At 45.7% G+C, this 57671-nt stretch carries 47 protein-coding genes (1 of these 47 running past the window's edge); 24 read left to right on the forward strand and 23 right to left on the reverse strand.

Translation table 11 applies throughout. The features are described 5' to 3' along the window. The coding region (locus RID09_RS21220) for a zinc ribbon domain-containing protein (RefSeq protein ID WP_446337902.1) at nucleotides 1–205 on the forward strand (205 nt) is incomplete at its 5' end. 91 nt (nucleotides 206–296) lie between these two features. Continuing rightward, complete coding sequence (locus tag RID09_RS21225) at nucleotides 297–1085, forward strand: ABC transporter permease (RefSeq protein ID WP_446337903.1); 789 nt, start codon at nucleotides 297–299, stop codon at nucleotides 1083–1085. 50 nt (nucleotides 1086–1135) lie between these two features. Here the strand turns inward: RID09_RS21225 and RID09_RS21230 are convergent, their stop codons facing one another. Then, a complete protein-coding gene (locus RID09_RS21230; RefSeq protein ID WP_446337904.1) occupies nucleotides 1136–1444 on the reverse strand; it encodes a hypothetical protein in 309 nt (102 codons plus the stop codon). Between the two features lie 241 nt (nucleotides 1445–1685). Here RID09_RS21230 and RID09_RS21235 point away from each other — a divergent pair, with 241 nt between their 5' ends. From RID09_RS21235 to RID09_RS21260, 6 genes are all read left to right on the forward strand, one after another. Then, nucleotides 1686–3116, forward strand: coding sequence for a hypothetical protein (locus RID09_RS21235; protein WP_446337905.1), 1431 nt, complete (start codon nucleotides 1686–1688; stop codon nucleotides 3114–3116). 241 nt (nucleotides 3117–3357) lie between these two features. Continuing rightward, the gene (locus RID09_RS21240; protein WP_446337906.1) at nucleotides 3358–4044 is read left to right on the forward strand and encodes a Uma2 family endonuclease; all 687 of its coding nucleotides are present in this window, start codon (nucleotides 3358–3360) and stop codon (nucleotides 4042–4044) included. Between the two features lie 73 nt (nucleotides 4045–4117). Further along, nucleotides 4118–4795, forward strand: a complete 678-nt coding sequence (gene deoC, locus RID09_RS21245; protein ID WP_446337957.1) for a deoxyribose-phosphate aldolase — start codon at nucleotides 4118–4120, stop codon at nucleotides 4793–4795. A gap of 10 nt (nucleotides 4796–4805) precedes the next feature. Then, complete coding sequence (gene recO, locus RID09_RS21250; protein WP_446337907.1) at nucleotides 4806–5675, forward strand: DNA repair protein RecO; 870 nt, start codon at nucleotides 4806–4808, stop codon at nucleotides 5673–5675. Between the two features lie 200 nt (nucleotides 5676–5875). Beyond that, on the forward strand, nucleotides 5876–7339 hold the full coding sequence (locus tag RID09_RS21255) for an MFS transporter (protein ID WP_446337908.1): 1464 nt from the start codon (nucleotides 5876–5878) through the stop codon (nucleotides 7337–7339). A 20-nt stretch (nucleotides 7340–7359) separates the two neighbouring features. Next, nucleotides 7360–8511, forward strand: coding sequence for a glycosyltransferase family 4 protein (locus RID09_RS21260; RefSeq protein ID WP_446337909.1), 1152 nt, complete (start codon nucleotides 7360–7362; stop codon nucleotides 8509–8511). An 85-nt stretch (nucleotides 8512–8596) separates the two neighbouring features. Here the strand turns inward: RID09_RS21260 and urtA are convergent, their stop codons facing one another. From urtA to RID09_RS21310, 10 genes are all read right to left on the reverse strand, one after another. Then, nucleotides 8597–11383 (reverse strand): urea ABC transporter substrate-binding protein, encoded by a 2787-nt coding sequence (gene urtA / locus RID09_RS21265; protein WP_446337910.1) that lies wholly within the window; start codon nucleotides 11381–11383, stop codon nucleotides 8597–8599. Nucleotides 11384–11904: 521 nt separating this feature from the next. After that, nucleotides 11905–13650: an ABC transporter ATP-binding protein gene (locus RID09_RS21270; RefSeq protein ID WP_446337911.1), complete on the reverse strand. Its 1746-nt coding sequence runs from the start codon at nucleotides 13648–13650 to the stop codon at nucleotides 11905–11907. Nucleotides 13651–13701: 51 nt separating this feature from the next. Continuing rightward, complete coding sequence (locus tag RID09_RS21275; protein WP_446337912.1) at nucleotides 13702–14226, reverse strand: YIP1 family protein; 525 nt, start codon at nucleotides 14224–14226, stop codon at nucleotides 13702–13704. A gap of 75 nt (nucleotides 14227–14301) precedes the next feature. Beyond that, a complete protein-coding gene (locus RID09_RS21280; RefSeq protein ID WP_446337958.1) occupies nucleotides 14302–14826 on the reverse strand; it encodes a S49 family peptidase in 525 nt (174 codons plus the stop codon). Nucleotides 14827–14934: 108 nt separating this feature from the next. Then, nucleotides 14935–17304, reverse strand: coding sequence for a caspase family protein (locus RID09_RS21285; RefSeq protein ID WP_446337913.1), 2370 nt, complete (start codon nucleotides 17302–17304; stop codon nucleotides 14935–14937). Between the two features lie 192 nt (nucleotides 17305–17496). Continuing rightward, the gene (locus tag RID09_RS21290; RefSeq protein WP_446337914.1) at nucleotides 17497–18285 is read right to left on the reverse strand and encodes a hypothetical protein; all 789 of its coding nucleotides are present in this window, start codon (nucleotides 18283–18285) and stop codon (nucleotides 17497–17499) included. A gap of 149 nt (nucleotides 18286–18434) precedes the next feature. Further along, complete coding sequence (metH, locus tag RID09_RS21295) at nucleotides 18435–22007, reverse strand: methionine synthase (RefSeq protein WP_446337915.1); 3573 nt, start codon at nucleotides 22005–22007, stop codon at nucleotides 18435–18437. Between the two features lie 183 nt (nucleotides 22008–22190). Further along, complete coding sequence (locus tag RID09_RS21300; RefSeq protein ID WP_446337916.1) at nucleotides 22191–22358, reverse strand: hypothetical protein; 168 nt, start codon at nucleotides 22356–22358, stop codon at nucleotides 22191–22193. Then, on the reverse strand, nucleotides 22355–22648 hold the full coding sequence (locus RID09_RS21305; protein WP_446337917.1) for a DUF433 domain-containing protein: 294 nt from the start codon (nucleotides 22646–22648) through the stop codon (nucleotides 22355–22357). The genes RID09_RS21300 and RID09_RS21305 overlap by 4 nt, the downstream gene beginning before the upstream one ends. A 229-nt stretch (nucleotides 22649–22877) precedes the next feature. Further along, nucleotides 22878–23261 carry a hypothetical protein gene (locus tag RID09_RS21310; protein WP_446337918.1) on the reverse strand — a complete coding sequence of 128 codons (384 nt, stop codon included), beginning with the start codon at nucleotides 23259–23261 and terminating at the stop codon, nucleotides 22878–22880. 36 nt (nucleotides 23262–23297) lie between these two features. Here RID09_RS21310 and RID09_RS21315 point away from each other — a divergent pair, with 36 nt between their 5' ends. The 13 genes from RID09_RS21315 (at nucleotide 23298) to RID09_RS21375 (ending at nucleotide 42059) form a co-directional block, all read left to right on the forward strand. After that, entirely contained in the window at nucleotides 23298–24131 is an 834-nt protein-coding gene (locus RID09_RS21315; protein ID WP_446337919.1) for an EI24 domain-containing protein, read from the forward strand. Nucleotides 24132–24419: 288 nt separating this feature from the next. Continuing rightward, the gene (locus RID09_RS21320; RefSeq protein ID WP_446337920.1) at nucleotides 24420–25457 is read left to right on the forward strand and encodes an NADP(H)-dependent aldo-keto reductase; all 1038 of its coding nucleotides are present in this window, start codon (nucleotides 24420–24422) and stop codon (nucleotides 25455–25457) included. A gap of 244 nt (nucleotides 25458–25701) precedes the next feature. Further along, nucleotides 25702–26583, forward strand: a complete 882-nt coding sequence (locus tag RID09_RS21325) for a sterol desaturase family protein (RefSeq protein ID WP_446337921.1) — start codon at nucleotides 25702–25704, stop codon at nucleotides 26581–26583. 51 nt (nucleotides 26584–26634) lie between these two features. After that, entirely contained in the window at nucleotides 26635–27312 is a 678-nt protein-coding gene (locus RID09_RS21330; protein ID WP_446337922.1) for an urease accessory protein UreF, read from the forward strand. Between the two features lie 77 nt (nucleotides 27313–27389). Continuing rightward, nucleotides 27390–27635 carry a hypothetical protein gene (locus tag RID09_RS21335; protein WP_446337923.1) on the forward strand — a complete coding sequence of 82 codons (246 nt, stop codon included), beginning with the start codon at nucleotides 27390–27392 and terminating at the stop codon, nucleotides 27633–27635. A 2-nt stretch (nucleotides 27636–27637) separates the two neighbouring features. Then, complete coding sequence (locus RID09_RS21340; RefSeq protein WP_446337924.1) at nucleotides 27638–27799, forward strand: hypothetical protein; 162 nt, start codon at nucleotides 27638–27640, stop codon at nucleotides 27797–27799. Between the two features lie 1087 nt (nucleotides 27800–28886). Next, the gene (locus RID09_RS21345; protein ID WP_446337925.1) at nucleotides 28887–30302 is read left to right on the forward strand and encodes a response regulator; all 1416 of its coding nucleotides are present in this window, start codon (nucleotides 28887–28889) and stop codon (nucleotides 30300–30302) included. A gap of 662 nt (nucleotides 30303–30964) precedes the next feature. After that, complete coding sequence (locus RID09_RS21350; protein ID WP_446337926.1) at nucleotides 30965–32245, forward strand: response regulator; 1281 nt, start codon at nucleotides 30965–30967, stop codon at nucleotides 32243–32245. 73 nt (nucleotides 32246–32318) lie between these two features. Then, nucleotides 32319–32684 carry a response regulator transcription factor gene (locus RID09_RS21355; RefSeq protein ID WP_446337927.1) on the forward strand — a complete coding sequence of 122 codons (366 nt, stop codon included), beginning with the start codon at nucleotides 32319–32321 and terminating at the stop codon, nucleotides 32682–32684. A gap of 28 nt (nucleotides 32685–32712) precedes the next feature. Next, complete coding sequence (locus RID09_RS21360) at nucleotides 32713–33249, forward strand: chemotaxis protein CheW (RefSeq protein ID WP_446337928.1); 537 nt, start codon at nucleotides 32713–32715, stop codon at nucleotides 33247–33249. A gap of 220 nt (nucleotides 33250–33469) precedes the next feature. Beyond that, nucleotides 33470–37912: a GAF domain-containing protein gene (locus RID09_RS21365; protein WP_446337929.1), complete on the forward strand. Its 4443-nt coding sequence runs from the start codon at nucleotides 33470–33472 to the stop codon at nucleotides 37910–37912. A gap of 251 nt (nucleotides 37913–38163) precedes the next feature. Then, nucleotides 38164–41577 carry a response regulator gene (locus tag RID09_RS21370; RefSeq protein WP_446337930.1) on the forward strand — a complete coding sequence of 1138 codons (3414 nt, stop codon included), beginning with the start codon at nucleotides 38164–38166 and terminating at the stop codon, nucleotides 41575–41577. Nucleotides 41578–41600: 23 nt separating this feature from the next. Further along, nucleotides 41601–42059, forward strand: coding sequence for a chemotaxis protein CheW (locus RID09_RS21375; RefSeq protein WP_446337931.1), 459 nt, complete (start codon nucleotides 41601–41603; stop codon nucleotides 42057–42059). A gap of 240 nt (nucleotides 42060–42299) precedes the next feature. On the opposite strand, the gene RID09_RS21380 is transcribed toward RID09_RS21375, so the two are convergent. From RID09_RS21380 to RID09_RS21405, 6 genes are all read right to left on the reverse strand, one after another. After that, nucleotides 42300–46148: a HEAT repeat domain-containing protein gene (locus RID09_RS21380; protein ID WP_446337932.1), complete on the reverse strand. Its 3849-nt coding sequence runs from the start codon at nucleotides 46146–46148 to the stop codon at nucleotides 42300–42302. Nucleotides 46149–46151: 3 nt separating this feature from the next. After that, a complete protein-coding gene (locus RID09_RS21385; protein ID WP_446337933.1) occupies nucleotides 46152–46472 on the reverse strand; it encodes a CU044_2847 family protein in 321 nt (106 codons plus the stop codon). A gap of 598 nt (nucleotides 46473–47070) precedes the next feature. After that, complete coding sequence (locus RID09_RS21390) at nucleotides 47071–47460, reverse strand: type II toxin-antitoxin system VapC family toxin (protein ID WP_446337934.1); 390 nt, start codon at nucleotides 47458–47460, stop codon at nucleotides 47071–47073. Then, the gene (locus RID09_RS21395; protein ID WP_446337935.1) at nucleotides 47460–47684 is read right to left on the reverse strand and encodes a type II toxin-antitoxin system Phd/YefM family antitoxin; all 225 of its coding nucleotides are present in this window, start codon (nucleotides 47682–47684) and stop codon (nucleotides 47460–47462) included. Before RID09_RS21395 ends, RID09_RS21390 begins: the two co-directional genes overlap by 1 nt. A 559-nt stretch (nucleotides 47685–48243) precedes the next feature. Then, nucleotides 48244–49131, reverse strand: a complete 888-nt coding sequence (locus RID09_RS21400; protein WP_446337936.1) for a metal ABC transporter permease — start codon at nucleotides 49129–49131, stop codon at nucleotides 48244–48246. Nucleotides 49132–49261: 130 nt separating this feature from the next. Further along, entirely contained in the window at nucleotides 49262–50056 is a 795-nt protein-coding gene (locus tag RID09_RS21405; protein WP_446337937.1) for a metal ABC transporter ATP-binding protein, read from the reverse strand. Nucleotides 50057–50149: 93 nt separating this feature from the next. Between RID09_RS21405 and RID09_RS21410 the strand changes: the two genes are divergently transcribed. Beyond that, nucleotides 50150–51235 carry a metal ABC transporter substrate-binding protein gene (locus RID09_RS21410; RefSeq protein WP_446337938.1) on the forward strand — a complete coding sequence of 362 codons (1086 nt, stop codon included), beginning with the start codon at nucleotides 50150–50152 and terminating at the stop codon, nucleotides 51233–51235. Between the two features lie 99 nt (nucleotides 51236–51334). On the opposite strand, the gene RID09_RS21415 is transcribed toward RID09_RS21410, so the two are convergent. After that, a complete protein-coding gene (locus RID09_RS21415) occupies nucleotides 51335–52186 on the reverse strand; it encodes a hypothetical protein (protein WP_446337939.1) in 852 nt (283 codons plus the stop codon). A 175-nt stretch (nucleotides 52187–52361) separates the two neighbouring features. Between RID09_RS21415 and RID09_RS21420 the strand changes: the two genes are divergently transcribed. After that, a complete protein-coding gene (locus tag RID09_RS21420) occupies nucleotides 52362–53228 on the forward strand; it encodes a shikimate dehydrogenase (protein WP_446337940.1) in 867 nt (288 codons plus the stop codon). Between the two features lie 160 nt (nucleotides 53229–53388). Here the strand turns inward: RID09_RS21420 and RID09_RS21425 are convergent, their stop codons facing one another. Next, complete coding sequence (locus RID09_RS21425) at nucleotides 53389–53841, reverse strand: DoxX family protein (protein WP_446337941.1); 453 nt, start codon at nucleotides 53839–53841, stop codon at nucleotides 53389–53391. 55 nt (nucleotides 53842–53896) lie between these two features. Further along, nucleotides 53897–54064, reverse strand: coding sequence for a hypothetical protein (locus RID09_RS21430; protein WP_446337942.1), 168 nt, complete (start codon nucleotides 54062–54064; stop codon nucleotides 53897–53899). A 103-nt stretch (nucleotides 54065–54167) separates the two neighbouring features. Between RID09_RS21430 and RID09_RS21435 the strand changes: the two genes are divergently transcribed. Then, nucleotides 54168–54668 (forward strand): hypothetical protein, encoded by a 501-nt coding sequence (locus tag RID09_RS21435; protein ID WP_446337943.1) that lies wholly within the window; start codon nucleotides 54168–54170, stop codon nucleotides 54666–54668. A gap of 40 nt (nucleotides 54669–54708) precedes the next feature. Here the strand turns inward: RID09_RS21435 and RID09_RS21440 are convergent, their stop codons facing one another. The 3 genes from RID09_RS21440 to RID09_RS21450 form a co-directional block, all read right to left on the reverse strand. Further along, nucleotides 54709–55602 carry a hypothetical protein gene (locus RID09_RS21440; protein WP_446337944.1) on the reverse strand — a complete coding sequence of 298 codons (894 nt, stop codon included), beginning with the start codon at nucleotides 55600–55602 and terminating at the stop codon, nucleotides 54709–54711. A 399-nt stretch (nucleotides 55603–56001) separates the two neighbouring features. Further along, on the reverse strand, nucleotides 56002–56688 hold the full coding sequence (locus RID09_RS21445; protein WP_446337945.1) for a class I SAM-dependent methyltransferase: 687 nt from the start codon (nucleotides 56686–56688) through the stop codon (nucleotides 56002–56004). A 43-nt stretch (nucleotides 56689–56731) separates the two neighbouring features. Next, on the reverse strand, nucleotides 56732–57671 hold the 3' portion of the coding sequence (locus RID09_RS21450; protein WP_446337946.1) for a glutamate-cysteine ligase family protein. The gene runs 365 nt beyond the window's last position; the window shows 940 of its 1305 coding nt (coding positions 366–1305); the start codon falls outside the window, past its right edge — the gene reads right to left on this strand; the stop codon is at nucleotides 56732–56734.

The raw sequence follows: 57671 nt of genomic DNA on the forward strand, positions 1-57671 counted from the left end.
GTGCAATGTCTGCAAACACATCAGGCGGACAAATCGTCACAAGTCTCGCTTCTGTTGTAAAAACTGTGGCTATCAGACTCACGCTGACCTTAATGCTGCTCTTAATGTCCGAGACGATTACATTCTCTCTTCTACCCAACGGGGGACCGAGGAGCAGGCGTCAGTCAATGCGCCCTATGTTTCGGGCGAGAGTAATCTCGCCTAGTTACAAGCCCCATCCCAAAAGTGGGTGGGGCAGTTGACTCCTTTCCTCTTCCCCTTCTGCCATCTGCCCTGGAGCCTTATCCCTAGTTTATATGAATCGATTCATTAACACCAGTAAAGTATTTCTGTCTGTTTACTATGCTCAGATGTTGGAATACAGGGCAGAGCTTTTTTTTTGGATACTTTCAAATAGCTTACCACTGATTCTTATGGGAGTTTGGATTAAGGCATCTCAGGGAGGGGAGTTTGAGCTAACACCGGAAGAATTTATGCGTTACTTCCTATCGGTTTTTATCGTTCGCCAGTTTACTGTGGTGTGGATGATTTTTGATTTTGAAAAGGAAGTGGTAGAAGGAAGACTTTCGCCTAAACTCCTGCAACCCATTGATCCTGTCTGGCATCATGTGGCAGGGCATGTATCAGAACGTTTTGTCCGCCTGCCTTTATCAGTTGTACTTCTAGGTTTATTCTTTTTCCTCTATCCCCCAGCATTTTGGCTACCGAGTTTAGGGAGTCTGCTATTATTTTTAGTCGTCACTACAATGGCTTTTGCCTTACGTTTTTTAATCCAATATACGTTTGCGTTATTAGCGTTTTGGACAGAGCGAGCCACTTCACTAGAACAATTTTGGTATTTATTTTATTTATTTCTTTCAGGAATGATGGCACCCTTGGAAGTCTTTCCACCCGCCGTCCGAGCCGTTGCGGAGTGGACTCCTTTCCCTTACTTGGCTCATTTTCCCGCCGCGTTGTTAGTTGGGCTACCTGTTAATATTGTCCAAGGAATTTTAGTGATGTTAGGTTGGGGACTGTTATTTTTTGGCGTCAATCGCTGGTTGTGGCGCAAGGGATTGAAGCAGTATTCGGGAATGGGAGCGTGAGACAGGGAAATTTTGTAGAGACGTTGCATGCAACGTCTCTACACCGGCAACTATTTTTGATCAAATTGAGCAACTGCATTCTGGAACGACTGCTGTAAATCCAGCCAAGCTAATTCTACACCAGTTTTGATATCTTCCCAAGCATCTTGGCTAGCCGCTTGGAGTTCTTCAAGTTTCATCTGCACTGCAACCTGTTTGGTTTGCAATTCCTCAATCGGGCTACTGTACTGAATCTTAGCATCAGCCTGAACTTGCGCTGCCTTGGCTTTCATTTCCTCAACCTGAGCATTTAGCTTGTCTAACTCAGCTTGCACATTTTGTCGGTATACTATCTGTTGCTGTTCGGGTTGGTTAGCCATAAGAATTCCTCGTTAACGTCAAAGATTTGCCTCAAAAAGGCTGGATACAACTATAAATGTTTATTCCTTTTTCATTATTGAGTGATTCGTCTGGCTGATGCATCTATCTCTTGAATGATATAATTCATTTCTGTCTTCTATCTAGCGAGGTAACTAAATTTTTGTAGCGTCTGATACGCTCAGTTACAATAGGGGTAACCTACTTGCCCCGATTTGTTTGCAGTAATTATTCAACGGGGAAATGGCAGAACAAGCTCTCGTGAAGGATACCTATGCCGATTCCTACAAAAATCGAGGTCGGAACTGGTGGAATAAGCTCACCGCTTTAATTGCATTGGCAAATATCCTGCTGGCGTTATTCAATCTCAGCTATATTCCATTGCGGGATGTTTATGTGCGAGAATTTCCTAAGATCGTTACAGTCTATGATCCGGTTAAAAGTATTGAGCCTCATCCAGATACCCAACGCTACCTCAAAACCGTTGAGGCATTAACCGTGCAACTCTCCCAGCAAGGATTGCAAGCACCGCCAATTGAGCCAGTATTACAAGAGTTGCGCCAACAAAGTAATGAGCTAATTGAAGAGAACCCATTTTTGGCAGCCAACAAGTTTGGTACATTTGCTAAACTCAAGCTGCGGATGCGGGATCATCTCAATACTGAATCAGCGAAGCAAGCCTTTTCGCAATTTTGGAGACAGGAGTATCTGGCGCAAGCAGGCTGGGAAAATGCCCTCTCATTCTTTGACAGCGAAGTTCGACCGCTACTAGAGAGCAATTATTTTCGACCCACGGATGAAAATGGTCAACTCATGGATAACTTCTGGCGTATTGACCTTTATTTTATCGCCTTTTTTGGGATTGAGCTTTTAGGGCGTACCTTCTTCATATCTCGACGCCAAGAGAAGTTGACATGGGGAGATGCTCTCTGGCGGCGCTGGTACGACGTGCTGCTGCTATTGCCCACCTGGCGCTGGTTACGGATTATTCCAGTATCCGTGCGATCGCATCAATCGGGGTTGGTGAATATGGAGCGCATTTTGGCACAAGTCACCCACGAACCAGCGGCGTACTTGGCGGATCGGGTATCGATGTTTTTAATGGTGCGACTGATTAATCAAACCAAAGAGTCCGTTGATAAAGGAGATATGGCGCGTGCTATATTGCAACCTGAAGCCTACGTCCAAGTTAGTGATATTAATAAAGTTGATGCCATCACCGACCGACTCTTAGAACTCTCTATTTATAAAGTCTTACCTCAAGTTCAGCCCGATTTACAGGCATTGTTGCATCATAGTCTCAAAGGAGCGCTGCAACAATCGGATTTTTACACGGGATTACAACAAGTACCGGGAATAAAAGCCTTACCGAAAGAGGTTACGGAAAACCTTGCTAATTATTTAGCCCAAGCCACTTATGAAGTCTTAGCCACCTCTTACTCTGATCTCAAAGGGCGGGAACTATTTGACCAACTGAGTCATAATTTTAAGTATGCCCTACGCAAAGAACTACAAGATGAGGCAACGCAGCTAGAACTTCAGTCGTTGCTCTCTGACTTGTTGGAAGAATTTAAGCTCAATTATGTGCAGCGTTCAACCGATGAAGATCCAGAAGCCACTTTAGAAGAAGCTGACCAACTACGTCAAGAGATGGAATCTCTCCCACCTCAGTAGTTCCCCACATTCTGCGTATCACGTTACCCCTACGCCCATAAGCGTCCCCGGCGGAATGGCTTATCAATGGATAATTAATAATTGATAATTGATAATTGATTAATTGGGTCTAAGACCTCTTCGTTTACGAAGAAATTAAAAAATATTTTCCTTAAATTCAATCCTATTCTTTTAAGGAGAGGTCAAGCTGGCTAGCATTTATAATAAAGTACTATAAAGGCAGCGATCGCGAGTGGTGACTATGACATCGACAAAACTCTCTCCTCAAGTAACAATTGCCCGCCTAGAAAACGGCGACAAACTCAACCGTTTTGAATTTGAGCATCGCTATTCAGCCATGCCTGATCTGAAAAAAGCCGAATTAATTGAAGGAATCGTTTATATGGCATCTCCCCTGAGGATTACCCAACATGGCGAACCTCATGCTCATATTATGCTGTGGCTAGGTTTCTACACAAGTTTCACTCCTAATCTGCAATTGGGCGACAATTGTACAGTTAGGCTGGATCTGGATAACGAACCTCAACCGGATGCCATTCTGAGAATTAAAGTAGGTGGACAATCAACGATAAGCGACGATGATTATATCGAAGGTGCGCCTGAGTTAATCGTAGAAATTGCGGCTAGTAGTGTTTCCATTGATTTGCACCAAAAACTCAACGTATATCGCCGCAATGGAGTACAAGAGTATTTGGTATGGCGAGTTGAAAACGGTGAATTGGATTGGTTTAGGTTACTCTCAGGAGACTACGTTAAAATTGAACCTAACAGCGAGGGGATAATTTGTTCAGTCGTTTTTCCTGGATTGTGGCTAGATAGAGCCGCGTTATTAGCCGGAAATTTAGCCAAAGTTTTAGACGTATTGCAGCAGGGATTAGCCCGTCAGGATCATCAAGATTTTGTTCAAGAGTTGGCATCACGGAAGTAGTGGGCAATACCCACCAACCTTAAAGAGCGTGCCATTCGTATTTAAGTGTTAATTTTTATAGAGTAGAAACGCGATCGCCATGGATTATCCCGATATCGATATTGCCCCCCTCATTGATCATGCCCTCCTCTCCCCCACGGCAACACCCGAACAAGTGGAGAAATGTTGTCGTGAGGCAGATCGATTTTCCTTTGCTACAGTCTGTGTCTATCCCGTATACGTCAAACTCGCGGCTGAACTGTTGCACAATAAATCCCCCAAAGTCTGTGCTGTGATTGGCTTTCCTAGTGGCGCTACCACAGCCGCCGCAAAACTCTACGAAGCCCAAGAAGCGGTAGAAAATGGCGCAACGGAACTAGATGTCGTGCTTCATTTAGGGGCATTAAAAACTGGGAACACCGATGCAATCTATCGAGAAATTGCCCAAATATGCGAGGAAACAGGGCAAACAGTCAAAGCTATCTTGGAAACAACGCTTTTAACCGATAATGAAAAACAACTCGCCGCCGAAATCTGCATGGATGCTGGGGCGCAATTTCTCAAAACCAGTACAGGTGGGCATGGAGGCGCAACGGTATCGGATGTAAAATTCTTGAAAGACTTGACAAAGGGACAGATTGGAATTAAGGCGTCGGGGGGTATTCGCACAATCGAACAAGCGTTAGATTTAGTTATAGCCGGAGCAACCCGATTAGGAACCTCTCGCGGGCCAGAATTGTTGCAACAGCTTGAGGCAAAAGACGAAGAATGACAAATGACTAATGACTAAAACCTATAACGCCACTGGAATTAACCTAAAAAGTATGCCGCTAGGTGAAGCGGATCGGTTAGTCACAATTTTGACGCCGGAGTGGGGATTAATTCGGGTGGTGGCGCCGGGTTCCCGCAAGCAGAACTCGAAATTGGCGGGTAGAATGGGTTTGTTTGTGGTCAATGAGTTACTGATTTACAAAGGGCGATCGCTGGATAAAATTACTCAGGCTGAAACCTTGGAATCCTATCCAGGATTGGCGAAGGATTTGGGGAAGCTTGCCGCAAGTCAGTACCTAGCAGAATTAGTATTGTGTCATGCTCTAAGTGAGCAACCCCAAGCCGAACTGTACGCCTTGTTCAATGAGCATCTGCGGCGGTTGGAACAGTTACCCCCCTTAAGCAGTAGCCCCACTGGATCGTCCCTAATTTTGGCACACCTTTGCCATGGTATTTTTCACCTATTAGCTTTGGCGGGGATTGCACCGCAAGTGCAACAGTGTTGTATCACTCAGCACCCGATTCAGCCTGATGTTACTGATCCGAATTGGCAAGTAGGGTTTAGTGTGGAGGCAGGTGGAACCTATCGTTTAGCGGTAGAGGTGTCTCAACCTGAGAACCTGTTCCATCCCCTAGTTAGCCGTAACCATGGTATTTCTCAATCCCCTCTGCCACGGTTGACTTGTAAGCTGAGTGCCGTTGAATTAACGATTGTACAACAGCTAGCGGCGGCTGAATTAACCCCAGCATCCCTAGACGCGATCGCTCCCCTTTGGGTAAAAGTTGAGCGTATGTTACGGGATTATGCTCAGTATCACTTTGGTCGTTCTATTCGCTCAGCCGGGTTATTAAACGCTTTGACGATGTCTGCCGAATTATAGGTTAATTCTCACACCGCCTACTATGAGCAGCGACTCGCCCCTACAACCTCGCCAACTATACCTGAATAGAGGTGAGCGCTGGGTGGTTGACATGAGATGATAGAGAAAGTGTAGTGTCTTAAAAAACTTATCAAACTATTTTAAGTGGACGATTCACCCATCGAGGTTGATCAGCCACAGCAGCCAACTGATGAGAAAGAATGCGATTATCTGAATCTGAATCCAAACGAGTTAACCAACATCCTGCTCAAAAAAAGTCATCTTCTGTGACTAAGCGCAATTATCGAGAACCTCAAAAGCCGCCATCTCAAGCAGAGAAAGTCCCGGCGAAAATGGCTGAACCTCCTGCTGAACCAGCAAAACGAGGGTTTGTACCTGTTCTGAAAAATGGTAATTTTTTAACCTTGTGGAGTGGTCAGGTTTTTTCTCAGCTTGCCGATAAAATCTATCTGGTGTTGATGATTGCCTTGATTGCTAGCCACTTTCAGGCGGCGGGAACCAGCATCAGTGGTTGGGTTTCAGCATTAATGATTGCCTTTACTATTCCGGCTATCCTGTTTGGTTCCTTGGCGGGGGTGTTCGTCGATCGCTGGTCGAAAAAGGCAGTACTCGTCTCGACGAATCTGCTGCGAGGTGTCTTGGTTTGGTCAGTCCCGGCGGTGTTATGGCTGACGACCGATTGGAGTCCCATCTACAATTTGCCCGTTGGCTTCTACGGATTGTTGATTATCACATTTTTGGTTTCTACCTTAACTCAGTTTTTTGCCCCAGCCGAACAAGCTGTGATTCCGTTGGTTGTCAAGCGTCGTGATTTGCTCTCGGCGAATTCCCTTTATACCACGACAATGATGGCATCGTTGATTATTGGATTTGCCGTGGGTGATCCCCTATTAGCCCTGACCGATAAATTTGTGGCGCAACTAGGACTTGACTGGCAATTTGGCAAGGAATTCGTCGTCGGTGGGGCTTATGCGATCGCGGGATTGTTGCTGCTACTGCTGAAAACGGGTGAAAATACTGAACCCACTGAAGGTGAAACCCCTCACGTTTTTGCCGATATCTGGGAGGGATTGCTGTACCTCAAACGCCAACGGCGCGTCCGCAATGCCATGATTCAATTAGTAATTTTATTCTCCATTTTCGCTGCCTTAGCCGTCTTAGCTGTACGACTCGCGGAAACCCTTCCGGGGATGAAAGCCTCACAATTTGGCTTCTTGCTGGCAATGGGGGGCATTGGAATGGCTGGTGGTGCAGCGATTCTGGGACATTGGGGTCAGCATTTTACCCACAATCGCTTGAGTCTCTATGGATCGATCGGTATGTCGGTGGCGCTAGCGGGTTTATCCCTGTTTACCCATAATCTCTGGATGGCGTTAGGAATGACCGCCTTGTTGGGAATGTGTGGGGCGATGGTGGGGATTCCCATGCAAACCACGATTCAAGCAGAAACCCCTGAAGAGATGCGAGGTAAGGTCTTTGGACTGCAAAATAATGGGGTGAATATAGCCCTGAGTCTGCCTTTAGCCTTAGCAGGTTTAGCCGAAACTTGGATCGGGTTAGCCCCTGTCTTATTCAGTTTAGCCATAATTGCGATCGCGGGAGGGTGCCTAAACTGGTATATTTCCGTTACAGGATCAGCGATGTTAACCCACGCTGACAAATAGAGACTCACGATTCAACCTGAATGCATATCGCCTGGATCGGAAAAAAATCACCCTTTTGTGGAAATGTCACTTACGGTCGAGAAGTTACCAACGCTTTACTTGACCGGGGATACCAAGTTAGTTTCCTCCATTTTGCCCAAGACGAAGTCGCCGCAGACTCCCTGTGGTCGGGCTGTCAAGAGGTGTCCCTCCCTTGCTTGTACAAATCCCAGGTTTATACAATTCCCTCACCCAAAGCCAGTAAGGTGCTCAAACAAGCCTTACAGCAACTCCGCCCGGATTTAGTCCATGCGTCTCTCACCTTGTCTCCCCTAGATTTTCTGCTTCCAGAAATCTGTGAAGACTTGAATTTACCCCTAGTAGCCACATTTCATCCCCCCTTTGATGGCAAACGCCGCAATTTAAAATCAGGTACCCAACTGTTTGCCTATCAACTCTACGCTCCGTTTTTGGCACATTATGATCGGGTAATTATCTTTTCTCAACTGCAACGGGATTTTCTGATGCGTTTAGGAGTTCCTCGCCACAAACTTGCTGTCATTCCCAATGGGGTTGATGTGCACAAATATGCTCCGGGCACATCTAATTTGAAAGTTCGAGTTGATGCCCAACGCTTATTTGTTTACCAAGGTCGCATTGCTACAGAGAAAAATGTAGAGGCTTTACTCAAGGCGTGGAAACAGTCAGAAATGGGCGCTCTCTGCAAGCTTTTGATTGTCGGAAGTGGACCTTTGGTGTCCACGTTGAAACCCTTTTATGACAAATACGATGGGATTCTCTGGTTAGGATTTGTGGCAGATGAACAGCAGCGGATTGACATTCTGCGAGCCGCAGATGTGTTCATTTTACCGTCGTTATTAGAAGGACTCTCCTTATCATTACTCGAAGCCATGGCTTGTGGTCTGGCTTGTGTCGCCACTGATGCGGGGGCGGATGGTGAGGTTTTAGAAGGTGGCGCGGGTATTATTCTCAATACCCATCGGGTCACGTCTCAATTGAATACACTTTTGCCCCTGTTACGGGATCATACCGAATGGACAACCCTCCTAGGACAAAAAGCAAGAGCTAGGGTTCTGGAAAAGTACACCCTAAGAGGGAACATTAGTCAATTAGAAAGCTTGTATAAAGAGGTGCTACAAGGGCGAGTTCAGCAGGTCAGCAGTCGGACTTAGGGTCTGCTGAATAAGTATTGTGGTGGGGGTAGGAAGCAGGGGGAGCAGGGGAAGCAGGGGGAGCAGGGGGAGCCGGAAAGCATTCTTAATGGGCTTGAGCTTTGAGTCGGATACTCATTTCATGGCTAACAACAACTTCACGATTTTGTCGCACCGGAATCTCAATAATAAACTCCGTTCCTTGTCCAGGAGTAGAGTGACATTGTAAAATTCCCTTATGTTTGTCTACAACAATCTGATAACTAATCGAAAGCCCCAAACCCGTCCCCTTACCAATCGGCTTAGTCGTAAAAAACGGATCAAATAACTTTAACTTCACCTCATCCGTCATCCCTGCTCCATTATCACGAATTCTCACCCGCACATAATCAACCGAGGACGCTTCTGTACAAATCCGAATTATCGGCAAAAAATTTGTCCCATTCCGGGCGACGACTTCCTCTAACGCATCAATCGCATTACCCAGGAGATTCATAAATACTTGGTTAAGCTGGGACGGATAGCACTCAACCGAGGGTAACTCCCCATACTCTTTCACCAATACAATCTCTGGATTGTGACCATTCCCTTTCAGCCGATTTCGCAATAAAAGTAAAGTACTCTCTATCCCCTCATGAATATCCATGGGTTGCATTTGGGCTTGATCCAGACGCGAGAAATTCCGTAAACTCAACACCAAATGACGAATCCGTTCTGCGCCAATCTCCATTGAACCCAGAGTTTTGGGCAAGTCTTTGATCAAAAACTCTAGCTCAATCGCTTGGGCGTGATCTTGAATTTCGGGTGCGGGTTCAGGATAATATTTTTGATACAACCCCAGCATTTCTAATAAATCCTCGGTGTATTCTTTGGCATAGTGAAGATTACCGTAAATAAAACTGGTGGGGTTATTAATTTCGTGAGCTACACCCGCGACTAATGTCCCTAATGTGGACATTTTTTCCGTCTGCACTAACTGTGTTTGATAGGTTTTCAGATCATGCAAGGCTTGCTTAAGTTGTTCTGCTTGCGCTGTGGCTAATGCGGCGGTTGTGCGACTATGAGCATATAATTCAGCTTGATCGATCGCACTCGATAGTTGATCAACTACCGAAACAATTAATTCAACCTCCTGTTCACTCCAATAGCGACTTTCCCGATAGTGTTCACAAACCACGACACCAATTTTATTACTGCGAGTTTGTAGGGGTACAATTAGCAGGGCTTGTAGTCCGTCATCGAGGAAGCGATCGCGACTCTTACCATTAAGCTGGCTATCGCTAGCAATATCGTCAACCCGTAGCAACGATTGCTGCTGAATCATTAACGGGAAATCCGGCAAAAGTTCATCCGCCGTGTTCCATTGCACTCCCCCATTCTCACTCAACTCTCCCGCCACTTCCATGGGTTCAAAACGAGGCGGGCTACTCTGGGGATGATACCACAAAAACTGGCAGCGATCGATATGTAATAAACAACAGATTTCCTTCACCGCCGTCTTCAAAATCTGTTCTAATTCCAAAGAACTGCGAATTTGACTAGACAAGCGACGCTTCAGCAGTTTTTCTTGATCTTGTAACTCACGAAATTGGGCTTCGGCTTGCAATAATTGGTCTTGAGTGCGTTGCAACTTTTCATTCGTCGCCATCAATTGCGCCATCGCTGCTTCCAATTCACGGGACTTTTGTTCCAGTTGGCAGCTATATTGAATCGATTGGGACACCTCTGCCAACATATCAATCACGACGGGCGAGATCTGATCACTTAACTTTTCAATTCCCAACCAAGGCTGAGGTTTAAGTCGCCCGACACTGGTAAAGACAATTTCAAATTGACCACCATCCAAAATCTTACCAATCCGGCAATATTTGCTCAGATGGTTATTCGTCTCAATACTAATCTTCCCTCCCGGCGTTTCAAACTGTTGCCCATAAGCCGCTTCCCGCACCAATTCCACATCAAAAGAACCCGCTTTTTCTACGGCTTGTTTCCATAGATAAACCTGGACATACGCCGACTCAATCGGATCACTGGTCACACGATCTTGACCATAACGTGCCTGGAAGTTCTGAACAAATTCGCGGTTTCTCTGAGTCTTAATACTTTGAAAATAACTCCAACTGGCATAATGACCCACCGCGATACTTCCCCCAATTCGGCGCAATTCCTCTTCAGCGACACTCACGGCTAAAATAGGAATTTCCGCCGCCGTGATTCCTGCTTCTTTGTATTGTTGATAAAAGGCTAAATTACTATCCCCATTCAAGGTATTGAAGACTACATCCGGTTTAGCTTCCTTGATCCTGGCAATCAAATCACCAAAGTCTGTCATCCCTAAAGGAACATAATCTTCCCCAGCTAAACTTCCCCCTTGTTGTTTAAGCTGCGCCTTAATTAACTTGTTCGCCGTTCGGGGAAAAACATAATCTGAACCAATTAGATAAAAGCGTTTCCCCTTATGTGCTAGCAACCAATCCACCGCTGGACCGACTTGTTGATTCGGGCAAATACCGGTATAAAAAATGTGGCGAGAACATTCGAGTCCTTCATATTCAACCGGATACCACATCAGGGCGTTAAGTTCTTCTAAGATCGGTAAAACCGCTTTGCGACTTGCAGAAGTCCACCCGCCAAAGATTGTAGCAACTTGATCCTGTTCGATTAGCTTTCTGGCTTTAAGGGCAAATGTGGCTGATTTGGACGCGCCATCTTCGATCACGGGTTCAATCTGATGTCCTAAGACACCACCCGCTTGATTAATTTCTGCGATCGCCATAAGTTCCGCATCCTTTAACGAGGCTTCGCTAATCGCCATTGTGCCACTTAAAGAATGTAAAATACCAACACGGATCGCCGCACCAGATCTGATCACTGACTGGTTGAATTCGCTCATTACTGATGTTCCCGCAATATTCTCCCGTTAAGTGCCTAAAAAGGGTAGAAGGGTAGAAGGGTAAAAGGGTAGAAGGGTATGGTTTTTGACTCAATCACGACAGGTATAATAGACGCACTATACAGCCGGACATGATGTCATCCTATCGTCATCTGGATTAATGATTCCATTTAAGGTTTCTCAATTCTCCGCCGTTTAATTTCAACGTTGGAAAGTGACAAAAGCGAAACACCCTGAACACGAATCCCTGGTACTAAATAAAGCTGTATAGCGCAACGATAGGTGAAATGCCCTATTTAGACAAACGTTAAACATCTGCCCATTGCTTTTCACAATGTCCCCTTGAATACTAACCGAGTTGACCGATGGGTAATTGTATCAATTTTTACCTTTAATTAAATCGGCGACAATTCTAATAATTAGTTACCAAAACTTTACAATATCTCACTCCCTGTTCCCTATTCTCTGACAAATGACGTAGCTTGCTTCTCCAGGGAAGCGAGTTTTGACGAAGGACAAAATTAATGCAAAACTTCCTCAATCTGGTGCTGACTCCACAGGGATTGATAAAGCCCCGGACGTTGGATCAATTCAGAGTGAGTCCCAATTTGCACAATCTTTCCAGCATCCATGACAAAAATCCGATCAGCCGTAGCTGCGGCTGAAAGCTGGTGAGAGATAAAAATCACCGTTTTGCGGTCAACCCCTGTGGAAAGATTCGCCAAAATTTTGGTCGCGGTTTGATTATCTACACTAGAGAGGGCGTCATCTAAAATCAGAATCGGCGCATCCATGACTAAAGCCCTAGCCAGGGCAATTCGCTGACGTTGACCACCAGACAGAGTAATTCCCCGTTCTCCCACCATTGTTTCATATTGTTGGGGAAAATTGAGAACTTCTGAGTGAATTTGAGCTTGTTTTGCCGCCTGTTCTATCTCCGGCTGTTCACTTCCCGGAGCGCCGTAACCAATGTTATTTTTAAGACTGGTACTAAATAAAAAGCTATCTTGGGGAACATAAGCGATCGCGGCTCTTAAATCAGGTAAGCGTATCTGAGTGACATCGTAGCTATCCAGAAATAACTGATTCGGTGCAATATTCAACAGGCGAGGCAAAACATTCGCCAAAGTTGATTTTCCTGAACCAATCGCACCGACTATTGCCACCGTTTCACCGGGATGAATATGAAAGTCAACGGCTTGGATGGCTGGGGTTCTGGCATCGGGGAACGTATAGCTGAGGTGTTGGGCTCTTAACTCTCCCTGAATCGGTTGCACAAGCGCCATTGCATCTGGGGCATTTTTAATTTTGGGTTCAATGGTCAAAATTGACTCCACTCGGTCAATACTCACCTCACCCCGTTGATAGGTAGTAATCGTGAATCCCAGTAAGGCGGTGGGGAAGACTAACCGTTCCGCATAAAGAACCAGGGCGACAAAATCCCCCACAGTAATCGCCCCCCTCGCGATCGCACCCGCTCCAAACCACATCAACAGGAGTAAGCTGATATAGGATAGGGCTTCAATCACTGGAAACAGGATATTGCGAGTGCTGGCTAATCCCAGATTTGCCGATAAAAGTCGTTGATTCAAACCTCGAAAGGCACGCCGTTCATTTTCTTCTTGGGCGTAAATTTTAATCAGGGAGATACCACTCATATCTTCCTGAACCAATTCGCTGAGGTTTGAGAGTTCTTCCTGAACCGCCTGTTGTTGAGTACGCAGCTTATCACTAAACAGGCGAACTGTGATCAACATGACTGGATAAACCGCCAGCGCCAAGAATGTCAGCCGCCACTCAATCGACATCATCACAGGTAGCGTCAAACCGTAGGCAAAGACAATATTGGCTAAACTCAACACCGCAAATCCGACAAGACGGCGGATATTGTCCACATCACTCGTGGCGCGGTTAATCAAATCACCCGCTGTATTCGTAGAGAAATAAGACGGTTCTAGGGTAAGCAGATGTTGAAAAATCTTTTGCTTGAGGTCAAATTCTACCTGACGCCCCACCCCAAAGATGAAGATACGCGATGCCATGCGAATCGCCCACATCAAGGATGCCAGGATAAAGATGAGTCCGACTAACTGCAACACCTGATCAAAGGCGAAGGCGATGCGGAGTTCCTCAATACTATCCCGAATCAGCAGGGGAATGTAGACCCCCACCGCGTTGACAATCAGCAGAGCCAGGATGCCTAATGATACCTGAGTGGTATGAGGGCGCAGATAGGCGAGTAATTTTTGGATACGAGAATTAGCCATGTTGAAAATCCTAACAATTTTTCGGCACAGACAATGGCTGATTTCTCGCGTTTAGGTGCCCAAAATAATCATTAGGGGCCACAGGATGAGTCCGAATAGCGCTAAGAAAGAAAGACTAAAGGTAATTGCCACACAGAGAATCGATGACAACCAACTCAACTGATGCACCCGACGGATGGCGATCGCCAGAGTCGCAAACACGCCAACGGTAATCGCCAGAGAGAACATAGCACCTAGGGTTTGAGACCATTGACTCGCCGCGATCGCAGGTGCAGTGAGGAGTAGGGGCCACAAGCCTTGCGCGATCGCACTCAAGCTTTCTCTACCATTCCCTTGTCCCCCGAACAATTGAGCCACCAGGTTCAGGGATGCTCCCAGCCAATACCAACCCAGCAATCCAGCAAACAGGAACAGCAAACCAAAGCCGAGGATACCCCCCACACCTAATCCCGCCGCACCTGCGGCGTTTAGCGCCATAATCAGTATGACAAGTAACCCAATGGCAATGGCGGCTTGAATGGGAGAGCGAATTTCTGAAGAGGGGCGGAAAATAGCTGTATAAAAGGAATCCAGCATAACAAGTAATCACAGTTAGCGGTCAAAATTAGTAGAGACGTTCCGGCGGAACGTCTGTACAAAGTCAAAAACAAACTATTCCATCACCAGTAACGGTAATTTGTTCCAGTCAATCCGCTGACGAATCGTTTGATACCCTGGAATCAACTGCTGCCAAAAAGACGAGAACAACATATCAAACGGTTGTTGCAAAAATCCTGAAGTATAATTGCGGACTTTCGGTTCGCCTTGGATATTCGCTAACTCCGCCGTTTTTTGCAGAGCATCATAGGAGTTCCCCAAGGAATCGACTAAATTGAGTTCCTTAGCGCCTCTCCCGGTAAAAACTCGCCCATCTGCTAGCGGTTTTAACTGCTCCATCGAGATTTCCCGAGCAGCGACAATGGCATCCAGGAATTGCTGATAGGAGTCCATAACAATCCCTTGCACGATTTGCCGTTCGTCTGATGTTGTCTCTCGAAATGGAGAGAGTATATCTTTATATTGACCGCTTTTAATATTATCGGTTTGCACGCCAATATTATCCAACAAGGGCGAAACATTTTGGGTGCGAACAATTACCCCGATTGAACCCGTTACCGATGCGGGATTGGCAACAATATGATGGGTGGAAAAGTTCTAAGTAGTCGGACAAAATAAAACGGTACTGTATCAAGTTCTGTAAATCGCCCTCAAACTCTTGACAAATGACCAATGACCAATGACAAATCATGAAACCACTTGATAATTAAAACTCAAGGTTGCCCAAGCATTCACATCCAATGCATACATATCAGAACCGATACCAAACTTATCTGGAGTAATGCTACTCGCTTGATGCAAGTCTTGTAGAATCGCCCGTGTGACTTCTAGGGGATTAAACAAATCGCCAACTCGTTCTCCCTCTCCCTTCGGACGCATGGCTGATTCTAATGCTGCGATCGCGCCTTTGAACGGAGAAGGGCTGCAAATCAGTTGCATTTCCGTCACGCCCACAGGACCTGGAACCGTCCAATTAAAAGATGCCGATGGTTTGGGCAGAATCAGAGTTTCTCCCGGTTTAATCGCGCCACTGAGGGGCGGGGAATTTTTTTGGGACTCTAATCCTTCTGGGGAAGGGTTTTGCTGATAAAACGCGATCGCACTGCCGCTACTTTCCAAACCCAATAGCAGGAAATACAAAGGGCGATCGCTATAATTTTCTAGACGATACTGCACCCGACTGCCAATCGGTAACCTTGGCATTGTTGCTGATCCCACAGATGGCACTGCATTACCCGCATTTTTCTTGGTTTTATCGGTACTCAACCCGGAAGCAGTGCGCCAGGTTTCCCGTTGGATGATTGTCTTAGTTTCCGGGGCGATCATTTCTAGGGACGCCCGAATTCCAAGGCGCGAGGAGCCTTCATTCGCACTCAACCGTAGCCATTTCATTGCCAATAAGGTTTTAAATTTGCCACTTAAGCGATTAACGGCTGATTTAACTGCCTCAGCCTCCTCGCCCAGACTATTAGGAATTGGGTTACGGACAATCGAAAAGAGTCCATAGCCTCCTTTAAACTTCGGTTCCGAGGTTTCTGTTGCCTGTTTTTTCCCTCTGCCAAACAAATAATCCGCCGTTTGTTCCCCAGCAACCACAACTGAAGACACTGAAGGAATACTGGCAAAGGCACTGGTTGCATCCACCCGTTCAATGCGTTCTAAGTGAGTATCTAGGGCAATAGTCAAACCCAAATTCCGGGGCAATACTCTAATCCGTTCGCGTACCAATTGACCGACTTGCGGTTGAACATTTTCCCCGCTATTCCCACTCAGTATACGTGCCTTGGCGGTTAACCCGTCTTTGGATCGCAGTTGGAGTTGCACCGATTTAGGGGCAGGTTGGGCAGGGTTATCTGTGGCTGGAGACTTGTCTGATTGCGACGGTGGTAAACTCAACAGTTTCTCATTGAGCAACTCTAGAACCGAATTGGGACTATAGTACTCCAGCACGGGTGCAGGTAATCCCGCTAACCATAGCTGTGCCACCTTACCATTCTCTTCAATCGCCGTAACGACTCCATCTGCCCCTAAGGGGGGATTGGGAGATAAGTAATAGGCAAGCAAGGAATTTTGACTCTTTTGACCGATTAACTGTGGCTGTTGATTATTGCCAACGAATTGATTCACAATCCCAGCCGTTCGACTCACGCTAATCTGAACACTGGTTGCAGCAGTGGCTTGCCAGAGATGCTGAGTTAGAGCATAGGTAAATAAACCCGCACTAAAGCCATTCCACTGCACCTCGGTTGCGGGTTGAGACGAACCCGCCGCCGCTAACACCAGTCCCGGCATTTCCATGGATTTATCTAGTAATTTCCAGGGTTTGGATGAGGCTTTGAGCCGCTGCACCAGTTGCTCTTGAAACGCCAGTTCATCGGGATTAGGCGCTGGGGCGGATTTACGGGGAGAAGAGCGGACTTTTAGACTCCCTTTGAAGACATTCACCGCTTGCGTATGACTGGTATCTAGAACTGTCGTCACCTGATCCGTCTTTAGCGATCGCAACAGCAACGCCAAGGTTTCGGCTAAAAAATCATTAGCGACGGGTTCGCCTTTTGTGGGTAATATCCCATCAACGGGTACAAAACTGTTCTGTAAGCTTACTGAAGGGTCTGCTGTCGCCTCCTGCTGAGGCATTTGCACCTGGCTACCATAACCACTGAAGTGGAAGACAACGACATCACCCGCCTCGGCTTGTTTGGTCAGATGTTCAATAAACGCGGTTTCAATCGTCTCACGAGTGGCTTGGCTATTCGTCAGCGTCACGATATCGTTAGCATTGAACCCAAACCGATGAATTAACAGTTCTCGTTGCAACTCCACATCCGTCACGCACCCTGCCAAAGCTGTCGTGCGCGGATACTCATTGATTCCCACCAGGAGTGCCAACTTACGTCCACCCGGTTGTGCCAGCACCTGAAAATAACGCTCCAACAGAGGCACGGCTAAACTCTTATCACCAAGGAGTGATAGTACCGTTTCACTGACTCCCAGTGCTGCCAGCCCCAAGCCAGCTTTTTGCAGGAAAGTCCGCCGATTCAGTCCCATATTAGCCATCTACGCTGTTAATCTCAGCTATCAGCCTACCAGGAATAGGTTAGCGCGTTGCTAGAAAGTTTTGAGTTTTCAAGTGTGTAGGGGCGGGTTTAGGGACTTTGCGCCAGCTATTGATGATAACGTTGGTTCAAAACCCGCCCTCATCTCCCAGACGTGCCATGGCAGACGTAGCATGCTACGTCTCTACATTGCTCAGATCTGTGGCGTCTTTCGAGACGACTCCGAGTTGAGATTCAGAAAGACGCGAATGCAGTGAGCCACTTTTTTGTAGTCCCAGAACGGATCAGCATCGGGGGTTATGGCTAAATGCTTACCCGAATCCAAAACCAGAGCCACTCGCTCTATCTGGCGATCTTTGGCATCTCTAATCGTTTCTATCGTTACATCAACAATCTCGGCAAGGGGGAGTTCTATGGTTGTACCATTGAGCAAACCCCGTTGCTTTAGCATCATGCGATCGCGCACTTTATCAAAGCTCAAGGTAACGACTTTCCCCTTATGCACCGCTACGAACAACCCCACCCCGATCAATAAACTGCCAAACAGATAACTAAACCAACGATCGTCTTGCTGAACGTTCAGGGATGCCTGGTTTTGATTCATAATAAAGGCATTAATTTCAGAAGCAATAGACTCTTGCTGATTACTATCGGCGCTGTAATTGGAGGTGAAGGGAATTTCTTCGCTTCCCGTCAACAGGACAACCCGATAAGTATCATTACTATCATTCTTCAGATTGAGATCAAGACTGACATCTCGTAAACTCTCTAAAGGAATAGTTCTAACCTCTGAGCCGACTAACCCTGACTTAACTAATTCACAACTGCCTGTTTTTGCCCCTCGCTGACAGGTTAAGGTTGACCCACTTTGAAAGGAAATTACCCCGACTCCGACGGCGGCGAGAATACAACTCAAAAGCCACAGTAACAAAGGTTGATGTCGAATAGTCAGTTTGAGGCGATTGTACTCTACGATATCCATGCGCTTCCTGCCTTTACCTGGAATTAGCCAACGAGCAGACTAATTTTTCTCTAGATAAAGCCTAGGATATCTTGAACACAGCAGTTTTTAGTTTAAACCATATAAATCTTAATGCCTTGAACAACGGCATAGAGGTTCCATGGCAAACATTAAGCACTGAAATATTTCGCTACGGGATGATAAGTAACGATCGCGGTTGTCGATTGTTCTGGATACAATTGTTCACTTTCGTCCATGTACAGGTTGATCCGATCGCACCCCAACAACTCCAGTTGCTTGTATTGATCCTGTATATTAGGACAAGCCGGATAGCCGAAACTGTATCGTGAACCTTGATACCGTTGCGCTAATATATCCCGAATTGTATCTGGTTCCTCACTCGCCAATCCTAACTCCCGGCGAATCCGGGCGTGTGTCCATTCGGCTAAGGCTTCTGCCATTTGCACCGCGAAACCGTGATAGTAGAGATAATCAGTATACTGATCCGATTCAAATAGCTGCTTGGCGTATTTAGTCGCAACTTCCCCCACCGTTACCGCCTGCATCGGGAATACATCGATAATTCCCGAATCTTTAGGCGCAAAGAAATCAGCAATACATAGACGCCGTCCCGATTTTTGTCGCGGGAACTTAAATGTGGCAATGGGTTCCCATTTCTCTGGATGGTTCTCACTCTCTTGATTCATCATCTCTGGATCAAATAGATGCAGAGAATTTCCTTCAGATTGACAAGGAAAATACCCATAAATTATTTGCGGATGCAATAAGTTCTCCGCTACAACCCGCTGTTTCCAGTCGCCGAGAATCGGATAAACCGTTTCTTCTAGAAACTGATTATACTCCTGACGAGATTGGTCTTTCGGTTTGCGGAACTGCCATTGTCCGGCAATTAGCGCCTGCAAATCCAGATACCACAATGCCTCATCCATGGGAATATCTTCCGGTTGCAAGATACAAGTTCCCCAGAAGGGCGGCGTTGGGCGGTTAATCTCTACGGTAATGTGTTCTGAACGGCGGGTATCTTCCACCTCTGGGACTGATTTTGTTGGCGTTTTTTTCTGCTGATCGGACTTACCATTTTCCGATGACTCATCGGTTCCATGGGGGACTTCTTCTGTTGTCACTTCATCTAAGAAGCCTTTTAAATCATCCCACTTTTCAGCAGATTTAGCGGGCATGAGTTTATCCATGAAGTGTAAGTCTGAGAAAGCATCTTTGCCATAAACGACTTTCCCTTGATAGGTATTCTGACAATCCTCATAGACAAACTTCGGAGTCAATGCTGCACCCCCTAAAATTACGGGTACGGTGATTCCCTGTTCATTAAACGTCTCCAGGTTATCTTTCATAAATGCCGTGGATTTCACCAATAGTCCACTCATGGCAATACAATCGGCATTATGTTCTTTATACGCCTCAATAATATTGTCTACGGGCTGCTTAATTCCCAGATTCACCACCTTATATCCATTATTGGTGAGGATGATATCCACCAGGTTTTTACCAATATCGTGAACATCTCCTTTCACCGTAGCAATCACCATGATTCCCTTGGCATTATTTTCTCCGTCTTCTTTTTCCATGTACGGTTCTAAATACGCCACCGCCGCTTTCATTGTTTCGGCGGATTGCAAGACAAAGGGGAGTTGCATTTGTCCGGAACCAAAGAGTTCGCCAACCACTTTCATCCCATCTAAGAGAAACGTATTGATAATCTCTAAAGGCGGATAAATTTCTAAGGCTTGAGCGAGACTATTGTCCAAGCCAATCCGTTCCCCGTCGATAATGTGACGCTTGAGTCGTTCTTCAATCGGTAGATTTTCATCCACCGTGCGATCGCGCTTCGTGGTTTTGCCTTCAAATAGCTGGGTAATCTCCCCTAAGGGATCATAGGTGCAAATATCGCCATCAAACTCGCGTTGATCATAAATCAGTTTTTGGCAAATCTCTTGATGTTCAGGTTCAATTTTCGCTACGGGTAATATCTTACTAGCGCTAACAATCGCCGCATCTAACCCCACCGCCATGGCTTCATGCAAAAACATGGAGTTTAATACCACCCGAGCAGCGGGATTGAGTCCAAAGGAGATATTAGAAACACCGAGAATAATATGACATCCGGGTAGTTCTTGACGCATCCGCCGAATCGATTCAATCGTCGCTTTCCCGTTGCTTCTGTCTTCTTCAATCCCCGTCGAAATCGGTAAAGCTAGGGGGTCAAAAAAGATCTCATGGGGTGGAATCCCATACTCTATAGCTTGACGATACGCCCGTTGCGCGATCGCGAATTTTCGGTCGGCGGTTCTCGCCATCCCCTCTTCGTCAATTGTACCGACAATCACACCCGCCCCATACGTTTTGGCTAACTCCAAAACTTTCAGGAAACGTTCCTCCCCATCTTCATAATTCGTGGAATTGAGGATACATTTCCCCCCCGCGACTTTTAACCCCGCCTCCATCTTTTCCCATTCCGTGGAGTCTAGCATCAGGGGTAAAGTAACATTGGTTACCAAACGGGATACCAATTCGTGCATATCATGCACCCCATCCCGTCCCACATAATCCACATTCACATCCAGGATATGGGCGCCTTCGCGTACCTGCACCCTAGCTAAGGAAACTAATCCATCCCAGTCTTCATTATTGAGTAGAGTGCGACATTTTTTCGACCCACTGGCATTTAACCGTTCTCCAACAATTAGGAATGAGTTATCCTGCTCATAGGGTTGGGTTGAGTAAATGGATGCGGCGGCGGGTTCGTACTCTGGATGACGTTCTTTTGGCGTCAGGGTTTGGGCAATTTCGGCTAATTGTTGGATATGTTCCGGGCGAGTACCGCAACAGCCGCCAATTACCTGTACACCCAAGTCTTCAATAAAATGCATTAACGCCATCCGCAGTTCCATCGGCGTCAATTTATAATGGGCTTGTCCCCCGACATTTTCCGGTAACCCCGCATTCGGGATACAAGACACCACAAACGGCGAATGCTGGGACAGATATTTTATATGATCCTTCATGCGATCGGGTCCTGTGGCGCAGTTGAGACCGAGAATATCAATGGGATAGCGTTCCAAAATTGCCAGCGCCGCGCCAATTTCGGTTCCGACTAGCATAGTCCCCTGAACTTCCACGGTTACCGATACCATAATCGGGCGGCGTTCCCCTTTTTTACGAAAGACTTCTTCAACCCCATTCAAGGCGGCTTTAATTTGTAGCACATCCTGACAGGTTTCGATAATAAATAAATCTACACCGCCGTCATAGAGTCCTTCGGCTTGTTCAGCAAAGGTAGCTTGCATCGTGTCAAAATCAATATGCCCCAGTGTGGGGAGTTTCGTCGTCGGTCCCATAGAACCTGCGACAAATCGGGGTTTTTCTGGTGTGGAGAATTCTGCTGCAACCTTTTTGGCAAGTTCCGCTGCGGCTTTATTCAGAGAATAGGCTTGATCGGCTAAATCATATTCTGCCAGAACAATCGAAGCCCCACCAAAGGTATCCGTCTCAATCACATCCGCCCCCGCTTCCAAGAAACGGCGATGAACCGTCGCCACGGCTTCGGGTTTGGTGTGAACCAGATACTCATTACATCCTTCATACTTTGCCCCACCAAAGTCTGCTGCGGTGAGGTTTTGGGTTTGGAGGTTGGTTCCCATGGCGCCATCGAAGACGAGAACCGGGCGTTGGGGACTATGGAGGCGAGTTAGGAAGGGGCTGTTCATAACTGTCTGGGCAATCTGGATATAGATATTAGTGTAGGTGCAATGTATGACTACACACAACTAATACAATTGCGATCATACAGTGATCTTAGGCTAAGATTTGGGGCGCGATCGCACGATTAGACCAATCCATACTCTACTTTGCCTCTACGGACTAAAAGCTCTTGGACGCGAATTCCATTTTCAAACCCTTTCGATGTAAGCACTCAGAAATATCAGTTGCGCTTCATCGGGATACCCCAATCTGCCAGCATCTGCAACTGTGACAACATTTAGATTAGCATTCCGCAAAGCTTTGACCAACGCCGCGTTAATAGTGTCTTCATCCAGATAGAAACCAATCTGACTCATGATCGCCTTCCCGCTAAATATTCGGCTTCGAGGCGAGCGCATTCTTGATTATAAGCAGCAAATTCCACATCAAGAAATTCTTTATTGGCGTAGTAGTGAGCTATAGCTGCATAAATTGCACCAAGAGTTAGGTGTGGTTTATTTTCCAGTATTTCTTCAGGAGTCACACCTGCCCTAATCTCATTGATAATGTACTGAACCGTGATCCGAGTACCTGCTATTCGGGGACGCCCCCCACAGGTTCCCGTTGTGCAAACAATCAGCGTTCCAATGTCAGTCAAGGTTTGCATAATCGACTTGGTGAATTTTATTCTCATCCTAACTTGTTGAGCTATCATTGAGTGCAATTGAGCGACGCTCAGCCTCAAAGGTGATCCCACGCTCTGAAGCTTTAGAATGAAAAGTGCGCGATCGCCACCTCCCCCTTTTTCTCATATTTTGTATTAGTACCTGAGCATCAATTCATTAAAGATATGGGTCAAAATTATTTGCCGTGAAAAGTCAGACATCGGCAAGTTATCACGCCGCTGCAAACTCAGCAAATACTTGCTCAATCACCTTTTGCGCTTTAGTATCCAGAGAATGCCAATCCACTTCACCGTCTTCATCAATTAGGCTGGTATCAATCTCAACCTCTTGGCTTTCTACTTCAGCATGAACCGGGGCGTACTCCTGAAAACAGACTTTAAAGCATAACTCCCACAAGTTAATACAGGTTGAATAATCAGGTTTTTCTAAACATACCTCATGACCGGGTATCGGCGTCTGCACATCCTTGTATGTGGCTTTCCAGGTGGTCACCTCAAGCTGCTTGCGAATATGATCAACAATGCGGATTAAGGCGGGTTGCATTAATAGTCCCGCTTGTTGCCAAGCTTGGGTTGTTTTAAATTTGGGTTTCATTCTGAACGTCGATAGGGAAGAATTAGGCAAACAACGATGTTAAGACTACTGAGTGGATTTGGATTCGTGACGGGAGCAACTTACCCATTGCGCGTGTTGGCAGTTTTCCGACGCACACCACGTCTGTGGGGGTACATGATTACTCCTATTCTGGTGAATGTGTTCATCGGTATTGCCCTGTATGCCGGATTACTGGTGTTGGGTTGGCAACAGGTTGAGAGTATTACGCTCAGTTTATCGCAATGGTTGAATAATGCGATCGCGAGTCTTCCCCCTTGGCTGAGTTTCCTAGGCGTCTTGGCGACGGGGATCAACTGGTTGCTGGATTTTATCTTGGTGATTGGGTTACTGCTGATCACTGGATTTTTGCTCGTCCAGTTTGGCGTATTACTGGGTGCGCCGTGGTATGGTCAACTATCGGAACAGTTAGAAGAAATCCGCACGGGTCAAATTCATACCGTAGAGGTGGGATTTATCCAGGATATTGGGCGGGCGATTTTATTTGAGTTAAAGAAGCTGGTATTAGGAATCAGCGTTGGCGTCTTGTTACTAATGTTAAATATTCTCCCTGGAATTGGCACCTTAGCCGCCGCAATCGGGGGGATTATCCTCACCGCCACCATAACTTGTCTGGACTTTCTCGACGCCCCCTTAGAACGTCGCCGTTTACGGTTTCGCTACAAGTTAGGGATTGTGTTTAACAGTTTACCTGCCAGTGCGGGGTTTAGCTTAGTCTGTATGGCGTTGATTACAGTGCCATTGGTGAATCTTGTTACTATTCCCCTTTGTGTCGCATCCGGGACGCTGTTTTTTTGCGATCGCGTATTACCTAAGTTACCTCAGTCTCTAGCAAAGCCCAAGTCTGATTAATTTATTGACATCCTCCCCGGCGTCCAAACGAAACATCCTCCATTAAATTTTCCTGTGATTAGTGTTGGTTCTTGACCCCCTAACCTTTCTCTAAGACGTGAGGATATGTATGACGAATGAGGTCGATAACGCTTGAGTATTTTTATTCAATCTGATAATAATAGAATATTAATAGATGATAATTAAGATTTAACCTAAACTAAACAAAAATTAATAATTCCTTGAGTGGAATAGCGTTTTAATATTTTGTATTAATATAGAAGGATGACAATTATTGAATAATCAGGTATGGAGTACAAACAACTGGGGGAGAGCAACCTACGGGTTTCAGAAATTTGTCTAGGAACCATGACCTATGGTCAGCAGAATACTATAGAAGATGCCACAGAGCGATTAGACTATGCGATTTCCCAAGGTGTTAACTTTATTGACACAGCAGAAATGTATCCCGTACCGGGACGGGCGGAAACTCAGGGGAAGACGGAGGAGTATATTGGCGAGTGGTTAGTTAAGCAGCAGCGCGATCAGCTAATTGTGGCGACCAAAATTGCCGGTCCTGGGTCTTGGATAAGCTGGATTCGGGGAGAAAACCACCGAATTGACCGCCCGAATATTGAACAAGCACTAGAAGATAGTCTTAAGCGCCTGCGTACTGATTATATTGACCTCTATCAAATCCATTGGCCCGATCGCTATGTTCCCTTGTTTGGCGCCCCCGATTACGATCCCAAGCACGAACGGGACACTGTACCGATTGCTGAACAACTGGAGGTATTCGCAGGCTTCATCAAAGCCGGAAAAATTCGCTATTTGGGGTTGAGTAATGAAACCCCTTGGGGAGTATGTGAGTTTTGCCATGTTGCCAAGCAGCTAGGATTACCCAAAGTGGTGTCGATTCAAAATGCCTACAGCTTAGTTAACCGCATCTTTGATATTCACCTAGCGGAAGCCTGTCGATTTAATCAGGTTGGGTTGCTAGCGTACAGTCCCCTAGCCTTTGGCTTGCTGACGGGTAAATATCTCAACGGTATCCCGGAAAAGTCACGGCTAGCCCTATTTCAAGGATTTGGTAGGCGGTATGAGAAACCCAATCTCACCGAAGCCGTGAAGGAGTATGTGGAAATTGCCCATAAGCACAATTTGACGCCAGCCCAGTTAGCCTTGGCATTTGTGCGATCGCGTTGGTTTGTCACCAGTACGATTATCGGTGCAACCACCATCGAACAACTTAAGGAAAATCTGAGTGCGGCTGAGGTGACATTGGATCAGGATATCTTGGCAGAAATTAATGCCATTCACGCCCGCTATCCGAATCCTACCCCTTAAGGATACTGCTGGCTTTCTCAGGGGTCAGACCCCTCACCCCCCTGCTCTATTCCTTCACGTCCATTCATAGCCTAACTTGCTTCGCTCTTATTTGGGGCTTCACAACTCTCCCAACTAGCAAGCAAGACGGTCTTATTCGTCTATAGATACTAGAACGTCCAGACTCTTGGCAATATGCCACATCTCATGGTAAGATTTGTGGCAAACAATGGCTACGACAACCGGGAATTCGGTACAATAATTAATGGAAGATAAGTCAAAGCAAGGTAAAAAAAACAATTTTATTTTTAATTTATTTTTTGACCTAGAGTTCTACCTAAAAATTGCAATAAGTTGTGCAATTTTACAACGGTTTTTACATTGGGTCTTGCACGATGTAGAACTCAACTTTATTACTCAGGTAGTTTTATACTGGGTTGTTAGTTCTGTCTCATTTTATGTAATTGGACTTTTCATCGAAAAGGTAATCAAAAATAATGATCAGTTGAGAGATAAATTCAATTCAAGAGTCAAAAAAGTAAAAAAACAACCCTTCCCAGCTTTTACGGCAAAAGGCATTATTATTGGACAAATTCAGGGTTTAATAACAGCATTAATCATCCTCTATCTGGCGCCAGAGGTACATAGAGGTAATGGCTTACTCCTCAATCTGAGATGGTTCTTTATGCGAATCATTGCGGCTGATTTTTGTTTTTATGTCGCCCATTGGTTACTTCACAGAAAAATTTTGCTGAGAATACATCTTAAACATCATGAGTTTGCCGATTCATCAAGTTTTGTCGCTGGTCATAAGAGTCTCAGTGAATATATTATAGTCACCATTACAGATATTTTACCTATCTTTATATTTGGATATGATCTTACTCAACTCTTGGCTTGGACTATTATAGGTAATGCTTACAACCTAGAAGGTCATAGTTCGTTGTCTATATTTTTCATTGCATCTGATTTTCACGATCTGCATCACACCAGTTTTAAGGGAAACTATGGTATTCATGGATTTTGGGACAGGGTATTTAATACTTTGAACCCTCCTACCAAAAAATCGGGAATTATATCTCCTGTCGCCTCTCTGGAGAAAATGGCGGTGAAGTTGTCTAGTCGTGCCAGTAAAGTTACGACTTGACTCCTGCCATTTTCCCTGCCCTAGAGTTCCCTGACAAATGACAAATGACAAATGACAAATGATAACCTATTGTATTTGTTGCAACTTGCGAGTCCCACTTTACCCGTCGGTGCCTATAGCTATTCAGAAGGATTAGAAATACTGGTGGAACGGGGGGTGATTGATAAGCCAAAGCAATTAAAAGCCTGGATTGACCAAGAATTGAGCTATGGAGCAATTCGCTTAGAAGCGGCTATGATGGTAAGATCCTATCAGAGTATCCAGGCTGACGATTTAGAAGCGTTGTCGTATTGGAATGCTTGGACGAGTGCGGCGAAGGAAACCTCGGAGTTGCGATCGCAAAGTTGGCAAATGGGCAATTCCCTGATCCGCTTACTCGTCGAGTTAGAACCGGAACTTAAGTCTGTAGCCAGGATCGTGGGAACACCCTGCAATTATGCGATCGCCTTTGGGATTGCAGCCGCTTACTGGCAAATTAACCTCATGGCTGCTTTATTGGGTTATTTCCACAGTTGGGCATCCAATCTAATTAATGCAGGTGTGAAATTGATTCCCTTGGGTCAAACTGTCGGTCAACAACTTCTACTGGAACTTACCCCGGTGCTATCGGTGGCTAGCCAAGACATTTTAGCACTAGAAAATGATGAACAGTTAAACAGTTGCACTTGGGGATTCGCACTCTCTAGCATGGCTCACGAAACCCAGTATACGCGATTATTTCGCAGTTAGCCTCATTCTGTATTGGTGTAAGTTGTCTATCGCATGGTTCTATGCTACCTTAAAAGTTTTTCAATTTTGAGGAAGCAATGACACAACGAACCCAGATCAATCTTCGCATAGACAACGAATTACTTCAGGCGCTACGCGAGAAATGTGCGGCTGAAGGCTGCACTCAGACTGAATTTATTACCAATGCCATCAAATCGGCATTAGGCATCCCCCTTACCCAAGCCAATTTTCTTGAGATCGATGAACGAATTGCTGCCCAAATTCAACCGATTCGAGAAGAGTTAGATCAGTTGAGGGCAGCATTGGGGGAATTCGCAGCCTGAGAGTGGAAAATTCAACTCTCAGGCAACAGGTTCCACCACTATCCAAGTTGGAGGCAATTCGGGATCGCATTCTCGGTAACTTGAATATCGGTAGAAATGCACTCGCCTACAAAGCCGCCCAGAAAGTCCTCAATGAATTTATTGGCGAATTGTACAGAAAATAACCGATCACCAACAGCGGCGGTGAGTTTACCACCTTCAATGGATGGCAGAGATTAGTCCCTTTGTTCATGGTTCATAGACTTTGCTTGAAATAACAATGATGAACCATGTAGCGGGCTTGGTGCTTCGCGAGTACCATGTCTGTTGTGTTTGTTGAAGGAGTACGTGAAATCCCACGTCCAATAAGCGTGGGATACACCCTTTTTATCCCATCTCGCATTATAGCTCTCTTCTAGACTGGTTGCTATATTTTTAGCCAAAACCTGATAATCAAAAATACTTAATATCTAGGAAGAAAGATTAATTCTCTGGGGGTAATTACGGAGAAATGGGGTAATGCTTATCCCTATACCTAAGCTATTTGGCTTAGGTAGGTTACCGTAAAATCAGGGTTATGCGATAGCTGAAATGCTTATTAGGAAAGGATTAAAAGCTTGTCTTCTTCCTAAAGAACTACAGGGATAAACTTACGCCATTATGCTGAGGTTATTGGCGGCAAGATCAGCCGAAAATAGGAAAATATAATGACTTGATCAAGAAAATGTGAACGAAGCTTTACAGAAAATTGATGATCACTTTACCGAATTACCCGTGAAATCCTCTACCATAAAGATAGAGTACGTCTAAATCAGTTGTGAAATAGCAACCATTATCGGGCAAGCTTTTCAGCCCCATCTGCTTTCACAAATCCTTACTGGCGATAGTGAGTGTAAGCAACTTCATCTAAACGTCTACGTAGAATTATACTGGGTACAACCCAACCCGATACAGCAGTGCATCTCCACAACGCCGAAGTTAGAGGCTGACTCACGTCTGTCGGCGATAGCAAAAACTCCTCTAATCTGGGTGATTTACCAAATTTTGTAATCCTAACAGCAAGCACTTAAGTGTGATGTTAACTAGACTGGTTCAGTTTTGTACACCTCTCTCCGAACAAGACTGTGCTTAATTGTCCCAGCTTATCATCTAAAGCTGACGGTATTACTACGAATGAGTACAGTCTGTTTCTATATCTTTCCCAACTCGGCTAATTGATTTCATCATAGCTAATCATTCCATGCCGTATTCCCAGGAGTTCAACTTAAAATTATGACTAATCAATTCCAGCGAGTAATTGGATACTCTCAACACTGGGCTGAATTTATTAGCACTGGCGGATTTCCCTTTACCCCTTGTCAAATTGTCAATACTGAAAATCTGGCAACCCAAATTTTCTCCTGCGCCAGTGAGCAATTTACAGGTTGCTTAGATATTGAAGCCCCTCAACGCCAGCATTGGAGTTTATATTTTTGCCGGGGTTTAATCTGTGGCGGAAGTGGTGTACATCCACTTCGGAGTTGGTTGCGTCAGCTTTGTCGTTACTGTCCCCAACTGTTTAAAGATGGGACTATCAATAGTTCACATCAATTTGCTGGTGATAATTACGACGCCTTAGCGGAATTGGTAATGGAAGGAAAAATTAGAAAAGAGCAAATGACAGAAGTTGTCGAAGGCTATATTTTAGAAGTCTTCTTTGATCTGATTCAACAACTTGAACAGACATCACTCTCAAACTTGCGACTCACTTATAGTCAAATTCCTCAAGAGCAGATGGATTCAGCTCTAGTCACTATAGAGGTTGATAAAACCTGGCGACAAGCCTTGAAACTTTGGCAAAGTTGGCAAGGTTCAGATTTAACAGATATTTCTCCCAATTTAGCGCCCAAGGTTTTACAACCTCAAGAATTACAAAAACAGTTTTCCCAGATGCTTTATGATAACCTCAGTGGGTTAGGAGGTCTTAATCAGACGTTTAAAGCCTTGCAACAAGAAACCTCTCAATTTTCATCTGATAACCTTCTTGCTTCAATGAATGGAGGTCAAACATTACGAGATTTAGCTGTTAATTTGAACCGGAATCTATTACTCCTGACTCAGCCAATCATCCCGTATATTCGTCAAGGTTTAATCGAATTGATTGAGGTTGAGGACGTGAGTCTCAGCGTCGCCTCATTGACAAATATGAACCAGGAACATCCATTCCCAGAAACTCCAGCAACTCCAATAGAATCGAAGCCGACGAGTCCTTTAATCGCCTGTATTGAGGATAGCTCAGTTGATCTGTTGCTGATGAATCATATTCTCACTCAAGCGGGCTATGGGTTTATTAATGTGGAGGATCAGGAAAAAGCTTTATCGATATTGATAGAAAAAAAACCTGACCTGATTTTCTTGGATTTAGTGATGCCCATTGCTAATGGATATGAAATCTGCTCCCAAATTCGTCGGATTCCCTTTTTCAAATCTACTCCTGTGATTATTGTCACGGGTAAGGATGGGATTATTGACCGGACACGGGCAAAAATTGTCGGGGCGTCAGATTTTGTCACTAAGCCCATCAATAAAGAGAAAATTATACAAGCTTTACAAACTCATCTACCCCAGCCGAAAGTTAACCAGTTCCAGAATAGATCAACCATTGGAGATTGGTATGCTAAACAACCGATTCAATACTCTCTGATGTAAGAGAGTATTCAAAAAAAACACATCTAAGTAGAGTCTGCTGAATAAGTCTTGTGGAGGGGTAGGGAGCAGGGGAAGCAGAGGGAGCAGGGGAAGCAGGGGAAGCAGGGGAAGCAGGGGAAGCAGAGGGAGCAGAGGGAGCAGAGGGAGCAGAGGGAGCAGGGGAAGCAATGATACATTTTCCCTGATAAATGAGTTAATCTATTTATTTTTAACTGAAATATTGCTTGGGAGCATGTCAGTTTCGCATAAAACGTTCAAGTAGGTTGGGCCCTTGTGTAAGCTTTACCCAACAGGCTAATCTGGAGTTGGGTTGAGAAACGAAACCCAACCTACAAAGATGACATGCTCCCTATTGCTTAAAATAAAGCTAAAAAATAATTGGCAAAATAAAAATATTTTTAGTCTTTTTTTTATTTTATTAAAGTAAATAACGGTACTTAAAAATGCTATTTGTTGACCAATATATTGACACAGTGGCATTTTTATAAGTTAGAATTGAGTCAGTTGTATAAATAAATCTATCAAAATGTGTTTATTAAACGGGTAGATTGCTGTTTTTTTTAGTTCTGAAAAACGAAAAATATACAGCTAAGACCTAATCCTTTCTATATCATAGTCATTTAATATATCATCTCACTGGACGATACAAATAAAAATACAAAATGCTTGCCCCTTTATCTGTTCGATCAACTCACTGGCCTACAACCAAACATGATGTTATCTTTAACACAGAAGAACTGCTAAGACGAATTCAAAATTGTGCGAGTCAACAATTTACAGGTCAGTTAGATTTCAACATAACCAATCCTCAACAGCAGCAGTGGAAGCTATTCTTTAGCGTCGGGAGTTTGATTGGTTGTGACAGTGAAGTACATCCTGTGCGTCGTTGGTATCGTCAACTGTCATTGCACTGTCCTTCACTGGCTGTTAATTCTGTGATTCAAGAAGGAGAACCGATTCAATATCAAGATTATGAATCCTTATCCAAACAAGTGAAACAAGGACAAGTACCCCTCGGACAAATGGCGGCAATTGTTGAAGGTCATACTGGCGAAGTTCTTTTTGATATTATCCAAGCAGGCGAACAACAAAACTATCATTCTGGCTTGTATCTAAGCTACCGAGTGATTCCTCAAGATTCTATCGATTTAGGGTGGGTTGTGGTACGGGTAGAGCGCGTTTGGCAGCAAGTTTTTCAGGATTGGCAAGCTTGGCAACAAGCTGGTTTAGCTGACATTTCTCCGAATCTAGCCCCCAAAATTTTGCAGGCGGAACAGTTACGTCAGCAAACATCACCCTCTGCTTATCGCAACCTGACAACTCTTGCCGATGGGACACAAACGCTTCGGGATTTAGCAGTCAAGTTAAAACAAAATATTCTGCCCTTAACTCACTCGATTGCCCCCTATATTCGTAAAAATTTAATTGCTTTAATTGAAGTTGAGGATTTAAAAGTTTCTATTTTAAGCCCTAAGCTTGTCGAACCAAAATCTCAGCAAAATGGCAGAATAAGTTCACAAAAGTCTTCGGCAACGTTATCCTCATCCAAATCAGCAGGCGCGGTAATTGCTTATATCGATGATAGTAGAATTGATAGTCAAATGATGGGTTATATTTTAGAGGAGGCGGGTTATAATTTTGTCTCAATTCAGGATTCCGTGCAAGCCCTAGTCGTACTTCTCGAAAATAAACCTGATCTCATATTCCTGGATTTGGTAATGCCTGTAGCCAATGGTTATGAAATTTGTTCACAAATTCGCCGTGTTTCGGTTTTTCAGAATATTCCTGTGATTATTCTGACGGGAAATGACGGCATTGTAGACCGGGTGCGTGCCAAGATGGTCGGTGCTTCTGGTTTTTTGCCGAAGCCGATTACTCAACAAAAGGTCTTAAGTACTTTGCAGAGGTATTTACCGACAAAATCTTTATATATGAGTAATTAAAATTCTGCTCAGAATTGACCTTTTGACCACAAACAAGCTGTACAAAGTTTGTCTCGCAAAAATTGGATTAACTATGACAACTATTCTTTTAGTGGAAGATAGTGTAACAGAAACTCAGGTGCTGACTCGTTATTTAAGACAAGCTGGTCTAAACGTGGTTAGTGTGACGAGTGGAGAAGAGGCTCATATAAAACTCCAGGCTCAAAAACCTGACTTGGTAATTCTCGATGTGATTTTACCTGGTCAAAGTGGCTTTGAACTTTGCCGCGAGATTAAAACGAACATTGATACCAAGAAAATTCCTGTAGTAATTTGTTCAACGAAAGGAACTGACGCTGACAAATTATGGGGTTCGATGTTGGGTGCTGATGCCTATATTTCTAAACCAGTCGATCAACAGGAATTAATGAAAACCATTAATAAATTTACCCTGGTTTAGATGTTTCCTGTTCCCTGTTACCTAAAAAATGACAAATTCCCTCGACTCAATTCTATTAACAACGAGTCTTGAACCACTCAACCTTAAACCTTTCCCCCCCCAAAAGCAGCAGCGGTTACTCCGCTTTCCCTTGGGTCACCAAGATAGTGCGTTATTGCCCTTGGAACAGATTGGGGAAGTGCTACGAGTGAACGCAACGGAGATTTTACCTGTTCCAGAAATGCCCCATTGTGTTTTAGGTATCTGTAACTGGCGTGGCGATATGCTTTGGCTAGTTGATCTGAATCATTTGATGGGCTATTTACCTTTAGAACAACAAGGACAATTATCTGCGGCTTTGGTGGTTTTAGTGGTTCAGGTTAATGATCAATCTGTAGGACTTGTTGTTACACAAGTTAATGACATTGAGTATCACAATTTACAACATTTACAACCTGCAATTCCCGGTTTATTTCCGCCTAAACTGTTGCCGTTTATTCTGGGTTCACTCCCTGAAGATCAGGGAATTGTGCTGAATATTCACGCCATTAACCACTATCCCCTTTGGCAAATGCATCGTGAGTGAAAAATGAGGGATAAGGGAGATGGGACAGAGGTGTTCAAGACGTAGTATTCTCCCTCTGGAAAAGTCAGGGCGGGTTCTGCACAAACCTTACCATCAATGGCTAAAGAAAATCCCTAAACCCGCCCCTATAAACCATTCCAGACTAGCGAGGCGAAGGGTCAAAACTTAAAACTTTCCCGATCGCGAATTGTGGACTTATTAGGACTAGACAAAGCGAATTATGCAAGAACTCGAACAATCCAAGCAAGTACTCAACCCTGACGCGGAGAACGATTCCGCTCACAAAATTGGTAATGGCGATCGCGTGACTGGTGAGTCCCACCCTAACTCTGATATCAATATTGAGACCTATTTTCAACAACAACGACAGTGGTTGTTATCAGTGGCTAAACGGATGCGTCGCGCTTCTACAATTGAAACCGTTGATACCCTGTTAGAAACCACCGTGGCAGAAGTGCGGGAGCATTTCCAGGTGGATCGCGTTTTAATTTATCGCTTCGAGAGTGAAACTGAGGGCGTTGTCCTTGCCGAATCAATGGTTGCGGGGTATACTCCCTGTTTGGGTGAACCCTTACCGGCGTTAACTTTTGGGGCAAACAATCAAATAGAGTATCAACAGCAAGAGGTTGTCACACTCAATCATCTTTACCAAGGCGTTACCAGTCCCTACCAACTGCAACTACTCAAACGCTTCCAAGTTAAAGCTAGCTTGAGTTTGCCAATTGTTATTAGTAAACAAGTGTGGGGTTTACTGATTGTCCAGCAATGTTCAGGAACTCGTACTTGGCAAGAAGCAGAAATAAATCTGCTTTATCAGGTGACAACGGAACTGACTCTCAACCTGCAACCTGGGGAACTCTATAGCCAACTGCAAACTCAGAACCAAAAAACCAAAATTGTTGGCAAAATCGCGGCGAAAATCCTGAAGAACATTCTGCGATCGCTCAATGTGCCCCAAGTCTTTAGCAGCGCCACGCGGGAAATCCGCCAACAACTACAGTGCGATCGCGTGGCGGTGTATCGGTTTAATCGAGATTGGAGTGGCGAGTTCATCGCTGAATCCGTCGCACCGGAATGGGTTCCTTTAGTCGGTCCGGATATCGAAAAAGTCTGGGTGGATACCTATCTCCAGGAAACCCGAGGCGGGCGTTATCGCCAGGAAGAAACCAATGCGGTGAATAACATTTACGCCGCCGGGTTGAGTGATTGTCACATCGACCTGTTAGAACAATTTGAAGCAAAAGCTTATGCGATCGCACCCATTTTTGAGGGAGAGAACCTGTGGGGGTTACTCGCCGCCTTCCAAAACTCAGGTCCCCGTCAATGGGACGCCTCAGAGCTTAACATCCTCGCCTTAGTCGGGCGTCAGTTTGGTGTCGCACTCCAGCAAGCCGAATACCTGGACAGTTTGCAAGCGCGAACCGGACAACTGGCAAAAGTGGCGGAACGGGAACGCACCATCGCCCGTGTGATTGACAAAATTCGTCAAACCACCGACTTGGAGACGATTTTCAACACCACAACCAAAGAAGTGCGTAAACTGCTCAACGTTGAGCGTGTCACCATCTATAAATTCCGCGATGACTATTTTGGGGATTTCGTCAGTGAATCAGAAGCGGGGGGATTTCCCAAACTGGTGGGGAGTGGTTGGGAAGATCCCTATCTCAACGAACACCAAGGGGGACGTTTTCGCGATAATGAACCCTTTGTTGTGGATGATATTTACACTGCCAATCTCACCGATTGTCATATCGAGGCGTTAGAGTACTTTGAAGTCAAATCCTGTGCCGTTGTCTCTATCTTCCAAGGACAAAAGCTGTGGGGATTACTCAGTGCGTTTCAAAACACCAGTACACGCCACTGGGAAGAGGGTGAAGTCCGACTGCTGACTCAAGTGGCGGCTCAACTAGGAGTGGCGCTGCAACAGGCGGAGTATCTAGAGAAATTGCAAACCCAATCCAAGCAACTGGTTAAAACCGCAGACTTGGAACGAGTTACGGCTCAAATTATCACCAAAATTAGCCAATCTCAAGACTTGGAGCAGATTTTCCAGACAGCTTGTGCGGAAGTGCAAACCTTTTTGGGGGCTGATCGCGTGGGCGTCTTTTGCTTTGATCCCGACTCTGGGTTTAATCGGGGAGAAATGGTGTCTGAGCGGGTGGTGGCAGGTTTACAATCAGCCTTGTCGATGAAAATAGACGATCACTGTTTTGGTGACAAACACGCGGAAAATTATCGTAAGGGACGGGTTTGGGCGGTTACGGATATTTATAACGCCAATTTAGCCCCCTGTTATATTGATACCCTCTCCAAGTTCCAGGTGCGAGGGAATTTGGTGGCACCCGTCATGCAAGGGATCGAATTGTGGGGATTGCTGTGTATTCACCAATGCAGTGGTCCACGGAAGTGGAAACAACAAGAGGTCGAGTTTGTCAAGCAGGTGGCGTATCAATTGTCCATCGCCTTGAAACAATCCCAGTACCTGCACCAGTTACAAGCGCAATCGACTCAGCTAGCGACGATTGCCCAAACCCAGGAAACGGTATCAACCGTCCTCACCAAGTTGAGCTATGGCGAGGATGTACCCACCATCTACAATACAGCCACTCGTGAACTACGGAAACTGCTCAAGTGCGATCGCACAGCGGTGTATCAGTTTGAGCCGGATTGGAGTGGTGTGTTTGTCGCCGAGTCAGTGGCGACGGGTTGGACGCCTTTAGTGGGTCCCGATATCCGCACCGTTTGGGAAGACACCTATTTAAAGGAAACCCAGGGGGGGCGGTATCGCAATCGGGAAAGCTTCGCCGTGGATGATATCCATACCATCGGTCACTCGGATTGTCACGTTGAAATCTTAGAGCAATTTGAGGTCAAAGCTTACGCCCTGGCACCGATTTTCGTCGCCGATGAGTTATGGGGAATCCTCTGTGCTTATCAAAATAGCGGCACCCGCCACTGGACGAGTACCGAAATTACCGCGTTAACCCAACTCGGTCAAGGGGTGGGAACGGCATTACAACGACTCTACTACCTGGAGCAGGTGCAACAGCAGTCGGATCAATTCGCCAAATTAGCGCAGCGGGAAAGTAATTTTATCAACCTGCTGTATAAAACCGGACAACGAATTGCCGAGCGCTTACAAAAAGGAACCTTAAACCCAGAGGTTCTGTTGCAGGCGACGAGTCAGGAACTACGACTCCTGCTGAATGCGGATCGGGTGGCGGTTTATCGCTTTAACTCTGATTGGAGTGGGCAATTTGTGATTGAAGATGTGGGCGGCTCATACATCAAAGTTGTGGGTACGGAATTGGCGCGGGTGAGTGATCCAGTGTTACAAGAAACCCGGGGGGGTTCCTATCGCCAAAATCAGTCCCGTGCGGTGAATGACATCAGCCAAGCCACTGAATTGACGTTTAACCGTGAAGTGTTGCAACAGTGGGGAGTGCAAGCTTACATGATCGCGCCTCTATTCCAAGGGGAACAACTGTGGGGATTGCTGGGGGTTTATCAAAACAGTGAACCGCGAACCTGGGAAGAGGGAGAGATTAAACTCTTAGCCCAAATGTCAACCCAGTTAGGGATTGCTCTGCAGCAAGCTCAATCCTTGGAGCAAGTTCAGGAACAGTCTGAACAACTAATGGCGGCGGCGCAACGGGAGAAAGCGGCGAAGGAAGAATTGCAACAGGGAGTGATTCAATTGCTAATGGCGGTACGTCCGGCTTTACAAGGGGATCTCACCGTGCGAGCGCCGATTACCGAAAATGAGGTAGGAACGGTTGCTGATGCCTATAACAATACCCTGCAAAGTCTCCGGGCGATTGTGAAACAGGTGCAGCAATCCTCTCGCCAAGTGGCACAAACCTCTCAAGCCAGCGAAGCCGCGATCGCGGGATTGGCGCAACAAGCGCAACGCCAGTTCCAGGCGCTGGAACAAACCCTAGAACAGATTCAGATGATGGTGAATACCACTGAAGCGGTGGGTGCTAGCGCTCGCCAGGTGGACGAAGCGGTGCAACGCGCTAACCAAACGGTTCAGGCGGGGGATGAGGCGATGAACCGCACGGTGGATGGGATTATGGATATCCGGGAAACCGTGGCGGAAACCAGTAAGCGGCTGAAGCGTTTGAGTGAATCGACGCAAAAGGTGTCGCGAGTGGTGAATTTGATTAGTAATTTTACCACTCAAACTCAACTGCTGGCGTTGAATGCGTCGATTGAAGCCACACGCGCCGGTGAGTATGGACGAGGTTTTGTGGTGGTTGCAGATGAAGTGCGTTCTCTGGCTCGCCAGTCAGCGGAAGCGACGACGGAGATTGCCCAATTGGTGCAGGAAATCCAGATGGGCACAGCAGAAGTCTCCACAGTCATGGAAACTGGGATTCAGCAGGTGGCAATTGGCACAAACCAAGTCAATGAAGCTCGCGAGTATTTGTATGCGATCGTGGAAGCCACGAGTCAGATTAGTCAGGTGGTTGCTGGAATTACCCAGGCGACTCAAATTCAGAATCAAGAGTTGCAGTCTGTCACGCGAACCATGACTCAGGTGGCGACGATTGCTAATCAAACGGCGGAAAATTCTCTGGAGATGTCTACATCGTTCCAAGAATTGTTGGCAATGGCGCAAAATCTGCAAATGAGTGCCGATCAGTTCAAGGTTGAATAGTCAGTTGTCAGTTATCAGTTATCAGTTGTCAGTTGTCAGTTGTCATTGACGCTGTAGGGGCGGGTTTGACGATTATCGTTTTTTATCTCACCTGGGTGTGAGTAAACCCGCCCCTCAACCCAACCCTACACAAAACGAATGATGGCGTGTTTCTACAATCAGTCAGGGCGGGTTTAGTTAAGTTAAGGGTTTTCTCCTGAAGGTTATTGGTAAAACCCGCCCCTACACATTCACCCCTCAAAACTCCCCCAATGACTAACGATCCAATTATTCGTGAACAAAGTTATCAATATTTCCTGGAAGAAGCGCCAGAACTTTTGGGTATTATCGAACAAGAATTACTCGATCTGCGGACTAATTTTACTGTCAATAAAGTTCATAACTTGATGCGAACTACTCACACACTTAAAGGTGCGGCGGCTAGTGTAGAGTTGGAAACAATTAAAACTGTTGCTCACTCGTTAGAGGATATTTTTAAAACCCTTTTTAATCCCGATGTCGTGATTGATGCTGAGGTGGAAGCCTTACTATTTGAAGGATATGAATGTCTGCGATTACCCCTGACGGCTGAAGTTATGGGTGGACAGATTAATGAAACGGAAGTTCTGGATCGCACGGCGGCTGTGTTTGCTAAACTGCAAGACAAGCTGGGTGATTGTTTTGACCAACAAGCGAGTATTCCCAGTTCTTTGGAGTTGGGATTTGATGTGACTCAATCCATTTTTGAGGTGGGGGTCACTCAGCGGTTAGAACAAGTTACCGAGGCTTTGGCGAGTGATGATCCGTCTGTCATGGCTGAGGCGTTGCGATCGCAGGCGCAAGTGTTGCTGGGTGTCGCTGAATCGATGAATTTACCGGGATTTGCGAATATTGCCAAAGCCGCGATCGCGGCGTTGGATCATTATCCTGATCAGGCGAAAATGATTACTAATATCGCCCTGGCTGACTTCCAGACTGGACAGCAAGCGGTACTCAATGGCGATCGCACTCAAGGGGGTCAACCGTCTCAATCGCTGCAAGAATTGGCGGGTTGGCTGGAGAGCGATCGCGAAGAAGATGTATATACAGATGTAGCAGGCTACGTCTCGGAAACCGAGGAAGCGGAGACTATCGCTAATCTGAGTAATTTTGACGAGGAATTTGGGATTTCCCTAGATATGACCGACTTTAGTCCGGATGTTGCGATCGCGTTTGGTGCTGATGCGGCTCATTTATCTCACACAAATGAGAGTTTCCTGGAGAACCTGATAACCGATCCAGCCGAGTTTCAACTGGGGAATGCGGATATTACGCCTTTACTAGATATGGACGTGGGTGAGGATGAGTCTCACATTGGTAATGAAAGTGAGGAGGAAGGATTTGAGGAACAAGACTCGACTGGATTATTAGATGCTATTTGGGGGAACGTATCGATTTCAGAATCCGCGATCGACGATAATGCTGAGCCAGAATCTGAGGCGGAAGCGTTTCCAGTGTTCAATACTCAATCGGAGAATTTAGAGGATTTAACGCCAGAATCTTTGCCAAATCTTCCAGTTGAAGAGACAGAACCGTTAACCGATTATGTTTTACCCTCCTCTAGGGCGCAAAAAGACTCTGTTCCGGAAACTCAGCCGCAAACAGTACGAGTCAATATTGATCATTTAGAACATTTAAATTACTCGGTTGGCGAACTCTTAACCCACCAAAACCGCCAATCCCTGCAGAATGATCAACTGCAAACGGCGGTTCATTCGGTGCTAAACCGTCTGCAACAACATCAACAACTGTTGGATCAATTGCAAGATTGGCATGACCGTCAATTGCATCGAACGCAACAACAACGGACGAGCAAGTGGTGGATAAAAAATCGAGAAGGGAGCAAAGAAAAGCAGCTATTTTCCTGGCAAAACAATCAGTTTAAAATTCCGAATCAATTTGATCCTTTAGAACTGGATAGCTATAATGAACCCCAGCTTTTAATCCAGTCTCTAATTGAAGATACAGCCCAACTGACTGAAGCAACGGAGTCGATTGAACTGTTTACCAATCAATTCAATCAAACCTTAGACAAACAACGGCGGCTACTAACCAGTACTCGCGACACGCTGATGCAGGCGCGACTGTTGCCTTTGGGGACATTATTTAAACGTTTTCCTCGAGTTCTGCAACAGTTGCAAGTAACTCATGATAAATCAGTCGAACTTAAACTACATGGCACAGAGGTTTTAGTGGATAAAGTGGTCGTGCAGAAACTCTATGACCCCTTACTACACCTAATTCGTAATGCTTTTGACCATGGGATTGAGTCACCAACGGTTCGCCAACAATCGGGCAAATCCAGTCATGGTTTAATTGAAATTGATGCCCATCACCAGAATCGATATTTAGTGATTGAAGTTCGGGATGATGGGCAAGGACTAAATTTTGAGAAGATTCGCCAACGGGCAGTTGATCAGCACTTGATCAACGCTGAAAAAGCAAGACATTTGACGCCAGCACAACTGACAGAGTTTCTCTTTGAACCCGGTTTTTCCACCGCTTCGGAGTTAAGTGATTTGTCTGGACGCGGAATTGGGATGGATGTAGTGCGTTCCCAAGTGGAAGCGCTACAAGGTTCAGTGACAGTCTATTCCCAACCCTATCACGGAACAACCTTTAGACTGCAAATACCCCTGAGTTTGACAATCGCCAAGCTACTCTTGATTGAAGCGGAAAGTCAAAAATATGCTTTACTTTCTGATGCGATTGAACAAATCATTATCCCGCCACCGGAACGACTGCGCTGCTGGGAAGAGGGAAAAGTGCTGCGATGGGGTACAGGAAAGGATGAACAACTGATCCCAATTTTTTCCTTGGCGAACATTTTAAATTACTATACCCCCAACCCGAAAGCGTTAGTTTTTCCCCACCAACCCCCCTGGGTTGAGTCAAGTCCAAAAATGCCAGTTATTTTGATCCGTTGTCAGAATCGGCTATTCGGCTTGGAAGTCAACCAACTTGTTGGTGAACAGGAATTAGTGATTCGTCCCCTAGGATCGATGATTACGCCTCCCCCTTATGTATATGGTGGCTGTATTCTAGCTGATGGTGGGTTAGCACTGGTGCTGGATGGGACAATATTAATGCAGTCTATTGCCGATCAGCAGACGATGACATCCCCGCCAGAGTTTGCCTCTGATTTTAAATCATCAATGGTCGCATTAACGGGTTCAACGTCGCTTTCATCCGATCGCCCCCAGTGGCAATTATCGCCTTCGCGCCCTGCGGCGTTACCGGCGGCGTCTGAACCCGCACCCTCAGTTTCAACGCGATCGCAACAATTTGTTCTTGTTGTCGATGATTCGATGACAGTGCGCCAAACGTTAACGTTTACGTTACAAAAGGCTGGCTATCAGATATTGCAAGCAAAGGATGGGTATGAAGCCATTGAGAAACTGCAAAATCATCGGCAGATTCAATTAGTTATATGCGACATTGAAATGCCCCGTATGAATGGCTTTGAGTTTCTCAAGTATCGCCAACAAGAGCCGGAATTATCCCTAATTCCTGTGGTAATTTTGACCTCTCGTAATAGCGAAAAGCACCGTTTAATTGCTAACGAATTAGGGGCTACTGACTATATCACCAAGCCCTTCATTGAACCTCAGTTATTAGAGACAGTGCAGAAACTGATCAAGGTTTGAGTTTTGTAAATCAACTATGAACTATGAACATGAACCATGAATTAGAGAAATATATCGTATTTAAGATTAGCGACTGTCTCATGTCACTGCCAATGGATAATGTGTTAAAAGTAATCAACACTCCACCAACTGCCAGTGGCTGGAATGCCATGGGATTAATTCAAATCGGGAATCATACGATTCGTATCGTGGATTTGCATCAGCAGTTAAATGCTGATAGAGACTGTCCATCTTTAGTCTCTACTGTACCCGATCGCCAATCATTTTTAGTGATTACCCGTCCTCTAGCTAGGGAACTCTGTGGCATTATCGTCGATGAACCGCCAAATTTAGTTGAATTAAGCCCCGATATGATTCACCGATTACCTCAATCTAACCGTCAGTTGCAGATGGTTAGTCATGCCGCAATTATCTCTGATGAGGAGGTTACGACCACAATTTTTATGTTAGATTTGCAGCAACTCTTGAATCCAGTTGGGTGAGCGCTAGATCAGGGCACGATAGTATCGTGCCCTATTAATTAGGTGGACAGCATAAAAGAAACCCCCTTTTTGCCCTGGCGACTGGAAGTCGCAGCTACACAAACAAAGTCCGCCTGCGCGGACTAGATTATAAAGGGGGTGGCTAACCCGGATTTGGTATCAGAAGTTGAAATGCCGTGTTTCTGGGTGAAAAGGCAACAGGGGAATGTCCTAACGTATCCCCATCACCCCGTAACCTCGTCATCCCCTAGATAGGGCTTCCTGCCAAATTTCGTAGTTATAGAACTTGCAGTTCTCTTGGATAGCGAGAATGACGCTGAGAACATCTTCACCAGAATCAGTTGGGATTAAGGTGAGGAGATGGGGGAGGTATTGAGTGATGGCTCCTGTGTCTTTCTTGGCGATATTACCTAATGCCTCGGTGGCGCTCTTACGCACATCAGAGTCAGAATCTTCGACCAGTTTGAGCAAACTAGGAATTGCCCTTTCCCAACCGATTTTACCTAATGCCTCGGCGGCAATCCTACGCACATAATAGTTAGAATCTTCCACCAGTTTGAACAAACCAGGAATCGCCCTTTCCCAACCGATTTTATCTAACGCCTCGGCGGCAATCCTACGCACATCAGAGTCAGAATCTTCGACCAGTTTGAGCAAACTAGGAATTGCCCTTTCCCAACCGATTTTACCTAATGCCTCGGCGGCGCTCCTACGCACATCAGAGTCAGAATCTTCGACCAGTTTGAGCAAACTAGGAATTGCCCTTTCCCAACCAATTTTACCTAATGCCTCGGCGGCGCTCCTACGCACATCAGAGTCAGAATCTTCGACCAGTTTGAGCAAACTAGGAATCGCCCTTTCCCAACCGATTTTACCTAACGCCTCGGCGGCAATCCTACGCACATAAAAATCAGAATCTTTGACCAATTGGAGCAAGGCAGGAATCGCTGTTTCCGAACCAATTTTACCCAAGGCAGCGACGGCACTCCTACGCACATAAAAATCAGAATCTTTGACCAGTTGGAGCAAGGCGGAAATCGCCGCCTCGGAACCAATTTTACCCAAGGCAGCGACGGCACTCCTACGCACATCAGAGTGAGAATCTGCCACCAGTTGGAGCAAGGCAGGAATCGCCCTTTCTGAACCAATTTTACCTAATGCGTCGGCGGTTCTCCTACGCACATCAGAGTGAGAATCTGCCACCAGTTGGAGCAAGGCAGGAATCGCCCTTTCTGAGCCGATTTCACCTAATGCCTCGGCGGTTCTCCTACGCACATCAGAGTCAGAATGTTGCACCAGTTGGAGCAAGGCAGGAATCGCCCTTTCTGAACCAATTTTACCTAATGCCTCGGCGGCACTCCAACGCACATCAGAGTCAGAATGTTGCACCAGTTGGAGCAAGGCAGGAATCACCCTTTCCCAACCGATTTTACCTAATGCCTCGGCAGCACTCCCACGCACATAATAGTCAGAATCTTTGACCAGTTGGAGCAAGGCGGGAATCGCCGCCTCGGAACCAATTTTACCTAACGACTCGGCGGCTGCTCTTCTACACACATCAGAGTGAGAATTTTTGACCAGTTGGAGCAAGGTGGGAATCGCCGCCTCGGAACCAATTTTACCTAACGACTCGGCGGCACTCCTACGCACATAATAGTCAGAATGTTGCACCAGTTGGATCAAGGTAGGAATCGCCCTTTCCGAACCGATTTTACCTAACGACTCGGCGGCACTCCTACGTACACGAAAGTTAGAATGTTCCACAAGTTGAAGCAATCCAAGAATCGCCTTTTCCGGACCAATTTTACCTAAGGCATCGGTGGCTCTCCCACGCACATAAGAGTCAGAATCTGCCACCAGTTTGAGTAAGCCAGTAATCGCTGTTTCTGAACCGATTTTACCTAAGGCATAGGCGGCTCTCCCACGCACATAAGAGTCAGAATCTGCCACCAGTTGGAGCAAGGCAGGAATGGCACTATCTGATCGCGTCTCACCCAAATGCGGAACCTTTAACCAAGCAGGGACATCCAACGCTTCCACATACCCAACTGTCTGCTCCTGAAACTCTAGCTTTACCTCCCCCGCTAACCGCGCTCCCAACTGCCAATCCACGTCCAATGCCAGTTGTACCACCTGCACCGCTCGCCTATCATCCACCAGCGCCAACATCAACGCGATTGGCTCTGTCCATTTTAGGTAATTGAGATACTCCCGCTTCAGCACCCCATCACTCAACGTTGGCAACCGTTCCCGCAATGCCTCGGCTGCGTAATATTCCTGAATCAGTTGATGGCGAAACTCTAACTCTTCATTGCCTGTTCCCGCCTGAATTAGATGATACTTCTGCAAATCCCGCAGACACTTACGGGCAAAATCCTCCCCATACGCCACCTTGCCATTGAGAAATTGCGCGATCGCCTGTACTGCTTCTTCCCGCGCAATCCCTACCCGTAGTTCCGTCGGCGTCTCTCCCTGCATCATCACCCACGCCAACTGTTGCAGCACCGATTTCCACCAGTCGCGATCGCTCTCAATCACGACATCCTGTTTCAGGTTGCGCTCATATCCCTGAGTAAATAAGCGAAACACTAACCCCAAATTCTCTGGAATTTCGTTTGTCTGCTTAAACAAGCCACACAACATCCACAGCAGCAACGGGGTTTGCCCAAACTCTCGCAAGCGATCACCTAGGTGGCGCAGCATTTCCTCGGCTTGTTCTGGCAAGTATGCACGGATAAACGCCTGCATTTGCTCTGGGGTGAGCGGCTGCATTTCCAATTTCTGCTCAATCCCTAAATCTCCCCCCAGGCTCAAATCCCGTGTGGTGAAGATCATTGGCACTTTGGGATGGTTGCGCCGAAAATCAGAAAGCTGCGATCGCGCTTCCTCTGAGGGCAACTCATTCACCCCATCAAAGAGGATTAGCGATCGCGATAACACCGTTTCCAGTTGTGCCGCCGTTAAGGGGAGTTCATGGCGAGTAAAGGCATTGAGAATTAATTGGGTGATTGAACCTTGCCAGTAACGCAGTTCCACCAACACCGGAATTCGGGTTGACTCCCCTCTCCCAGAATTGGGAGAGGGGCTGGGGGTGAGGGCTTCCTGAGTGCAGAGTGAGAAGTCGGAGTTGTTCAAAAACTCTGATTTCTGAGTCGTCGCCTCTTCCAAGAGCAACCGTGCTAACGCCGTAGACTTTCCCGATCCGGGACGCCCAACTAACAAAACCTGCTCCTGGGCATACTTACGCAGCCCTTCCAGCACCGAGAACCGCTCAACCTTCTTTTCCTGTGGCTGTTCTGGCTCCTCCTTTTTCACCCTCTGCACCATCAACCCAAAGTCAAAAATCGGTGTCACGTCCTGAGATTGCCGTTTTTTGCTTTCGGCATCGGTTAATGTGTAAAGCTGCCACCACTTCTCATACTTAGTGGTAACTGCGGTTAAATAGGGCTGAACATCGATTTCAGTCTGCTTTAGAACTAAATCCCGCCAGCGGCGATCGCGTTGATGAAACTGCTGCTGAAACTCTCGCAATTGGGGAAACTGCTCCAAAATCACGGTAGTTGGTACAGCGCCACCCCCCAAATCAAACGAGCGATCGCGGGTAAACTTAACAATCCCACAAACCTTACCTGTTCGCTGATTCAGCAACGGTGCGCCACTCATCCCTGGTCGCACCTGTCCCAATTTAAACTTAATTAACCTTGGCTCATCCCCGGTTAAGCCTTCACAGTTAAACGTTACCGGACAGCCATTGTCAAACTCTTGATCAGGATAACCGAATAGATAGAGCGGATCGCGGGATTTAATCTCCCCATCCAAATACACACAAGGCGGATCGGCATCAGTGGGGAGCGTCACCCGCAACAGCGCTAAATCATAAGGATCAGGAAGCAATTCCTCTACCACCGCCTGTGACCAATTCTCCTGCATCTGCCAGCGTACCTGAATCGGTTCACCTGCTGCCTTTTTCACCACATGAGCGCAAGTGAGAATCCATTCTGGAGCGACAAAAAAGCCTGTTCCCCAACCTCTACCAGGAAGGGAGAGCTTCACCGTGCATTGTTGCAACAGCTCCTCGACGCGACTCATGGTTTACGGTTTAGGTTGAGCTTCCCATTCCAACGTGATTTCCAGATTCGCTTTACCCGATCCTTTGACAATCACCGCCGTCAATTGTCCAGCCTCGATCGCCATTTCCATGCCAAATTTTACCGTCGCCTTCCTCGGTTTCGCTTTTTTCAGGGGTGCGGCGATCATCTGCACCACCCCCTCGATCGCATCAGCGACAGGCTGAAACTGCTTGGCGTCAAAGCTGACATCTTCTCGCCCCGTCGTTGTCACCTCAAATTTCGCGATCGCCCCATTGGGAAGCTCAACTGGAACGGTGTCACTACGGGATTCGGCAAAGGTCATTTCATTCTCCTCAATGGGAAATGTAAGGGCTAAGGTTCCCTGACTAAAAACTTGTTATCCCTATCTTACGCTGTTCGGCAGATAAACCTTAAGATCAACAATTGCGGAATCTTTGTAGTGCGAGCATCTTGCTCGCTAACGAGCATCGGGAGCATGTCAGAACACAAAATATTTTAGCAAAGCAAGGGTGTTGGGTTTCGTTCCTCAACCCAACCTACTTGCGTTGACATACACCCCGAGCATCTTCCTCGCTACTCATACTATAAATTTGCAACAGTAGACTTAAAATAGTCATCACTTGGGTGATATGGCAACTCTGACTCAGATTCGGGAAAGCAAATTTATGCCAACTTAGAAATTCCCGAATACTGGGTGATTGATGTGTCAGCCGCTAGGGTGATAGCATTTTGTCTGTAAGCTGATGGTCGATATCAACAAAGTGAAGTCTCTAGGGCATTGGATGGGTTAGAGATCGCGTTAGTTGAACAAACCTTTGCCCGTCTTGAACAGGAAACCAACGGCGCGGCGGCTGTTTGGTTTGCCCAGCAGATTCCTAATCTCTAGAATATGCTTTCAATAATCCGATTATCTACGATGATTAATCCCAGATGCGCTTGACTGGATAAGCATCAAATACCCCATCTCTACTCATAATTGGTATATTTTCTGCAATAGCTTGTGCAATGAGAAGTCTATCGAAAGGATCATTATGATGAAACGGTAAATTTGAAATTATTCCCAGATGAGTTAACTGAATAGAAAGCAATGCAAAGTCCTCCAAGTTTATCTTTTGCGTAATGTAATTTTCAAGGGGAACTAAAAGAGTTAATTTTCCTTTGCTTTGTTTAATTGCCATTTCCCAGACGCTGGCAATACTAATAAATTTTTCATGATTAGTATCTTCCATCAGTTCGCGGACAGTATTGCTGAGATTAGATTGACCAGAAAAGAACCAAATCAGAGCATGAGTATCCAGAATAAATTTCATTAATAATCTTTAAAGTCTTCCAAGGGTTCATCAAAGTCATCGGTTATGGAGATCATCCCCTTGTCACTACCAAAAAGGGGGGGTCTTTTTTGTCGAGAATACGGCGATACTAATTTAACCATTGGCAGGTCATTCTTGGTAATCATAATTTCTGTACCAAGTGAGGCATTTTCAAGGAGTTGATTAATTTTTTGCAGGGCTTGATTGATATCTATTGTTTCCATAGATAAATCCTCTTTTTTCTAAGGTTAAATTCTACCATTTATTTCCCAACTGAAGCAGGTCGAATGCGTTACTGCGGCTGAACTGTAACGGAAATAAAATAGCATAGACTACAGTATATACGTTACCCATAATCGGACATAATCGCAATACATTTCGTCACCGAAGAGCGCACAATGGGGGTGTGCGCCTCTACAATGCTAATCCATCAAATTAGGTGTGCCACGCTACTACTGAGTTTCCTGTAAAACGTGGTGAATCAAATCAGCCGCTAGCTGGAGTTTATCTCGGTTGGTAAGAGCCTCAAAGTTTACTGTTGCAACAGATGGCATCAGGGATATTGGCGAAGTTTGTGAGGTAGTGGATAATTCCAATGTCTCGTAAAAATAGTCAATAGGCTTTCGGTAGACTCCGGCGAATGCGGGTAACTCCCTCTCAGCATCTACTTTACGTTTCCCATTTTCGATATAAGACAGGATTTGCTGACTCAGGGCGGGTTTTGTTATTTATTTATCTGTGACTAGCTAAGTTAGTGACTAAACCCGCCCCTACAGATTCATTTCATCGCCATAATCCCTTAATTTCCCGCCAAATCTGTGACTGATTAGACTGAACTCTTGGATGAGTCAAAACTCCCTGACTCGGACTAAATAAAAACGCCAGCATAAAAAATCCAAACGTGACTAATACAATAGCAGGACCTGACGGTAAGTTGAAAAAATAGCTCAAATACATACCACTGATACTGGCAACTACGCCAATTCCTGAACCTAAAAGCATCATCTGGTGTAACCTTGTCACCAATAAATAAGCCGTCGCCCCTGGTGTAATTAGCATGGCTAAGACCAAAATTACCCCAACGGCTTTGAGACTGGCTACAATTGTTAGGGCAATCAAAATCATTAAACCAAAGTTGAGCAAGTTTGTTGGTAATCCCGCCGCTTTTGCGCCTACGGGGTCAAAGGTATAAAACATCAATTCTTTATACAGCAATAAAACAATGGCGAGGACAATGGCGGTAATAATGGCTGTATTAATCACTTCCTCTCCCGTAACACTGAGGATATTACCAAATAAAAAGTGATTTAGGTCAATCTTATTGTCTTTTTGAATAACTGTGATTAAAGTAATACCGAGGGCAAAGAAGGCGGAAAAGACAATTCCCATCGCCGCATCTTCTTTAATCTGCGATCGCGTCCTGATCCAGGTAATCACGATTGTACTGACAATACCTGCCAAAAACGCCCCCAGAAAGATATCCACGCCCACGATATAGGCGATCGCTAATCCCGGTAATACGGAATGACTAATCGCGTCACCGAGTAAGGCGAGGCGTTGTACCATGAGGTAACTTCCCACCGAGGCGCAGACGATTCCCACTAAGACGGCTGTCATTAGCGATCGCTGCATAAAGCTGTATTGCAAAGGTTCAATTAAAAGGTCAAGCATGATTTGTCATTTGTTGATGTCATTTGTCATTTGTTAAATACCTAAAACGTTAGCCAGGGCGGGTTTTGTAGAAACGTTAACAAAAACAATCAATTTTAATCCCTAAACCCGCCCCTACACAATTCAAACATTAAGCAGCGTCTGAGAAAAATACGACTTGACCCCCATAAGCACGTTGTAGGTTATTTGCCTGCATTACCTGGTGGCGGGAACCTGAGGCAATTAATTCCCGATTCAATAAAATTAAATCATCAAAATTTGTAATCGCTTCCCCTAAATCATGATGAACCACTAACACGGTTTTCCCGGAATCGGCTAATTCGTGGAGAATCTCAAAAATAATGGCTTCGGTTTTTTTATCGATTCCCGCCATGGGTTCGTCAAAACAGAAAATATCGGCTTGTTCAGCTAACGCTTTGGCGAGAAAGACGCGCTGCTGCTGTCCCCCCGATAATTGACCGATGGGGCGATCGCGAAATTCACTCATACCCACCCGCGCTAACGATTGGGCGGCGATGCGTCGGGATACGCTGGAGAAACGCCGAAACCATCCCGTCTTGCGTATCCGCCCCATTAATACCACATCCCACACCGTTGCGGGGTAAGTCCAATCAATCTGCGATCGCTGGGGTACATAAGCTACTCTGTCTAATTGATCCATCATGGGTTTCCCCTGATACATCGCTGTACCACAGCTTGTCTGCACTAACCCTAGCATCGCTTTCATCAGCGTACTTTTTCCCGCGCCATTGGGACCAATAATTCCCGTCAGTCGCCCCGGTTGAATCTGACAGGTGATATCCTTTAGCGCTTCGACGAGGCGGTACTGCACACTAAGGTGTCCAATCCTCAGGGGTTCCTGGCGGACGATGGCGCGATCGCGCTGGGGGTTGTGGTTGTTGCTATTCAAGATAACCATTGACATGATCAAACCAGAGAGATTTTAAAAAATGAAACAATTATGAAAATATTGTATCCTCAAAAATGAAAACAATATGAGAATCAATATATAAACTAAATGAACGTAATTACTCACTCGCAGGGTAGAACTCAGTTGCAGGGATGCAGAGGTGCAAGGGTGCAGGGGTGTACAGATGTAGGGGCGGGTTCGACTGATAACGTTAGTTGGGTTGAGGAACGAAACCCAACCTACAACCGTGGCATACTTAAATTAGCTGGGGTGATTCTGGGACTTTGGATCAGTGGCTGTGAGGCGACAAATCCAAATCTTTCAGGAACCGATGCAGAGGACAAACCTAACGTTGTCGCCACAAGTACCATTATCGCCGACTGGACAGAACAAGTCGGGGGAGATGAGATTGAACTAACTGGAATCCTCGAACCCGGTGCTGATCCTCACATTTACGAACCCGTACCCGCTGATACAATTGCCTTAGAACAAGCGGATCTAATTCTCTACAACGGTTATAACTTAGAACCGGGACTGATTAAACTGATGCAGTCGGCGGGGGTAAATGCCAAAACCTTTGCTGTTGGGGAAGTTGTAACGCCATTAGATTTTGAGTATCAGGGAAAAAAGGAACCCGATCCTCATGTTTGGGGAGATGCAGATCATGGGATTAAAATGGTTAATGCGATACGCGATCGCTTAATTGAACTTTCACCGGAAGACAAAGACAAATTTACCGCCAACGCCGCCAAACTCACGGCTGAATTGGAACAGGTTGATACGTGGATTACTCAACAGATTCAAACCATACCTGCTAATCAGCGTAAACTTGTAACCACCCATGACGCCTTTCAATATTATGCTCAAGCCTATGGATTAGAAGTAATTGGTACTCTGATTGGTATTAGCACCGAAGAACAACCCAGCGCCCAAACCGTGAAAACCCTATCCGATGCGGTAAAAGAAGCAGGCGTTCCCGCTATTTTTGCCGAAACCACGATTAACTCCGCCCTGATTAAAACGGTTGCAGCAGAAGCGGGAGTCAAATTACCACCATCCGAACTTTATTCTGATTCCCTCGGCGCACCCGGAAGTGAAGCGGATACTTATGTCAAAATGCTGATTACTAATACCCGTACTATTGTAGAAGCCTTGGGGGGCGATTATCAAGCATTTCTAAACGGGGGCAATTAATGTTAACGGTGGAGATCGTCATTCGTCTTATGTCTATTGTCCCATTACCCGCCCCTACAATTGTCCCATTAACCGCCCCTACAAATGACATAAGACAATTTAACGCCGTCTCCTTCCCGTCGAACGCTGACGGCTGCCAGAACTGCTACCAAAACCACCGGAACGATTCCTGCGCGTCGAATCAGATTTATTAGAAGGGCGCAAATTACTAGACCCGAAACCTGAACCTGTCGCCCGATTACCTTTTTGGCGATTTTTGTCAGCCGTTGCAGATGTATCAGATGAGCGTCTTAATTGACCTGTACTGCGGAAGGCTTGACGATTTTTTACCGCAGGTGGTGGTTGATTATGACGGGCTTGATATCGGTCTACCGCTTGCGAGTAGGTGCTTCCATATCCACCATATCCAGTCATTATCCCACCCGGTTGATAAACAGGGGGTACATAATAGCTGGGTCGAAATAATAAACTCCCCAAGGCTTGACCCGCTATAGCGCCTGCAAATGGTGTCCAGAAACTGGATTCCCGCCGCACAATTACGGTTTCCGGTTGACCCGTTTGAGTATTCGTTTGGGTTTCGGTAACGTTATGGACATATTCAATCCGAAAGTCCTCACTCAAGTACATATCGGCTTGACCATTTTCGATCTGCAAATAAGCCTTTTTACCCGCCGCTATTTCCTCATCGGTTAGACGGGCTAATCGCAAATCTGGACTACGAAAAACAGGGGGTGTACCGGCTGGCGTATTCAGCAACATCAGGTTATATTCACCACTGACATCATCGTAAGTGGCTTGTTGAACCGGATATTTCCCATTACTAAACTGCTGGGCATTTGAGGTAACATTTACCGTCTGATTTGGAGTTTGGGTGACGGAAGGCGAACCACAAGCTAGGGTGGTTAGACACAATGCCAAAGACATGAAAATGATGATAAATTTTCGCAGCATATCAGAAAATTATTGAATTGGGTGATTCATTGGCAACTGTGAACAGATTAATCTGAAATAATAGTATCATTGGTGGTACTATTACACCTTAGCTTAATTACCCCAGTTGATTAGATATTCCGGAAAAGTCATTGAGCCGGATTCAGCTTATCCCAGGGGCTGATAAAATAACAGAATGCAACAGATTACAGGGACAACTAAACTCTTGGGCGTAATTGGTCATCCGGTGGAGCATTCTCTATCACCAATTATGCACAATCGCGCGATCGCACAGTTGGGTGTGGATTATGTCTATCTCCCTCTACCTGTTAAACCGGAGGATTTAGATGTCGCCGTGGCGGGGTTTGCGGCGATGGGTTTGCAAGGCTTTAATATCACGATTCCCCATAAGCAAGCCATTATCCCCCTGTTATCGGAGGTATCCGATATCGCCCAACTCGTGGGTGCGGTGAACACCGTTTGGCGTACTGATAAAGGGTGGAGTGGGACGAATACAGATGTCTTAGGGTTTATCGCACCCCTGAACCAATATAAGCGAGATTGGCATCAAACCAAAGCGGTAGTATTAGGCTATGGCGGTGCAGCACGCGCTGTTGTCGTGGGTTGTATGCAGTTGGGTTGTCCTGAGATTTGGGTTGTGGGTCGTAATCCCTATAAGTTAAGTCAGTTTCAGCAAAGTTGGGCAGATACTCCCTTGTCTAAGATTCTACAGGCTTATCCCTGGGAGGAAATGCCACAATTACTACAACAAGCCGATTTACTGGTGAATACAACGCCTGTGGGGATGTCTCCTCATATCGATCAATCCCCTGTGGATGAAGAAATAATCCAGGGATTGCCCAAGGGCGCGATCGCGTATGATTTAATTTACACCCCAAATCCCACAAAGTTTCTACAACAAGCGAAACAACAAGGCGCGATTCCCATTGACGGCTTGGAAATGTTAGTGCAACAAGGTGCAGCCGCGTTACAGATTTGGTTAGGACAAACAGCACCTGTTGAAATTATGCGAGAATCCCTGCAACAAATTTTTTCCTCGTAGGGGTGAAATATGGGAAATTAACTTTTGACGCAAACTGTAAACGCCTCTACCCATATTTCACCCAATCCCCAGAATTAACGTTTTTTCTGATTTTATCCTTAATTAAATCAAAAGCGGTTAAGCCAGGGGGGATGACGGTTGTCAAGGGGAAGGGTTTCTATCATAATCGATTAATTAAAGGCTTAATTTTTTCAGCGACGGCTGATGCGCCAGCTTGTTTTTCCGGTTGGCGAGTATACCAATAAGCCCAAGCTATTAACACGGCTTGAAAGGGTAGCCGAATCCAATAAAACAATTGACTGTGGGGAATTCCTTCAATCTTGATGTTGTGCAGTGTCATGTAGATATTGGCAGGAAACACCGCAATAAACAGAGCAATCAGTCCCCAGGCGGCGGCGACGCTGACAAATGGAATCATTAAGCCAATACCGCCGAGAATCTCGAAGAAACCGCTCACATAGACAGATGTCAAGGGCGGAAAGGGTGGAGGAACGATGCGGGCATATTGTTCTGGTTTCAGGAAATGGGTGATACCGACGATGATGGTACATACAGCAAGAACACCCCGAAGGATTTCTTTGCGGCGATAACTGTTGTCAGGTGATTGAGACATAAGGAATAGAGGAAACTTACGATCACAGGATAGAGGCTGAGTCGCGATCGCGCGTCTATCGGGAGTTAGCTCTTAAACTGTTCATCAGGTGCCACCCACAAACGCGATCGCATTTCCTGCCTTGCGCCTGAATTTGATTGGCATAGCCCCGAAGAGTGACCGTTAACAGTTCAATTTCCTCTAACAGAGAAAACTCTTCATTAGATGGACGAAAATTAGCCACAATTTTTTTTCGATATCTTTGAGTATTTTGATAGACTATTTTTAGCTCATCCATTCTTCTTGACGCCTGCTGCATTTTAAACTTTAGTGCATCGGGTCATCTTTTGGAAATTTTGCAGGCTATTCCGGCTCAAGTTGCAGTTCCCCAAGTTGTGCTAGAGCGCGAATTGAAGACACTGCAACGTCTTGAGAATGAAGAGAACGAGGGAGCGACTCAGTTCGAGGCTGCCATTGCCCAGGGTGTACTGATTGTGGTGGACTTTAAATCAGAACCAGAGGAGACATCATTTGTCAACTATGTTTTTGAACTGGGCGATGATGGAGAATCTGCCTGCTGTGCGATCGCGTCTCACCGAGGATGGGCAATAGTAACTGACGATAAGAGAGCAATCTCGTTTATTCAACGGGAGATCTCGCAGCTTCAAATTATATCAACTCCAGAGATAATTAAGCATTGGTCAGAGAAAGTCGCTCTTGATGCTTCAATATTACGAGATGCACTCAAAGCAATTCGGTTCAAGGGGAAGTATTTACCGCGTAAAAACCATCCTTTACTAAGTTGGTGGCAAACTGCTTTGACTGAGCCAGACGCTTTAGAGGAATGAAATTCTGTAATCTAAATACATGGTTTTTGTTTGAGCGGGTCTAAGAATACCGGATTTGCAGCAGTAGTCTATCTGCTTTAACGGGAGAAATTACGCGGTGAATGCAGGAAGGATCTTGAACAAAACCAAATCCACTTTCTCCTTCAATGATCAGTTGATTGTCTTGCCCGTAATAATTAAGCACAGCCTTGTCCGACTGACGACCCGCAGAAAAGGTCATGTAAAGTGGCTTTTTTTTATGAGAGCCTTTGATCATAACGTGAGCGCCAGAATCAGCATTCACATCGGTGATATAAAAATAGGCGGTCATAAAGTTGTACCCAGCGATATCATAGTGAAAATTTGTGGGTGGATAACTCTGTCTAATTTCCGGTTCTCTCAGATCTGAAACTAAACTCCAAGTCAGATGCTGGCTAATTTGATTGGGCCAATACCCCAGATAGTCCTTAACGATTTGCAACAGCAGAGGATCTTGGGTAATTTTTTGAATGGCTTCGCAATCCATTGCATCACGCACCAAGGCACGCAGCACTGAATGCTCACCTCGCATTCGACCATTTCTAATTACCTCTTCGATGAAAAAGTCGTCGTCAGACTCAGGTTCAATACAAGGTGTTTTTATGGCATATTGATAGATTTCTTTTACCATTGACGGCGATAAATGTAGACCAAATCCTACTCCTTCATGACGCAGTTGTTGGACACATCTATCTAGGGAAACACCGTCAAACATTGAATCGGCAGCAATCTTCAGGCGTTTTTTATAGAAATCGGGATTTAGGCGCTGTCGCCTAGCTTGGAGAAAACTATATATTCTCCGACAGAGGAGGAAACGACCAAACCGCTGCGTGAAGTCTCCTTGGGTTAACCGCTTAATCGGTTTTGATGCTGAACTTAAGCGTCCCTTTGAACGTTCTAATGTGGCAGTTTTCATGACAATTCTCAAGACACTTGGCTACATCTACTACTCTCATCATTACTTTTGTGAATCAGGAGTGTCACACCCAGTTTTAGATCAGTAATTCACGCCGCGAAACTGATCCGTTATTTCTTTTAGGGAGAATTGTACAGGGGATCTATTCGAGTTCCCTCCCGGTTCCCTCCCCTTTATAAGGGGAGGGTTAGGGTGGGGTCAGATCAAGGTATCGCTTTTCTTTTGTCCGACTACTTATAACAAAGTCCGCGCAGGCGGACGCAAGGCAAGTGTAGCAGCGATTTCAATCGCCTCCTCAAAAGGGGGTGATACTAGGAATTAAAATCTCTGGCGGGAAGAAAGTTTTATAATTCTTACAAAAAATTAAAAATAACGATCCTCTCCTTAACCTTTGCCTACCTATTGATTAGGTTTTCGACATCCAAAAATCGCAAAGTTAAGATAGCGCCAGTGACAGGAAACATCCTCAAATCCTGCCTCCCTGAGCCATTTTAACTGGTCTTCAACGGATGCCGGAATATCTTCCGCTAGATATTTAGCAAACCAGTAATTGCTATCTTCTCCCTGAGACTCAATATACTGACACCAAAGCTGATGATGCTGCTGGGTTAGAGTCGGGGTGGGGCTGATAACAATATCGCGATTGAGGAAAATTCCACCGGGATTCATCCCCTGAAATAGCCGCTTGAATAACCTCTGTTTTCCTGGATGATCTAAATGATGAATTGCCAATCCAGATATTATCAGATCGTAGCCTGAGCCTATATCATCACGGGCAAAATTTCCCTGTTGAATGGTTACGCGATCGCGAAACGCTGACAAGTTCCTCTGACAGGTTTCCAGCATACTCTCTGCCAGATCGAATACTGTCACATTTGCTGAGGGAAACGCCTGGAGAATCAGAGAAGACAACACTCCTGTCCCTGCACCTAAATCGAGAACATTCAAGGGACGCTGACGGTCAAACGGAATTAAATCGAGCAGCAGTCTATTTTGTTGATGATAGTGAGGAATCAGTTTAGGAATTAGACCGTCATATACTATGGCTGTATTTTCAAAAGTTTGACGAATTTGATCAGTATTCATTAATTTTTACCCCAATTATAATTAAACCTGAACCAGATTTTACCTAAACAGAATACTTTTGCGAAAAAGATGCAACCTGTGCTTCTAACTCATCGCAAGCTTCGCGCACCAGCCGTAACCCTTCCTCCTTTTCTAGTTGAGCGCCTGCGGGGGCAAATTGTTGCAAAATTTCTGCTTCTGTTGTTTGATATTCACCCCAATCTGATTTCAACTTTTCCAGGTAATTAATTCCCTCACTGCCATCTTGAATGGCAAACTCTAAAATAGAATCCAGATAAGCCGTAACCTTAGAACTCTTCACCCCCTCCGTCACAGCGGCAAATAACAATTCCCCATTAAGATAGTCAAAATCTGGCACAAATAGCCAATCCCCTCGTAACTCAAAGGTATGAACGCCTTGAGCAGGTCTAACTATTATTCCTTCCTGTCTAACTCGCCGAGCTGCATTGTAAACTAATCTGATAATTGTCAAAATCACGTCTGGATAGTTACTATCAATTCCCCTTAGTTCCACTGTTCCTAATGCATTAAGCCGAACCGGATTCCAACCCGCTTTTAGTAAATTTCCGCCGCCCTCAGTAAACAAATTTCGCTCAACTCCAGCCTGATCCATCGCGGCTAGCCATGCATAATAGCGTTCAAATTGCAACTCAACTAAACGTTCCACAGAATCCGCATAAGGCATTAAACCGCCGACAGATTGTAAGTTAGTGTAAACCCCTTCCCAGCCAAATCGGTCACTCCCGCGATAGCGGACAATGTGATAGGCAAGCCCCGTGGCTTCTCCTTCATAAAAGGGACAGGCGCGTCCCAAGGCAATGAGTGCGGAATCTAATGCTGTGGCTAAATTATAAATATTAATTAGTTCCTCGCGTTCGGCGGCGCTGCTGTTGTAAGAAACACCGACGCGGGAATCAATAACTCCTGGCGGTACTTCTAAATGTAAATGTGTCCCCGTACATTTACCGGCATTCAAAAATCGG

Origin of the sequence: Coleofasciculus sp. G1-WW12-02 (genome assembly GCF_040219735.1) — a bacterium.
In the GTDB taxonomy this organism is placed as follows: Bacteria; Cyanobacteriota; Cyanobacteriia; order Cyanobacteriales; family Coleofasciculaceae; genus Coleofasciculus.

Excerpts from the sequence above, each read along its gene's own strand:
- RID09_RS21420 (WP_446337940.1), top strand. The coding sequence starts at position 52,362 with ATGCAACAGATTACAGGGACAACTAAACTCTTGGGCGTAATTGGTCAT.
- RID09_RS21320 (WP_446337920.1), top strand. The coding sequence starts at position 24,420 with ATGGAGTACAAACAACTGGGGGAGAGCAACCTACGGGTTTCAGAAATT.
- RID09_RS21335 (WP_446337923.1), top strand. The coding sequence starts at position 27,390 with ATGACACAACGAACCCAGATCAATCTTCGCATAGACAACGAATTACTT.
- RID09_RS21300 (WP_446337916.1), bottom strand. The coding sequence starts at position 22,358 with ATGAGTCAGATTGGTTTCTATCTGGATGAAGACACTATTAACGCGGCG.
- RID09_RS21445 (WP_446337945.1), bottom strand. The coding sequence starts at position 56,688 with ATGAATACTGATCAAATTCGTCAAACTTTTGAAAATACAGCCATAGTA.
- RID09_RS21380 (WP_446337932.1), bottom strand. The coding sequence starts at position 46,148 with ATGAGTCGCGTCGAGGAGCTGTTGCAACAATGCACGGTGAAGCTCTCC.
- recO (WP_446337907.1), top strand. The coding sequence starts at position 4,806 with ATGACTAAAACCTATAACGCCACTGGAATTAACCTAAAAAGTATGCCG.
- RID09_RS21260 (WP_446337909.1), top strand. The coding sequence starts at position 7,360 with ATGCATATCGCCTGGATCGGAAAAAAATCACCCTTTTGTGGAAATGTC.
- RID09_RS21345 (WP_446337925.1), top strand. The coding sequence starts at position 28,887 with ATGACTAATCAATTCCAGCGAGTAATTGGATACTCTCAACACTGGGCT.
- RID09_RS21285 (WP_446337913.1), bottom strand. The coding sequence starts at position 17,304 with ATGGCTAATATGGGACTGAATCGGCGGACTTTCCTGCAAAAAGCTGGC.
- RID09_RS21415 (WP_446337939.1), bottom strand. The coding sequence starts at position 52,186 with ATGCTGCGAAAATTTATCATCATTTTCATGTCTTTGGCATTGTGTCTA.
- RID09_RS21385 (WP_446337933.1), bottom strand. The coding sequence starts at position 46,472 with ATGACCTTTGCCGAATCCCGTAGTGACACCGTTCCAGTTGAGCTTCCC.
- RID09_RS21255 (WP_446337908.1), top strand. The coding sequence starts at position 5,876 with ATGCGATTATCTGAATCTGAATCCAAACGAGTTAACCAACATCCTGCT.
- RID09_RS21230 (WP_446337904.1), bottom strand. The coding sequence starts at position 1,444 with ATGGCTAACCAACCCGAACAGCAACAGATAGTATACCGACAAAATGTG.
- RID09_RS21440 (WP_446337944.1), bottom strand. The coding sequence starts at position 55,602 with ATGAAAACTGCCACATTAGAACGTTCAAAGGGACGCTTAAGTTCAGCA.
- RID09_RS21290 (WP_446337914.1), bottom strand. The coding sequence starts at position 18,285 with ATGGATATCGTAGAGTACAATCGCCTCAAACTGACTATTCGACATCAA.
- RID09_RS21390 (WP_446337934.1), bottom strand. The coding sequence starts at position 47,460 with ATGAAATTTATTCTGGATACTCATGCTCTGATTTGGTTCTTTTCTGGT.
- RID09_RS21360 (WP_446337928.1), top strand. The coding sequence starts at position 32,713 with ATGACAAATTCCCTCGACTCAATTCTATTAACAACGAGTCTTGAACCA.
- RID09_RS21355 (WP_446337927.1), top strand. The coding sequence starts at position 32,319 with ATGACAACTATTCTTTTAGTGGAAGATAGTGTAACAGAAACTCAGGTG.
- RID09_RS21240 (WP_446337906.1), top strand. The coding sequence starts at position 3,358 with ATGACATCGACAAAACTCTCTCCTCAAGTAACAATTGCCCGCCTAGAA.
- RID09_RS21330 (WP_446337922.1), top strand. The coding sequence starts at position 26,635 with ATGACAAATGATAACCTATTGTATTTGTTGCAACTTGCGAGTCCCACT.
- RID09_RS21270 (WP_446337911.1), bottom strand. The coding sequence starts at position 13,650 with ATGGCTAATTCTCGTATCCAAAAATTACTCGCCTATCTGCGCCCTCAT.
- urtA (WP_446337910.1), bottom strand. The coding sequence starts at position 11,383 with ATGAGCGAATTCAACCAGTCAGTGATCAGATCTGGTGCGGCGATCCGT.
- RID09_RS21410 (WP_446337938.1), top strand. The coding sequence starts at position 50,150 with ATGAACGTAATTACTCACTCGCAGGGTAGAACTCAGTTGCAGGGATGC.
- RID09_RS21315 (WP_446337919.1), top strand. The coding sequence starts at position 23,298 with ATGTTAAGACTACTGAGTGGATTTGGATTCGTGACGGGAGCAACTTAC.
- RID09_RS21405 (WP_446337937.1), bottom strand. The coding sequence starts at position 50,056 with ATGTCAATGGTTATCTTGAATAGCAACAACCACAACCCCCAGCGCGAT.
- RID09_RS21395 (WP_446337935.1), bottom strand. The coding sequence starts at position 47,684 with ATGGAAACAATAGATATCAATCAAGCCCTGCAAAAAATTAATCAACTC.
- RID09_RS21325 (WP_446337921.1), top strand. The coding sequence starts at position 25,702 with ATGGAAGATAAGTCAAAGCAAGGTAAAAAAAACAATTTTATTTTTAAT.
- RID09_RS21225 (WP_446337903.1), top strand. The coding sequence starts at position 297 with ATGAATCGATTCATTAACACCAGTAAAGTATTTCTGTCTGTTTACTAT.
- RID09_RS21425 (WP_446337941.1), bottom strand. The coding sequence starts at position 53,841 with ATGTCTCAATCACCTGACAACAGTTATCGCCGCAAAGAAATCCTTCGG.
- RID09_RS21370 (WP_446337930.1), top strand. The coding sequence starts at position 38,164 with ATGACTAACGATCCAATTATTCGTGAACAAAGTTATCAATATTTCCTG.
- RID09_RS21310 (WP_446337918.1), bottom strand. The coding sequence starts at position 23,261 with ATGAAACCCAAATTTAAAACAACCCAAGCTTGGCAACAAGCGGGACTA.
- RID09_RS21400 (WP_446337936.1), bottom strand. The coding sequence starts at position 49,131 with ATGCTTGACCTTTTAATTGAACCTTTGCAATACAGCTTTATGCAGCGA.
- RID09_RS21365 (WP_446337929.1), top strand. The coding sequence starts at position 33,470 with ATGCAAGAACTCGAACAATCCAAGCAAGTACTCAACCCTGACGCGGAG.
- RID09_RS21235 (WP_446337905.1), top strand. The coding sequence starts at position 1,686 with ATGGCAGAACAAGCTCTCGTGAAGGATACCTATGCCGATTCCTACAAA.
- RID09_RS21275 (WP_446337912.1), bottom strand. The coding sequence starts at position 14,226 with ATGCTGGATTCCTTTTATACAGCTATTTTCCGCCCCTCTTCAGAAATT.
- metH (WP_446337915.1), bottom strand. The coding sequence starts at position 22,007 with ATGAACAGCCCCTTCCTAACTCGCCTCCATAGTCCCCAACGCCCGGTT.
- RID09_RS21375 (WP_446337931.1), top strand. The coding sequence starts at position 41,601 with ATGAACATGAACCATGAATTAGAGAAATATATCGTATTTAAGATTAGC.
- RID09_RS21350 (WP_446337926.1), top strand. The coding sequence starts at position 30,965 with ATGCTTGCCCCTTTATCTGTTCGATCAACTCACTGGCCTACAACCAAA.
- RID09_RS21305 (WP_446337917.1), bottom strand. The coding sequence starts at position 22,648 with ATGCAAACCTTGACTGACATTGGAACGCTGATTGTTTGCACAACGGGA.